This is a genomic window from Anaerostipes faecis, from assembly GCF_910574135.1.
Taxonomy (GTDB): Bacteria; Bacillota; Clostridia; order Lachnospirales; family Lachnospiraceae; genus Anaerostipes; species Anaerostipes hominis.
On the sequence record NZ_CAJSYK010000024.1, the window covers coordinates 1 to 45,374 of the forward strand.

41 protein-coding genes, 1 pseudogene and 1 riboswitch are annotated in these 45,374 nt (G+C 44.3%); of the genes and pseudogenes, 3 read left to right on the top strand and 39 right to left on the bottom strand.

Going from position 1 to position 45,374, the window contains the following annotated elements:
- Positions 1-113 precede the first annotated feature (113 nt).
- A complete protein-coding gene (locus tag QGT46_RS13555; protein WP_301591241.1) occupies positions 114-692 on the bottom strand; it encodes an MFS transporter in 579 nt (192 codons plus the stop codon).
- A 364-nt stretch (positions 693-1,056) separates the two neighbouring features.
- Between QGT46_RS13555 and QGT46_RS13560 the strand changes: the two genes are divergently transcribed.
- Complete coding sequence (locus QGT46_RS13560) at positions 1,057-2,070, top strand: LacI family DNA-binding transcriptional regulator (protein WP_024728383.1); 1,014 nt, start codon at positions 1,057-1,059, stop codon at positions 2,068-2,070.
- Positions 2,071-2,174: 104 nt separating this feature from the next.
- Here QGT46_RS13560 and QGT46_RS13565 read toward each other — a convergent pair.
- From QGT46_RS13565 to QGT46_RS13670, 23 genes and pseudogenes are all read right to left on the bottom strand, one after another.
- A pseudogene (locus QGT46_RS13565) lies at positions 2,175-2,930 on the bottom strand (DDE-type integrase/transposase/recombinase); the annotation flags it as partial.
- A gap of 8 nt (positions 2,931-2,938) precedes the next feature.
- Positions 2,939-3,181, bottom strand: coding sequence for a transposase (locus QGT46_RS13570; RefSeq protein ID WP_301591246.1), 243 nt, complete (start codon positions 3,179-3,181; stop codon positions 2,939-2,941).
- Positions 3,182-3,245: 64 nt separating this feature from the next.
- Positions 3,246-4,310: an FAD:protein FMN transferase gene (locus QGT46_RS13575; RefSeq protein WP_235824618.1), complete on the bottom strand. Its 1,065-nt coding sequence runs from the start codon at positions 4,308-4,310 to the stop codon at positions 3,246-3,248.
- Between the two features lie 139 nt (positions 4,311-4,449).
- Positions 4,450-4,944, bottom strand: coding sequence for a Gx transporter family protein (locus QGT46_RS13580; RefSeq protein ID WP_148459884.1), 495 nt, complete (start codon positions 4,942-4,944; stop codon positions 4,450-4,452).
- A gap of 12 nt (positions 4,945-4,956) precedes the next feature.
- A complete protein-coding gene (locus tag QGT46_RS13585) occupies positions 4,957-5,322 on the bottom strand; it encodes a NusG domain II-containing protein (protein WP_148459883.1) in 366 nt (121 codons plus the stop codon).
- Positions 5,319-6,047 carry an NAD-dependent protein deacylase gene (locus QGT46_RS13590; protein WP_148459882.1) on the bottom strand — a complete coding sequence of 243 codons (729 nt, stop codon included), beginning with the start codon at positions 6,045-6,047 and terminating at the stop codon, positions 5,319-5,321. Before QGT46_RS13590 ends, QGT46_RS13585 begins: the two co-directional genes overlap by 4 nt.
- A gap of 111 nt (positions 6,048-6,158) precedes the next feature.
- Positions 6,159-6,623 carry a 6,7-dimethyl-8-ribityllumazine synthase gene (gene ribE, locus QGT46_RS13595; RefSeq protein ID WP_024728390.1) on the bottom strand — a complete coding sequence of 155 codons (465 nt, stop codon included), beginning with the start codon at positions 6,621-6,623 and terminating at the stop codon, positions 6,159-6,161.
- Positions 6,624-6,655: 32 nt separating this feature from the next.
- Positions 6,656-7,852 (bottom strand): bifunctional 3,4-dihydroxy-2-butanone-4-phosphate synthase/GTP cyclohydrolase II, encoded by a 1,197-nt coding sequence (locus QGT46_RS13600; protein ID WP_301591251.1) that lies wholly within the window; start codon positions 7,850-7,852, stop codon positions 6,656-6,658.
- 11 nt (positions 7,853-7,863) lie between these two features.
- Positions 7,864-8,508: a riboflavin synthase gene (locus QGT46_RS13605; RefSeq protein WP_301591253.1), complete on the bottom strand. Its 645-nt coding sequence runs from the start codon at positions 8,506-8,508 to the stop codon at positions 7,864-7,866.
- A gap of 4 nt (positions 8,509-8,512) precedes the next feature.
- A complete protein-coding gene (gene ribD / locus QGT46_RS13610) occupies positions 8,513-9,577 on the bottom strand; it encodes a bifunctional diaminohydroxyphosphoribosylaminopyrimidine deaminase/5-amino-6-(5-phosphoribosylamino)uracil reductase RibD (RefSeq protein WP_034550001.1) in 1,065 nt (354 codons plus the stop codon).
- A gap of 299 nt (positions 9,578-9,876) precedes the next feature.
- Positions 9,877-9,991: riboswitch (FMN riboswitch) on the bottom strand.
- 287 nt (positions 9,992-10,278) lie between these two features.
- A complete protein-coding gene (gene fba, locus QGT46_RS13615; protein ID WP_301591255.1) occupies positions 10,279-11,133 on the bottom strand; it encodes a class II fructose-1,6-bisphosphate aldolase in 855 nt (284 codons plus the stop codon).
- 19 nt (positions 11,134-11,152) lie between these two features.
- Complete coding sequence (gene pfkB / locus QGT46_RS13620; protein ID WP_148459879.1) at positions 11,153-12,082, bottom strand: 1-phosphofructokinase; 930 nt, start codon at positions 12,080-12,082, stop codon at positions 11,153-11,155.
- An 18-nt stretch (positions 12,083-12,100) separates the two neighbouring features.
- Positions 12,101-12,997, bottom strand: coding sequence for a sugar phosphate isomerase/epimerase family protein (locus QGT46_RS13625; protein WP_148459878.1), 897 nt, complete (start codon positions 12,995-12,997; stop codon positions 12,101-12,103).
- Positions 12,998-13,192: 195 nt separating this feature from the next.
- A complete protein-coding gene (gene hxlB / locus QGT46_RS13630) occupies positions 13,193-13,732 on the bottom strand; it encodes a 6-phospho-3-hexuloisomerase (protein WP_148459877.1) in 540 nt (179 codons plus the stop codon).
- A gap of 13 nt (positions 13,733-13,745) precedes the next feature.
- Positions 13,746-14,795: a galactitol-1-phosphate 5-dehydrogenase gene (locus QGT46_RS13635; protein ID WP_148459876.1), complete on the bottom strand. Its 1,050-nt coding sequence runs from the start codon at positions 14,793-14,795 to the stop codon at positions 13,746-13,748.
- Positions 14,792-15,442 carry a ribulose-phosphate 3-epimerase gene (rpe, locus tag QGT46_RS13640; RefSeq protein WP_148459875.1) on the bottom strand — a complete coding sequence of 217 codons (651 nt, stop codon included), beginning with the start codon at positions 15,440-15,442 and terminating at the stop codon, positions 14,792-14,794. The genes QGT46_RS13635 and rpe overlap by 4 nt, the downstream gene beginning before the upstream one ends.
- Before the next feature lie 40 nt (positions 15,443-15,482).
- On the bottom strand, positions 15,483-16,532 hold the full coding sequence (locus QGT46_RS13645; protein ID WP_148459874.1) for a galactitol-1-phosphate 5-dehydrogenase: 1,050 nt from the start codon (positions 16,530-16,532) through the stop codon (positions 15,483-15,485).
- A gap of 35 nt (positions 16,533-16,567) precedes the next feature.
- Positions 16,568-16,870 (bottom strand): PTS sugar transporter subunit IIB, encoded by a 303-nt coding sequence (locus tag QGT46_RS13650; RefSeq protein WP_148459873.1) that lies wholly within the window; start codon positions 16,868-16,870, stop codon positions 16,568-16,570.
- 25 nt (positions 16,871-16,895) lie between these two features.
- On the bottom strand, positions 16,896-17,339 hold the full coding sequence (locus tag QGT46_RS13655) for a PTS sugar transporter subunit IIA (protein WP_024728412.1): 444 nt from the start codon (positions 17,337-17,339) through the stop codon (positions 16,896-16,898).
- Positions 17,340-17,350: 11 nt separating this feature from the next.
- Positions 17,351-18,616, bottom strand: a complete 1,266-nt coding sequence (locus QGT46_RS13660; RefSeq protein ID WP_148459872.1) for a PTS transporter subunit IIC — start codon at positions 18,614-18,616, stop codon at positions 17,351-17,353.
- Between the two features lie 237 nt (positions 18,617-18,853).
- Positions 18,854-20,947: a BglG family transcription antiterminator gene (locus tag QGT46_RS13665; RefSeq protein ID WP_148459871.1), complete on the bottom strand. Its 2,094-nt coding sequence runs from the start codon at positions 20,945-20,947 to the stop codon at positions 18,854-18,856.
- A gap of 125 nt (positions 20,948-21,072) precedes the next feature.
- Positions 21,073-21,582 (bottom strand): hypothetical protein, encoded by a 510-nt coding sequence (locus QGT46_RS17070; RefSeq protein WP_330655883.1) that lies wholly within the window; start codon positions 21,580-21,582, stop codon positions 21,073-21,075.
- The gene (locus QGT46_RS13670) at positions 21,567-22,553 is read right to left on the bottom strand and encodes an alpha-amylase family glycosyl hydrolase (RefSeq protein WP_330655884.1); all 987 of its coding nucleotides are present in this window, start codon (positions 22,551-22,553) and stop codon (positions 21,567-21,569) included. The genes QGT46_RS17070 and QGT46_RS13670 overlap by 16 nt, the downstream gene beginning before the upstream one ends.
- A 126-nt stretch (positions 22,554-22,679) precedes the next feature.
- On the opposite strand from QGT46_RS13670, the gene QGT46_RS13675 reads away from it, so the two are divergent.
- Complete coding sequence (locus QGT46_RS13675) at positions 22,680-24,068, top strand: MATE family efflux transporter (protein ID WP_148459897.1); 1,389 nt, start codon at positions 22,680-22,682, stop codon at positions 24,066-24,068.
- A gap of 210 nt (positions 24,069-24,278) precedes the next feature.
- Here QGT46_RS13675 and QGT46_RS13680 read toward each other — a convergent pair whose 3' ends face one another.
- From QGT46_RS13680 to QGT46_RS13750, 15 genes are all read right to left on the bottom strand, one after another.
- Complete coding sequence (locus QGT46_RS13680; protein WP_330655886.1) at positions 24,279-24,746, bottom strand: RidA family protein; 468 nt, start codon at positions 24,744-24,746, stop codon at positions 24,279-24,281.
- Positions 24,747-24,750: 4 nt separating this feature from the next.
- The gene (locus QGT46_RS13685; RefSeq protein ID WP_148459869.1) at positions 24,751-25,887 is read right to left on the bottom strand and encodes a zinc metalloproteinase nas-26; all 1,137 of its coding nucleotides are present in this window, start codon (positions 25,885-25,887) and stop codon (positions 24,751-24,753) included.
- A gap of 12 nt (positions 25,888-25,899) precedes the next feature.
- On the bottom strand, positions 25,900-26,454 hold the full coding sequence (lepB, locus tag QGT46_RS13690) for a signal peptidase I (RefSeq protein ID WP_024728420.1): 555 nt from the start codon (positions 26,452-26,454) through the stop codon (positions 25,900-25,902).
- 63 nt (positions 26,455-26,517) lie between these two features.
- Positions 26,518-27,804, bottom strand: coding sequence for an adenylosuccinate synthase (locus QGT46_RS13695; protein WP_148459868.1), 1,287 nt, complete (start codon positions 27,802-27,804; stop codon positions 26,518-26,520).
- 117 nt (positions 27,805-27,921) lie between these two features.
- Positions 27,922-30,420, bottom strand: a complete 2,499-nt coding sequence (locus QGT46_RS13700; protein WP_148459867.1) for an alkaline phosphatase family protein — start codon at positions 30,418-30,420, stop codon at positions 27,922-27,924.
- 51 nt (positions 30,421-30,471) lie between these two features.
- A complete protein-coding gene (locus tag QGT46_RS13705) occupies positions 30,472-31,602 on the bottom strand; it encodes a chorismate mutase (RefSeq protein WP_148459866.1) in 1,131 nt (376 codons plus the stop codon).
- Positions 31,599-32,426 (bottom strand): 2-amino-4-hydroxy-6-hydroxymethyldihydropteridine diphosphokinase, encoded by an 828-nt coding sequence (gene folK / locus QGT46_RS13710; protein ID WP_148459865.1) that lies wholly within the window; start codon positions 32,424-32,426, stop codon positions 31,599-31,601. The genes QGT46_RS13705 and folK overlap by 4 nt, the downstream gene beginning before the upstream one ends.
- A 13-nt stretch (positions 32,427-32,439) precedes the next feature.
- Positions 32,440-33,246 (bottom strand): dihydropteroate synthase, encoded by an 807-nt coding sequence (gene folP, locus QGT46_RS13715; protein ID WP_148459864.1) that lies wholly within the window; start codon positions 33,244-33,246, stop codon positions 32,440-32,442.
- Positions 33,247-33,255: 9 nt separating this feature from the next.
- Positions 33,256-33,729, bottom strand: a complete 474-nt coding sequence (locus QGT46_RS13720) for an HD domain-containing protein (RefSeq protein WP_024728426.1) — start codon at positions 33,727-33,729, stop codon at positions 33,256-33,258.
- Between the two features lie 4 nt (positions 33,730-33,733).
- The gene (locus tag QGT46_RS13725) at positions 33,734-35,011 is read right to left on the bottom strand and encodes a bifunctional folylpolyglutamate synthase/dihydrofolate synthase (RefSeq protein WP_148459863.1); all 1,278 of its coding nucleotides are present in this window, start codon (positions 35,009-35,011) and stop codon (positions 33,734-33,736) included.
- Positions 35,012-35,029: 18 nt separating this feature from the next.
- Entirely contained in the window at positions 35,030-37,351 is a 2,322-nt protein-coding gene (lon, locus tag QGT46_RS13730) for an endopeptidase La (RefSeq protein ID WP_148459862.1), read from the bottom strand.
- A 103-nt stretch (positions 37,352-37,454) separates the two neighbouring features.
- Positions 37,455-38,756: an ATP-dependent Clp protease ATP-binding subunit ClpX gene (gene clpX, locus QGT46_RS13735; RefSeq protein WP_148459861.1), complete on the bottom strand. Its 1,302-nt coding sequence runs from the start codon at positions 38,754-38,756 to the stop codon at positions 37,455-37,457.
- 22 nt (positions 38,757-38,778) lie between these two features.
- Complete coding sequence (gene clpP, locus QGT46_RS13740; RefSeq protein WP_148459860.1) at positions 38,779-39,369, bottom strand: ATP-dependent Clp endopeptidase proteolytic subunit ClpP; 591 nt, start codon at positions 39,367-39,369, stop codon at positions 38,779-38,781.
- A gap of 31 nt (positions 39,370-39,400) precedes the next feature.
- Complete coding sequence (gene tig, locus QGT46_RS13745; protein WP_148459859.1) at positions 39,401-40,687, bottom strand: trigger factor; 1,287 nt, start codon at positions 40,685-40,687, stop codon at positions 39,401-39,403.
- Between the two features lie 130 nt (positions 40,688-40,817).
- Positions 40,818-42,824: an LTA synthase family protein gene (locus QGT46_RS13750; RefSeq protein WP_148459858.1), complete on the bottom strand. Its 2,007-nt coding sequence runs from the start codon at positions 42,822-42,824 to the stop codon at positions 40,818-40,820.
- Between the two features lie 545 nt (positions 42,825-43,369).
- On the opposite strand from QGT46_RS13750, the gene glmS reads away from it, so the two are divergent.
- Positions 43,370-45,190: a glutamine--fructose-6-phosphate transaminase (isomerizing) gene (gene glmS / locus QGT46_RS13755; RefSeq protein ID WP_148459857.1), complete on the top strand. Its 1,821-nt coding sequence runs from the start codon at positions 43,370-43,372 to the stop codon at positions 45,188-45,190.
- Positions 45,191-45,374 lie beyond the last annotated feature (184 nt).

Here is a 45,374-nt window from a genome sequence, read left to right on the forward strand (position 1 = left end):
GCGCCCTAAGCCCTCGGAGAGCTTAACGTTATCAATATCTACAGGTTTCAAGGTTCATCTGAGCCTATTTTTTATGCTCAGCTTTTTCATACATCACTTGACACTATCGAATGTCAGGCTTCTGCGTTAAATCTCCTTTCCTGTATCGTTTCTATAACCTTTTTCATAAAACTGTCGCTGAGCTTATATGCATTTTTATAAATGACATATGCAGTCAGCATTGAAAGCGCAGGCGCGGCACACATCAGTATCCGTATGGAATTCATGGTCAGCATACTCTGGTCCGGGCTGTTTGGTATGTATCCAGTCTGCTGTAGGACAAATCCTATAAACAATGAGGTCAGTGCAGCTGTAAATTTAACGATCAATGTCTGTAAAGAGAAGACTACCGACTCATTTCTTGTACCCAGCTTATATTTTCCGTAGTCCACTACGTCGAATAAAAATACAGTGGCACAGCCAAGTTCCAGGCCGGTTCCTGTCTTTACAATAATTCCTGATATCGCTGTGAGAAAAACGTTCTGGGGACACACAAAGCCTACAGCAAGCAGAAGAGCCAATCCCACAAAAGGAAGAATACATGCCAGAAGGAAAGATACTCTTCTGGAAAGCCTTTCCGCCACTTTCGGGAAAATGATGAGTCCCATCTTTAAAAGAGATTTTTTCTGACGGCACATTCCGGCTATGAACATGGCAAATCTGTGATACCCGATATAACCTCCTCCCAGAGCCCCAATGATCTACACTCCGAAACCGGCAATGATCAGGGATTGTCCCAGACTGGCAAAAATACGCGGAAGGACGGAAACCACTTCCCTCTCCCTGCCACTATTCGTTTCCATACATCAAGCCTCCTATTTCATATCTTAGTTTCGTTCCTATGTCTATATAGTAATACTGTTTAGTAAATATTTCAACTATATTTTACTTAATTATTTACCAAATATATTCACTATATTTTAGTAAATTATAATAAAAAGATTTTATTTTCATTTACAGATATGGTATACTTGGAATAAAAAAAGAGTTGGAATTAGATGCTAAAGGAGAATTCATATGGCTACCATTAAAGATATCGCTGAAAAAGCAGGCGTATCATCCGCCACAGTCTCCCGTATTTTAAATCAGGATGACACCCTGAGCGTCACTGATGAGACAAGAGCCAGAGTTTTAAAGATTGCAGACGGTCTGAACTACAGAAAAAAGGGAAAAGGAACAACGAAAAGGACTACCATTGGAGTGTTCCAGTGGTACTCCCTGTTTCAGGAATTAGAAGACCCCTACTACCAGAACATCCGCGTAGGGATCGAGAAATACTGTGCAGACCAGAACATTGAAGTCATCCGGGCATTCCAGAGTGATCCGGACTATTTAAAAACATTAAGCGGTGTGGACGGCCTGATCTGTATCGGAAAGTTTGCGCAAAAGGATATCAAAGCCTTTGAGCAGCTTACGGACAATATTATTTTTATTGATATGCGCACTTCCAGGATTTCCTTCAATAACATTGTACTGGATTTACACCAGTCTGTCATAGATGTGATCGATTACTTTGTGGAACTCGGACACACAAGGATCGGTTATCTGGGCGGAAAGGAATACATCGACGAGGATACCGTCTATTTTGAGCAGCGGAAAGAAACGTTTATCAATTACTGCAGGAAACTTGAACTCTGTTATGAACCTTATGTTATAGAGGAAGAATTCAGCGCAGAATCCGGATATCAGATGATGAACAGACTTATAGAATCTGGAAATCTGCCTACTGCAGTTTTTGCCGCCAGCGATCCAATCGCCATCGGCGCCATGCGCTCCCTCTATGAACATGGGTATAAAATTCCCGACGATATTTCGATCATCGGCTTTGATGATATCAGTGTGGCCGAATTTTCCAATCCTCCGCTGACTACGGTCCATGCTCCTTCAGAGTATATGGGGGAATATGCAGCAAACTTTGTGGCGAAACTCTATAACGAAGTGCCAAGCGAATACAAGACACCGGTGCGCCTGACACTGCCGTGTACACTGATTAAAAGGCAGACCTGCGGAAAACCCCGCGGAGAAAAATAAAGAATTTATCTTAATCACTAAAAAAAGACACTGGCAGATGAATGAGGTGACCCCTAAAAGTCAGACTTTATTGCGAAGTGGAAAATCCACTTCGCACTTTTCTTTCATGCCGCCAAGAGACTGAGTCTGTATTCAACCGGACTCAGCCATCCTAAATACATTTCCTGCTTCATAATTCCAAAAAAGTTTTCCATAACAGAATTATCATGGCAGTTTCCTTTTCGGGAGATACTCTGAAAAATCCGATGTTCCTGCAATGTACGAACATATGCTTTCATTTGATAGCCCCGGCCCTGGTCTGAATGAAATGTTCTACGATATGGACAGTCAGATGTAATCTCTATTGCTGCATTCAGAGCATTCATTATATTTTTAGAAGATGGTGTTCGTGACACCCCATAGCTTATAATCTCCCTGTTACACAAATCCATAAAAGGGTATAAATATAGTTTTTTGATCATCATACGACCTTTAGGATCTACATCATAATACTTAAACTCTGTAGTATCAGTCGTAATCTTCTGGTGTGGGATTTTCGTATCAAAACGTCTCCGTAATCTGTTCGGAGCCACTTTTCCAATCCGTCCTTTATATGAGCTATACTTACGGCTTTTTCTGGTAAAGGAAGTAATTTCCATGATTTTTTCTTCAAGCTCTTTATTAGGATTATCTCTCTGGAATCTTTTTTGCCAGTACATATAGGTTGCTTTCGGAAACCCAACAACAGCGAGAATATCTTTTAATTTGAAGTCTCCTCGGAGGCTGTGGATGATTCTCGCTGTTTTTTCAGAAGAGCGTCCTCCTCTAAACACAGCCTCCTCAATTCTTTTAAATAGGCATTCTCTATTCGCAGTTTTAATAATTCATCTTAGAGCTGTTTGATATGTTCAGCACTTGTATCTACAGGAGTAGTATCTAGCACGGACTGCATTTGCTTTTTTCTGGAACGCATCAGGCCTTCACAGCCAAACGCATCATATGAATGAACCCAATTTAAAACCTGACGCTTATTTGTAATTCCATACTTTTGAGCAAGAAAACAATAGCTACCCTCCCCGCGATGATATGCTTCAACTACTTTCTTTTTTAGCTCAAGGCTATATTTTGCCATAATAAAACCGACCTCCAATCGTTAGATTTTTGGTCTAACTTTTGGGGGTCGGTTCAGAATTTTTTCATCCGTCAATGTCTTTGTTAACTATTTTATATGCATCGTCTGTGAGCTCAAAATCTAATCCGTCACTAACATAAACATTTTTTTGTTTATCCACAAAGATCGCTTTTGCTCCGTACTTTTTCAACAGTGAACGGCTTTTTTCCGGCCCCAGCACAAAACATGCGGTGGACAGCCCGTCACTGGCAATACCTGAACTGCACACAATGGTACATGAGGTGATCTCTGTCTGTGCCGGATACCCGGTCTTCTCATCTAAGATGTGGAAATACCGTTTCCCTGTCTTTTTATCAATAAAATATTTTTCATAATCACCGGAGGTAGAGATGAAGGTCCCGCCTTTTACGCTAAGCCCTCCAATTGTCTCCCCCTGCTTTCCGTCAGGGTTCTGTATCCCGACTTTCCAGTCCTCCCCGCCGGGCTTTTCTCCATAAACAGCGATGCTTCCCCCAAGAGCCACCATGGCTCCGGTAATTATCTTTTCTTTTTTGAGAAACCTCATGGCTTCGTCGGTTCCGATCCCCTTCCCGAAAGCTCCCAGATCCATTTTAATCTCTCTCGCTTTTCGCACGGTTTTCTGCTTTTCATTCAGTTTTACATGCTCATATGCATTGCTGACGATACCGTCTTTGATCAGCGCTTTGATCTTATCAGCATCGGGTACCTTTGGATTCTCGGATTCAAAATCCCACATTCGAGTGAGGCTTCCGATGGCCGGGTCCGCAGCGCCTTTGCTGTCTTTGGCAATCTGAAGAGACTTTTTCATCCAGGTAAACAGCGGCTCCGGGACATCCGCCACTCTTTGATTCCCTTGATTAAGCTTTGCCACGGCAGAACTGTCCTTCCTCCAGGACAGCTGCTCTGTCTCCAGCTTCTTCATCTTCTCCATCATCTCTTGTTCAGCCTCAGAAAGATCCGGGCTTCTCCCATATAGTGTCGTATTGGTCACTGTCCCCATGGCATAGTCTACATGGGAATATTTCTGTATCTCTTCTTTCTTCACACAGCCTGATGCCATGACCGCCGTCAGCACAAATACCATGACCGCACATAATTTCTTTTTCACGTCTTTCCTCCTGTAGGAGTTTTTTATCACTATTTCCGTCACGCTTTAAAATACGTTCCTCCAATAGTGATAAAAAACTATCATTGGATAGCTCCTTTTGCTAAATGGATACTTATTCAGTAAAAATTACGTGCATTTTCTACTGAAATAAGTTTGCCGGAACCTTCTTTACCAGCCCCGCCGTCAGCACTCCGATCGCAATGCCGGCAATGGTTCCGGTGACCAGCAGTATCGGCGCATAATAATAAATTCTTACATTCTCCATCAGGCACACTGCAACACTGAGCTGCCCGAGATTGTGTGCTACTCCTCCGGCAACGCTGAGTCCCACTGCCGAAAATCCCCCGGCTTTTTTCAGAAGCGCCATGAGAAAGATACTCAAAATCCCGCCCGCCAGGCTGTAAACAATCGTCATCGGATTCCCAAAAAGCATTCCTGCCAGAAGAATTCTCAAAACGGAGATAAACAGCGCCCGTTTCCACCCGGTAAAAAAGAGAAGAACCATAATGACTCCGTTGGCAAGCCCGATCTTCACTCCGGGAATCCCTACAGGAATCGGAAGGAGTACCTCTATATAAGAAACAACGATGGCCAGTGTCAGAAACATGCCATCCACAGCAATCCGCCTGGTCATTGGTTTTTCTCCTTAGATTGTAATTCCGTCATATTCTTTCTCCTTGGTTCCGTCTTTAATTTCCACTACGAGTTTATGAGGCAGGCAGACAATGGTTTCCCCGGTTTTATCGATGGCTTTATGCTTTCTGCATATCTGATCAGGGCAGTCTGCCTCTGTGACTGAGGCTTTCCCTCCCTGGATGCGGACTACATTGGACCCGTTCCTGCTCTTTACCGTATAGACCGCATCCTCAGAAAGGCTGTGGCTCCAGACTTCCTTTCCGTCCACAGTCACCACTGCCTTTTCCCCGTCCTGCTTCACAAGAGACAGGAATAAAAATCCCGCCGCTGCCATAAAAAGAACTGCTCCGATCAACACGATATCTCTTTTTTTCATGAATTCACCTTAATCTGCCCAAGGACCTCACCGATTGGATCTGTAATGCAGAGCTCTGCCTGCCGGTCTCTGGATGTGGCATCCCTGTTGATGAGCACCAAATGCTCTCCGCGGAAATAATCGATCATGCCCGCCGCCGGATACACTACAAGAGAAGTTCCACCGATGATCAGCATATCCGCCTTAGAAATCGCATCGATGGCTCCCCTCATCACGGATGCATCCAGTCCTTCTTCATATAGTACAACATCCGGCTTCACCAGTCCTCCGCATTCGTCGCAGTGCGGCACTCCCTGTGCTCCGGCCACATAGTTTACATCAAAAAACTTATGGCATTTCTGACAGTAATTTCTGTGAACACTTCCGTGCAGCTCAAATACCTTCTGGCTTCCGGCTTTCTGGTGCAGACCGTCGATATTCTGAGTGACAACCGCCGTGAGCTTTCCAGCCCTCTCAAGCTCTGCAAGCTTTAAATGGGCAGGATTCGGTTCGGCATCCGGAAATATCATTTTCTTCTTATAAAAATCATAAAATTCCTCTGTCTTCTGCACAAAAAATGTATGGCTGACAATCACCTCCGGAGGGTATTTATAAGTTTGATGATAGAGTCCGTCCGTACTTCTGAAGTCAGGAATATCACTTTCTGTGGATACTCCTGCCCCGCCGAAGAAAACAATCCTGCTGCTCTCATCTATCATAATCTGAAGTTGTTCAATCTGGTCCATGGCAATTATCTCCTTGTATCTTTAAATAGGGTTAAAAGACAAACAAAACGGTAATAAAAAAGCCGCTTATTTTCTGTTCTATTTTACAGGAAATAAGCGGCTCCGTCCAGTTTAACCAATCTCTTTCAATAAATTTACCATTTCAATCGCTGACAGTGCACAGTCATACCCCTTGTTTCCGGCTTTCGTACCGGCGCGCTCAATGGCCTGCTCGATATTTTCCGTGGTCAGTACACCGAACAGCACAGGAATCTGACTCTCCATAGACACGTGAGCGATACCCTTGGATACCTCATTGCACACATAATCATAGTGGCTGGTAGATCCCCGGATCACGGTTCCCAGACAGATTACAGCGTCATATTTCCCTGATCCCGCCATCTTCTGTGCGGCAACAGGAATCTCAAATGCCCCAGGCACCCAGGCAACAGCAATATCGTCTTCCTTCACGTCATGGCGGCGCAGGCCGTCCAATGCCCCAGAAAGCAGCTTGGATACGATAAACTCATTGAATCTGGCGGCGACAATGCCGACTTTCATCCCTTTTGCGACTAATTTTCCTTCTAAAACATTCATCTTTTATCTCCTCTTTCTTATTTATTTGCAGCTTAATAAGTTAAATAATGTCCCATCTTTTTCTGTTTTGTCTTCATATAAAAAGAATCATAATCTGTGAGCTTGATCTGGATGGGCACTCTCTCTACGATTTCCAGCCCGAAATCACCCAGACCTTCGATTTTCGTCGGATTATTTGTCAAAAGTCTCAACTTAGACGCACCCAGGTCTCTCAGAATCTGTGCTCCTATGTAATATTCCCGTTGGTCTTCTTCAAATCCGAGAGCCAGATTTGCCTCTACCGTATCCATTCCCTGGTCCTGCAGAGCATAGGCCTTCAGTTTGTTGATCAAACCAATGCCCCGGCCTTCCTGTCTCAGATAGAGCAGAATTCCCCGGCCTTCCGCTTCGATCTGTCTCATGGCCGTGGTAAGCTGATCTCCGCAGTCGCACCTTAACGAGCCAAAGGTATCTCCCGTCAGGCACTCGGAATGTACCCGGCACAATATCGGCTCCCCGTCATCTACATTTCCTTTTACTAAGGCGACATGATGTTCGCCGTTTAGTTTATTCACATAACCGTAAGCCCGAAACTCTCCATACTTGGTGGGCATCGGCGTCTCCGCCTCCCTGCTCACGAACACTTCATGTTTTTTCCGGTAATCCTGCAGTGCCTTTATGGTGATTATCTTAAGGCCAAACTTCTCTGCCAGTCCCATGAGTTCTGTGGTACGCATCATAGTGCCGTCTTCCCTCATGATCTCACAGCACAGACCGCTTTCTTTTAAACCTGCAAGCTTCATAAGGTCCACTGTTGCCTCTGTGTGACCGTTCCGCTCCATAACACCGCCCGGCTTTGCGATCAGCGGAAACATGTGTCCGGGGCGCCTTAAATCCTCCGGTCTGATGCTGTTCTCCATACATTTCAGCGCTGTGACAGAACGTTCCACTGCTGAAATTCCCGTGGTGGTTTCCACATGATCAATACTCTCTGTAAATGCAGTCTCATGGTTATCTGTATTCTTGGTTACCATTGGAGACAGTCCAAGTTTCTCTCCCATAGCTGCACTCATGGGCATACAGATCAAACCTTTTCCATGGACTGCCATAAAATTAATATTGTTAGTATTCGCAAACTCAGAGGCACAGATAAAATCGCCCTCATTTTCCCTGTCTTCATCATCTGTTGCAATGATGATCTTCCCCTGTCTTAAGTCTTCCAATGCTTCTTTAATCGTGCTGAACTTCATTTTCTTTCCTCCTAAAATCCTGCTTTCATTAACATTTCCTCTGTAATGGCACTGGTTTTTTCATCATGCCCCAAATTCATCAGTTTCTCCACATATTTTCCGATCATATCATTTTCCAGATTCACCAGATCTCCAGTTTTTTTTGCTCCCAGTACCGTTTCCTTTAAGGTGTGGGGAATGACCGAAACCTGAAACCATTGGTCCCCGGTCTTTGCAATGGTCAGACTGATGCCGTCCAGGGCGATGGAACCTTTGCTGACACAGTACCGCATGATCTCTGACGGTGCCGCCACCGTAAACCAAACTGCATTGGCATCCTGTTCCACTGATGTGACCGTTCCGGTTCCATCCACATGGCCGGCAACTATATGTCCGCCAAAACGTCCTCCTGCTTTCATGGCCCGCTCTAAATTGACCGGATCTCCAGGCTTCAAGCTTTTCAGACTGCTCTTTTCAAAGGTCTCGTTCATCACATCCGCCAGAAACCCCTGTCCGTCAAATGTGACCGCGGTAAGGCATACACCGTTGACTGCAATACTGTCTCCTGTATGGATATCTTTCAGGACTTTGGATGCCCCGATCCTGACGGCTGAGGACTGCCCTCCTTTTTTTACTGACAGAACGGTGCCTATTTCTTCAATGATTCCTGTAAACACATTCTCACCTCGCTTCATATTCTAACAGCAGATCTTCGCCGAGCCTGGTAATCTCCGGGCCCTTTAAAAGTATCGCATCGCTGATTTTATCTATCCCTTTTCCTTCCACTGGTGACCTTGCCTGTCTTCCCCCGAAAAGCTTCGGTGCCACAAAAGCATACACTTTGTTTACCGATTTGGTCTGAATAACTGAATCGTTAATATCAGCTCCCCCCTCCACAAGTATACTATCGATCTTTTCTTTCCTCAGTGTCCTCAGAAGTTCCAGCAGATCCGTCTTTCCATCCTTCTCCGGACATATCAGCACCCGGCATCCCAAAGCCTCAAGCCTCTGCGCCTTTTCGTTTCTTTCACATGCCGCAATGATGGTCGGAATTACTTTGGCACTCTGAACAATTTTCGAACTTAAAGGGAGCCTGAGTCTGCTGTCGCAGATCACACGTGTCGGGTTGTTCCCGCCTATGATCCGGGCATTGAGCATCGGATCATCACTTAAGACCGTATCGATTCCCACGAGAATCGCTGCATACCGGTGTCTGAGAAACTGTACATGTTCCCTTGCCTCCCTTCCGGTAATCCATTTGGACTCTCCTGTCTTCACCGCAATTTTCCCATCCAGTGTCATTGCATATTTCAATGCTACATAAGGCGTATCGTGGGCAATGTAGTGGAAAAAGATTTCATTGATCTCTCTGCATTCCGCATCAAGTACGCCTGTTTCTGCCTCAATGCCATGCTCTCTTAAAATATCAATACCCTTACCGGAAACTTTTGGATTCGGATCAATATTTCCAACATAGACTTTCCTGATTCCACTTTTTATGACGGCCTCTGTACAAGGCGGTGTCTTTCCAAAATGGCAGCATGGCTCCAGGGTCACATAAAGTTCCGCACCTTTTGGGTCTTCCGTACAGTTCTTTAACGCATTCCTTTCTGCGTGCAGACCTCCGTATGTCTCATGGAATCCCTCTCCGATTATCCGCCCATCCTTTACGATGACAGCCCCCACCAACGGGTTTGGATTGGTATATCCTGTTCCTTTCCCGGCCAGTTCAATGGCCCTTCTCATATAAAGTTCCTGCAACTGGACAAACCTCCTTTCTCATGTGTGCAGCATCGCGGAACGCTTTGTATTTCATAGGAAAAACTCTCGCGTATAAGCGTGATAAGGTATTTCGCAAGAAATAAAAAGGCCCCAAAATCCTGCAATACAGGACTTCAGGGCTTTCTTAAGCTAAAGTTCACTCATAGATAAACTGTCTAAACAAACAGCTAATATGAAAACAAAAAACTGAGATTTATAACAGCACGCCAAATACACCAAATGCATCTGACCTACGCTGTGCGTAAATCCCAGAGTTCTTTTATCACTATCTTCTTTCATCCAGACTATACTGTCGGCTTCGGAGTTTCACCGAATCATGCCTTGCGGCTCGTGGGCTGTACCACCGGTAGGGAATTTCACCCTGCCCTGAAGATCCTATTCAATTTTTATACATTCCATTATAACCTATCATAAATCCTTGTCAAGACTTAAAAGAATGATATTCAGGCTATTTCATAATTTTTTCTTTCTTCTGTCAATATCATCAAAAGCATTTTCAATTGCTTCTGAATGATACAACTCATACATGCCAAAAATAAACATTGTCAAATTTAATCTATTCCTTATTGGGCAAAGCGCGCCATCTGAAAGATGGGACAAAGACAAATGATTTCCTTACACATCTGTGCACAAAGCTGACTTACGTCCATTTTGTAATTGATATTTTATTTCTGCGCTTTTCCTGCACTTCCGCAAACTTTTATTTTGCTCATAACATATTTTTTTACTTCTTCACGGCCTGCTGCGCTATATTTCTTAGGATCAATAGTATCAGTATCTGCAGTAAAAACACCCTTTACTCCTTTTGTAAATGCAATACGGAGATCGGTAGCATAATTTACTTTACAGATACCACGTTTAATACACTCTTTTACCGCTTCGTCCGGCACACCGCTTGTTCCGTGAAGAACGAGCGGAATCTCTACAACATCTCTGATCCGGCTTAAGATGTCAAACTGAAGCTTTGGTTCTCCCCTATAAACACCGTGGGCTGTACCAATCCCCACTGCGAGAAAATCAACCCCTGTTCTCTCTGCAAATTCCTTCGCTTCCTGTGGATCTGTATATGGATTATCATCTCCGCCGTCTAAATCATCTTCTTTCCCCCCAACCTTCCCAAGCTCAGCCTCTACCGGAACTTCGGATGGATGGCAGGCATTTGCGACTGCCCTGCTGACAGTCATATTAACTTCAAATGCCTCATGGGAACCATCGATCATGATGGAAGTATAACCCGCTCTGAGTGCCTGCATCGCAAGTTCAAAGCTATTGCCATGATCTAAATGCATCACTACAGGAACCGATGTCCTCTCTGCCGCTGTTTTAACATTTGCAAGATAATAATCAAGTCCCGCATATTTTACTGTAGACGGAGTTGTCTGCATAATAACCGGTGACTGTAATTCCTCTGCAGCTTCTGCAACTGCCTGTACCATTTCCATATTTTCTACATTGAATGCACCGACTGCGTATCCGCCGGCCTGTGCTTTCAGTAATATTTCTTTCGATGTTGTTAACATAACTTTCCCTTTCCGGATATTATAATTTGATTATCTTAACGTTCTGGCTGATCTCGTCTCTCTTTGCAGGATCAAATGTCCCTGTATTGGATGAGAGCGCGTTGGCAGATGCAACTGCCACTGCGAATTTCAGGGCATCTTCCGGCTCCATATTTCTCTCCAATGCGACTGCAAACGCTCCAACCATAGAGTCTCCGCATCCTACCGTATTTACCACTTCTATTCTCGGCGGTTTACCCTGATAAATGCCTTTTTTGCATACGAGTAAAGCCCCTTCGCCTCCAAGAGAAATTACTACATATGGGATCCCCTTTTCGTAGATTTTTTGAGCATATCCTATGACATCTTCCTGGCTGCGGACTTTGATATCAAAAAGCATTTCTATCTCATCTTTATTAGGTTTTACCATAGTTGGCAGGCTCTCAAGACCTCTCTTTAAATATTCTCCGCTGGTATCTAAGATCACTTTTTTTCCCAGCTTCTTAACGATCCGGATCATTTTTTGATAGATATCCCTGCCCATTCCCCTGGGAGCACTTCCTGAAATGGTCACAACATCACTGTTCCGGATGATCCCGGGAAATCTTTCTAAAAATGAAGTTTCTTCTTCCGCTGTAACTTCACACCCGCCTTCCAGATATTCGGTAGAACCATATCCGGGATCTAAAATGTTAATGCAGCTTCTCGTTTCGCCATTGATATGCTCAAATTCATAGGAAATTCCATCTGCGTCCAGAAGTGATTCTAAATATTGACCGTTATATCCTCCCACAAAACCGGCGGCTTTTGTATCAGAACCGCAAAGTTTGACCACCCTTGCCACATTCAGCCCCTTTCCGCCGGCACTGTTATGTGTCTCTGCTACTCGCATTACCGTACCGTTCTCAATTTTTTGGGTCATATGATAGGCTTTATCAATGGAAGCATTTAACGTTACAGTTGTAATCATGCTCTTCCCCTCCCATCATTACAGACTTTTTAAATATTTCACTCCCGCGGCGGCATCTGCCACAAGTCCGTCAATATCATCTGCTGCTTTGATCGTTCTCCAAAGGGATACACTCTTAGCACTTGCGGACGTATCGAGAACGAATGGTTCCATTACCAAAGGTCCTTCAAAACCGGTCTCCCTGATCGTTTCTGCAATAGCTACCCAGTCAATATTGGTCTTTCTCTCTCCGGCAGGAATCTTACGGTTGCTTTCTCCAATATGGAGATAGCCCAGATATCCCTTTTCATAGGCCGTACGGATGGCATCCGGAATATAATCTTCTTCAATGTTCATATGAAACGTATCTAAAAGAAGCTTACAATAGTCATTGCCAATTGCTTCGCAGATTGCAATCCCTTCTCCCGCAGTATTCGCTGTATACTGTTCAAAACGGTTTACAATTTCCAAACACATTGTTACGCCGACTTTTTGGGCATGTTTTGCAACTTCGGTTAATCCTTTGACTGCGTTTGCTGTACGGACCTTCTTGATTTCTGTAATATTTTCTCCTTCCGGACGTGTATTCCACAAACCATACGGGATACCGGAAAAAAGTTTTGCGCCCATCTCCACACAAAGATCCAACATATGACATAAATGTTTGATGCCTGCTTGATGGGATTCTTTATCCGAACTGGAAACATCTCTTTCCGGTCTGAGTCCAGTCCCGTTGATCGTCACTGAAAGCCCTGCATCTTTTATATATTTACTAAGTTTCCCTCTGTCTTGTGCCGTCAAAGGAACAAAATCGCCTGCTTTCAGTTCAATGGTATCCATATTGGCCTTTTTTGTTAAGTCAATTATTTTATAAATATCCAATTCAGGAGTTGTTCCATTCCAATATGCTGTTTGTAACCCGATATTATTCTGCATTTCTATTCTCCTTGTTTTTCTGAAATAGAGTTTCGCTTGCGAAACTCTCGCACTGCGTGCGGTCGCTCTGGCGACATTGTTCCCCTGCGCGCGCAGTTGCATCCCCCGGAGGTTTTTTTATTCTATAGGAATCATTCCTTTATCACTTTGTTGTAACAATGTCTTTCCTATAGAATGAAAGATTTCTGTCACAAGCTACTCCAGACTTGCGTGTCTCTTTGCCATATCGTCATTACTTCCCGGCTTTTCCCGGCTTATTTCCAATACTGCCGCATCAAACACTATGAGCAGCATCTGTTCGAACAAACTGCCCAGAGGCTGGATGCTTGTGTCAGACACAGCAAATTTTGTTGCAGATTCAATTGTGATATTCGGTGTCTGGATCTTTTTCAAGGTCGATTCCGCTGCTGAAGAAATGACGACTAAATCTGCACCCTGATTCTTTGCCGACTGTGCCGTCATACAAACACTGCCTGTTTCCCCTGAAGCAGAAGCCACGATCAGCAAATCTCCCTTTTCTACAGACGGTGTTGTGGTTTCTCCCACTACATATGCATCCAGGCCAATCTGCATTAGTCTCATAGCAAAGGCTTTTAACATTAATCCTGATCTTCCGGTCCCATAAACAAAGATCCGTTTATGAGACTTAATCTTCTGGATCAGATCTGAAATCTGATATTCAGGAATTCTGTCAGCTGATTGTTCTAATTCTTTTATAATTACTTTCGTTCCCAAAATACCACCTTCTTTACATGATTTCTTCCGGATATAACAGAACTTTTCCGAATCCCTTTGGATCGGCAATGATCTTTTCAAACATCTCCGGGCCTTTGCTTAAATTCACTTTATGCGTAACCATTCCAAGGACATCCACCTTTTTGTTTCCGATATATTCTACCGCATTGTTCCATTCCTCTCCCGGATATGGAGCAGAAATGGTACACCAGGAACCGATGATATTTAATTCGTTTCTCATAATTCTTTCAAAATAAAATCTTGGAACCGGAACATCCGCATATGGAATTCCCATGTATACAACCTCCCCGCCCTTTTTCGGCAGCCCGAGCACTCTTGCAGCAGTAAAAGGATTTCCTGCTGATTCAATGGCCAGATCCACGCCATTTCCATATTTTCTGATCTCATCATGGAAATCGATATCAGCAGAATTAATTAGCACATCAGCGCCAAAATCCTCAGCAGCCTGTAATTGCGCATCGTCGATGTCAATGGCAAACACTTTCTTTGCCCCAAATGCTTTGGCCCATTGGATTGCCATCAGTCCAATATTTCCACATCCCACAACGGCAACTTCATATCCCATTTTAATGTTTGTCTGATATAATCCGTGAATCGCAACCGTTGCCGGTTCTACCAATGCACCCTGCTCAAAGGTCATACCTTCCACCATCTTGACAAGATTGACGGCCGGCATTTTAATGTATTCTGCAAATGCACCCGGAACATATGCTCCAATGGTATTTAAAGATTCACATCTTGATGGATATCCGCTTTTGCAGTACTCACATTCATGACAAACCAGGTTTGGGCATCCTACCACCCGGTCACCGGCTTTTAATTCTGTAACGGCAGGACCGGCCTCTACAACCTCTCCTGAAAATTCGTGCCCCCAGACATTCCCTTTTACATAAGGTCCCAGATTGCGGTATCTTGCGATATCCGAACCACAAATTCCGCCTACTTTCACTTTTACAATAACATCATCGTCTTTTTCAATTTTAGGATCAGGAACCTCTTCATATCTTAAATCCTGTACATCATAAAATGTTAAAGCTTTCATCCTCTCACTGCCTTTCTTAAAGCCTCTGTATTCTCTTTAATATTTTTGAATAAATATCCCCCGGATACAAAAACATTTGCTCCTGCTTCATAACATGGTTTTATTGTCTTTTGATCAATACTTCCGTCTACTTCAATATCAATATCCCGGTCTCCGATCATTGCCCGGACATTCTTAATTTTCTTCACGGTTGAACTCAGGAAATGCTGTCCGCCTTCCCCGGGATTTACACTCATCAGAAGGATCATATCTACATCATCCAATAAATATTTAATAGTCTCTTCCGGCGTCCCTGGACTCAGCACGATGCCGGCCTTGATGCCCCGGTTACGGATTTTATGCAGACAGCTTAACACCCTTGCGGTCGACTCCTGATGGATCGTTATGATATCTGCCCCTGCGTCAGCAATGCTGTCAATATGTACTTCCGGATGTTCGATCATTAAATGAACATCCAGCGGAATGTCGGTCATTGATTTCAGTGCCTTAATGTGATCTGCTCCAAATGCCATCCGCTCCACAAAATGTCCGTCCATCACGTCCACATGGAGCAGTTCTGTCTGACTGTCTTCTAATTCTTTGATCTGGTTTTTTAATTCTCCTAAGTCTGCTGCAAAGATGGATGGAGATAGTTTTATTTTTCTCACGGTCAAACCTCTTTCTTTTATCTCTTCAGACGCCTTATGATCATGCTTCACTGTCAATTAAAATCTTTCCTTTTACTGCTCCCCGGGTCTTGAACATCTCAAATCCTTCTGCGATCCTGGAAAGCGGAAGCTTCTTATAGATCAGGGATTCTTCCCCCTTTAATTGTCCTGTTGCAAAATAGTGTGCCGCACACTCCCACTCATGTCCCGGAAACGGAGCAGAATAAGATAGCCAGGACCCTGTCATAGTGAACTCTTTACGGTTCATGTTCTCCCATTCTTTCACAGTAAAGGCTAATTCTCTTGTAGGTTTTCCGATATAGCAGATTCCAGCCTTATTTGCCGCCAGTTCATATGCCATCTTCATTGTCACAGTACTTCCTGCCGTTTCAAAAATATAATCGTAGCCTTTTTGATCCGTCAGTTCCATGGCCTTTTCCATAAAACCTTCTTTTAAGGTATTTACGCCATCGGCTGCTCCCAACTGTTTTGCCAGTTCAATTTTTTCATCGTCAATATCAAATACAACAGTCTTTGCAGATCCGAAAATATTTGCCCACTGCATGACAAGCAGTCCGATCGTTCCTCCGCCCAGCACAGCAACAGTCTTTCCTCCCTCATATGGAAGACACTCTAATCCATGGAGCGCAACTGCCGCCGGTTCAAACAGCGCTCCTTGTTCAAAGGATACTGTATCCTTAAAAGGAACCACGTTTTGCTCCGGAAGACAGATATATTCTGCATAGCTTCCTGCTTGTCTTGTCCCGATAAAACTATAGTCTTTACAGAGTGCATAATCACCTTTCATACAGTCTTCACATTTCATGCACGGGACCAATGGAGCTCCGGCGACCCGCTGGCCTTTCTTTACCTTTGTCACTCCATCTCCCACAGCTTCCACAATCCCTGAGAACTCATGTCCGAGAATGATCGGATAGAAGTGGGCCCCGTCTTCATTTACCCGGGGTACATCTGAACCGCAGATCCCGGAATATTTTACTTTTACAAGCACTTCCCCGGCTTTTGGCTCCGGGGTCTGTACTTCCTCATATCTTATGTCATCTCTTGCGTGTAAAACTCCTGCTTTCATCTATAACCACCTGATCCTTTCACATATTCGGGCTTTTATAGCTCTTCTGAAATCGTTTTAAGCAATTCTTCAACTTTCTTTTTTGATGCTTCCTTATTCAGTCCGGAGACAAGCCCAAACACACTGAGATGCGGCTTTTCAAGCGGATTTCGGTAATTGGCAGTAGTAAAAACTACATCTACGTCTTTTTGTTTGATGGGAACTTCTGCAATCGTCCCTTTCATCAATCTGATCTTCACCCCTGCATTTTTTGCAATCTCTTTGATTTCTTCCTGGGCAATGGTTGACGTTGCCACACCGCTGCCGCATGCTACTAATACTTTCACTTCTTTTGCCATAATTCTTCTCCTTTACTGTGATTAATTATGATCCTAATTTTTCCTGAAGATAAGCCTCCGTTTCTTTATTTGAAAGTTTTTTACATTTTAATAAGACTTCCGGATCATTCAAAAATGCCATCATTTTTTGCAGCACTGCTAAGTGTTCATTGGCATCTTTGATCGCCAGATTGAAAATCATATCTGTTTTCACTTCTTCTGTATCATCGTCCAGTCGTTTGAAGGTTACCGGACAGTTGAGTTTCAGCAGACAGATTGCGTTCTGTGTAATCCCTTCATCTTTTACATGAGGAATGGCTGTTGGAATTTCTGTAGGAAGCCCTGTTGGGAAATCTTTTTCACGTTGGGCACAAAGAACTCCAAAATTTTTTTCAACAATACCTGCTTTATATAAGGCATCTCCACATAATTTAATTGCTTCTTCACTATTAGCTGCTGTCCCGTGAATTACCAAATATCTAGTTTTCATTTAGAGCCCCCTCATGCGAACATCGCCATAATTCTATGAATAATTGATACAACTACATTGCCGGGATTCCATCCAAAATGAGATGCCGTGACACTTTTTCCAAAATCTACATTCGTAACAGACATCATGCTTGTGGCTTCCGGAATAAACATATTCGCCAAAAACAGAGTTATGTACATCAAAATAGTCATTGCAATCAGTGAGCGAAATAGATTTCCCTTGCTGCTCAAAACGACCATAGGTGCCAAATAACAGATCTCAGCTAATAATCCAAGTGGAAAGAATCTCATATCCGGTACAAGAAATACAAGCAGTATGGTAATCGGAATCATAATCGCAGTACATGTAATACAAGTTGGATCACCTAAACCAAGTGCAATATCCATACCAATATAAATATCTGCATCTTCTCCGATTTTTTTATGCATATATTCATTTGCGGACTGTCCCAGCGGAGATAATCCTTCCATCATGATGGATACCATTCTTGGGATCAATACCATAGCTGCCGCAACACCCATTGCCATTGTGAGAGTTTCTCCAGGACTTTGCTTTGTAATGATTGCAAGAAAAGCTCCTACTACAACACCAATGATTGCAGGATCGCCAAACACTCCAAGCTTTTGTCCCACCTTATCCATATTTATATCAATCTTGTTAAGTCCCGGAATTTTGTCTATGATCTTATTTAATCCGTAGCCGATCGGATAAGCCCATGCTACGAAAGACAGGCATGTACATGTTGTCCCTTCCAGTCCAAAAAATTCCTGCCAGGGTTTCGCAGTCCACTGAGCAAAAAACAGAACAATAATACCGCAGACAAAAGCAACTAAAAATCCAATGACAGCATTTCCAAACAAAGCATATGCGAGTGCTCCCGGCACAAGAAAATGCATGAAATTCCAGATATCAACATTTAATACCTTTGTAACCTTTAAGCGGACTAAAATGATATTGACAAGGATAATTGACGGAATTACAAGAACTGCAAATGGTGTGGTCCATGATGCTGCACCCAGTGCTGCAAATCCAACTTCCAATGTGTCATATCCTGATCCTAATTTTTCATAATATTCCATCGCCGGTGTCACTGAAGTAATCAGTAAATTTACCGCTAAACAAAGCCCCTGAAAACCAATCCCTACCAATAAGCCGGCTTTAATCGCCCGTCCTGCTTTCATGCCAAAGAAAACAGCTAATATTGCGATTACGACCGGAAGCAGAACACTTGCCCCCAAATTTACAAATCCCTGAAAAAACTTTAATAGTATTTCCATATGTACCTCCACTTTTTACTTTAGTATTTGTGTTGCTGAGATCTGCCGGCCGGCTTCCCATCTCTCATTTACAAATACATAGTATCATGCATATAAAATCAAAAACAGTGAAAGGTATTTCCCCTTCCGGGAAAAATTTTAGTTTGGTCGAATCCATTTCCGGACCTGGAAATAAAATAAATTGGTCGAATTTATTTCCTCTCCCAGAAATAAATCCGACCAATGCTTTTTTGTTATTTAAACACTGCTGTGTTCATATGTTTCAATCATTCTTGCAATCTCCTCAGGGCTCTTTGCCTCATGCAGAAGCCGCCTGTACTCGTCATCCCTCAGCATATTTACGAGACTGAAAAATGCCTTTAAATAACTCTTATGATCAATGGCGCTCAGACAGCATACAAACTCTATGGGGTCCAGTCCTTCGACCCCGAACGGCACGGGATTCTTTAGACGGATGAAATACATACCAAGGCGGATACTGCCTTCCTCTACTTTCGCATGCGGCATGGCAAATCCCTCCGACAACACAACATAGGAACCATATTCCTCGATGCTGTGGATCATTGCATCTATATATCTTGGTTCAATATAGCCTCGTTCTACAAGTTTCTCACCAGACTTGCGCACTGCATCTTTCCAGTCTTCACACTCTACATCCACCTCAATGTTTGCTGCGGGCAGCAAATGATGCAGATATGGGGACAAGATCTCCGCCTCCCTCTCTACAGACTGTTTAAAATACCCCCGCACCACTCCGCGGAGTTCCTTCATAAACTCCTTTGCTCTATCTTCCGGCTCAATCATTCTGTATACAAGGGGACGGACCTCGTCGATCAGGCCCTTCGCACTTAACCCATCTTCCTCCATTCTGACTGGAAGATTTCTGCCGTTTCTCAGCGCATCAATTCTGTTTCCCACACGTATGTAGTCTGCATCATTGAAGGCTACCGATACTACAACATACTCTAACGAACAGCCTTCCAGCGGAACTGTAGAAATCACAAAATCAGCTGAATTGGGTTCAATACTCATTGCTTCATGGGCAGAGACTACATCCACAACCCGGAATTTAAAATGTCTTTTCAACTTTTCCAGTAATAGTCTGGATGTTCCGATGCCTGCATGACAGGCTACGATCACACGAAAAGCCACTTCCTTATTCTTCTTTCGTTCAATCGCCGCACACACATGAATCGCAATATACTTTATTTCTATTTCATTTAATTTGCGCTCTGTATATTGGTAGATAACAAACATCTGGTTTATGACCGCTTCAAGTACATCCTGATTATCTTCCAGTACCTCATTTATCACATTAACTTCCTGGTAATTGATCGGCGGTGCAGAAAATATGGATTCCAGGTGATTGGACAGATTCTCAAAAAACTCATAATCTGTATTCAGATCTATTCCCAATTCCGAGGAAATACCGGCAATATATTGTCTTGTGATCATTTGGATAATCACTGTATTCTTATTAATTGTGTTATGTTTCATATACCGCACGCCGTCCAGGAAGCTGCTGAAACACTTTATATCATCCTCTGTTGTAACAACATCGCAGTACTGAGAGATATATTTTAATGTATCCAGGGCAAACATATAATTCTCACTGTTTTCATCCGGCTGCGTCTCCAAAAATTCGCCCGACTGATTGCGATTTATCATAATCCTTAAATAGAGAACAATCTCCTGAAAGGAACTGTCATCCAGATATTTCTTATAGCGTTGTTCCTGTTCCCCCAGGATCTTTTGTATTACACTGGAGTCACCTGCCTGTACACTGACATGTTCAGCAACTACATTTTTATGGTTCTCATAAATAGACACAGACGGACGAAGCAGATTCAAAAGAAATTTTCTCTTTTCGCTCTCCGGACCTTCTATACGAAGTCCCTTATTGGCGTGAGAGATCACCTTCAAGTTCCCTTCCTTTATAAATGCCTTGATATCTTTCAGGTCGTTGATTACCGTTGCCCTGCTCACAAATAAATGGTCGGCGATGGTTGCAAGGGTAATGTAATCGTTAGAATTTACGATCATAGCAGATGCTGCCTGTTTCCGTTCTTCCCTGGATAATTTATAGCTGTAGAAGTCCCCTTCGAGCAATAATGACAGAGATTCCTTAAAATTCTCCGGCGGATTAATCCTGCCCCCGCTGTTTATCACAACTTCCTCCCGCTGGTTTTGACCCAGGATTGTATTGATTTCCTTCAGATCATTGCGGATGGTTTTCTGAGACACCTGAAAATATTCTGCAAATCCTGAGACTGTAATCTCATCCTTCTCTTTACTTAATAACTGCACAATCTCAGTGCTCCGCTGGTTCATTCTAATTACCTCCAATTATTTATCTGGCAAAACAGTAACAATCTATTTCATTGTATCCTAATGGAATAGATTAAAAAAGAATGAATTTCTTCTTAAGTATAGAAATTTTTTATATCATCTGCAGATTAATCTTTTAACAATATGACCTGAAAGGGCTTCAGGATTTTTTCTTTCACCGGCTGATTTCTCAGCAGTATCTCTCCTCCTCTTACCTCAATCTTCTTTGTCCTTCCTGAAAAGTTACACAGTATAAGCAACCTTGTAAAACCGTTATTTCTCTCATATGCCACCACTTCTTTTCCATATTCTCTATGAGGGATGAATTTACCGTAAATTAAACACGGCTCCTGTTTTCTGAGTGCTATCATCTTTTTGTAAAATTTCAGTACAGATTTCTCCTCTTTCTCCTGGGTCTCTGCCTCTTTCCAGTCCATCATCTCTCTTGCATTGTCTCTGCTGCGGAGGTTGATATAGTACAGTGCTTCTTCTTTTGTACATCCGTCTGACAGAGCAGAATGGTACTGCCCCCTGCTCTCAATATCATCAAATTCACTGACAGAATCTTTCCACACATTTGTTGTTCCTAATTCCTGTCCCTGATAAATAAAAGGGGTTCCCCTCAAAAAGAAATACATGCCGGCCATCCGGTCTTCTGAATCTCTTCCTGGCTTTTAAACAGTAACTCTCTGAATTCTTCTGCTGTCCATGCTTTTCTTTTATACCATTTCTCATCTTTCCCTTCCAGATCGAAATTTGTATAACTGAAATCAAACATCATAGAAAAGCATCCCTGCTCCCCGATATAATCCCCAAGCGATGAATATGGTACATCTACGGCCTCCGAGACAGTGATACAGTCTAATGGGTCAAATACTTCGTTTTTAAGTTCTCCCAAAAAAACTTCAATCCCTTTTACATTCCTTGTATACGGAAAACAGCCGGACAGTCCATCCTTTCCATCGGGATTTCCGTCGGGAAAGCGGAGATCTTTTTTTATAAAATTTATGGCATCCACACGAAATCCTGCAATTCCTTTTCTCATCCACCACCGTATCATTTCATACAGTTCTTTTCTCATGTCTTCATTTTCCCAGTTAAGATCCGGCTGTCTTTTTGAAAAAGAATGAAAATAATACTCCTCCGCCCCCTCAACGGGCTCCCATACCGATCCCCCGAAAACAGACCTTAAATTGCTCGGAGGGCGCCCCTCCCGGGATTTCTTAAATATATAATAATCCCTGTATCTGCTTTTTTGATCCCTCAGCGCATTCTGAAACCACAGATGTTCATCCGATGTATGGTTGAGTACCAGATCCATCATTATTTTCATCCCCCTGATCCCCGCCTCATATATGAGTTTTTCCAAATCCTCCATCGTCCCAAACATAGGATTAACGGCATAATAATCCGAGATATCATATCCATTATCATCCATCGGTGAAGCATAGACCGGACAGATCCACAGCACAGTCACTCCCAGATCATTAAGATAATCAAGACGCTTTAGAATCCCTCTTAAATCTCCGATCCCATCCCCGTTACCGTCGCAAAAACTTTTAGGATATACCTGATATACGATCTCTTGCTTCCCTTTCTGACTGTCCATAACCTACATCTTTCCTGAATAAAAGAATTGCTCCCATTGAAAGAACAATGTAAAATAAAAGAGTGACATTTTTCATATGATAGGAGTGATTTTTTGAATACGAACAACGAAACATCCCTTGGAACCATGCCTGTGGGCAAATTACTGTTCCAGCTGGCTGTTCCCACCATTGCCGCCCAAATCATAAACGCGCTGTATAATATGGTGGACCGCATTTACATCGGCCGTCTTCCGGGAGGAGAAGGGCCTCTTGCCATTGCAGGGCTTGGAATTGCTTTTCCGATCATTATGATTATCTCTGCATTTGCCTCCATGATCGGTATGGGAGGAAGTCCCAGAGTCTCAATAAAAATGGGACAGCAGGATTATGACGGGGCAGAAAAGATTCTTGGGAATGCCGTCACGGCTTTGATTGCTCTGGCCGTTCCCCTTACCCTGTTTTTTTACCTTGCAAAAGAACCCCTGCTTTCCATATTTGGAGCGACAGACAATATACTGCCTTATGCCAATGACTATCTGAGCATCTATCTGCTCGGCTCCATTTTCGTCATGTTTTCTCTCGGCCTGAACAGCTTTATCACCTGCCAGGGATTTGCCAGGACCAGTATGCTCACAGTGCTGATCGGGGCTGTCTTAAATATCGTGCTGGACCCAATCTTTATTTTTGTAATGGGTCTCGGTGTCAAGGGCTCCGCCTTAGCCACCGTCATTTCCCAGGGTATCTCTGCGGCCTGGGTCCTCGGTTTTTTAACCGGAAAGAAAACGGATCTGAAGATCCGCCGTAAAAATCTCAGGCTGGAAGCAAAAGTTCTTCTCCCTGTCATCGCCCTGGGAATCGCGCCGTTTATTATGCAGTCCACGGAAAGTCTGGTACAGATCACATTAAATTCAGGAATGAAACGCTACGGCGGTGCCAGCGCAGACTCCCTGGTCTCCGTCACGACCATTGCCATAAGCGCCATGCAGTTTCTATCCATGCCCGCCCTTGGACTCGCCCAGGGTGCACAGCCGATCATCAGCTTTAACTATGGAAGCCGGAATATGGACCGGGTAAAAAAGGCCTTTCGGCTGTTATTTGTTATCACTGTGGCCTACACCTTTGGAATCTGGGCCCTCTCCATGGCAGTTCCCCAGATCTATATATATCTGTTTTCCAGCGGTGAGGCGGCCAGGCGGCTTTCTGTGCTCGGCAGACCCATGATCCGCATTTTCATGGGAGGCTTTCTGTTTATCGGGGCACAGTACGCCTGCCAGAATACTTTTATGGCACTGGGCAGGGCAAAAATTTCTCTTGTTATGGCCCTTCTGAGGAAAATCATCCTGCTGATCCCTCTGGCCTTGATCCTGCCGTTATTTCTTGGCACAACGGGAATCTTCACCGCAGAACCGATAGCAGATATTCTGGCCTCTGCCGTCACCACCGGAGTTTTTTATTTTACGTCAAAAAAACTGCTCGTGTATACTCCCGGAGAATCTGAACAGGGCAACCCTGCGGAGGAGGAAATGAAAGCTTAGTTTCTTAAAATCAGGAGGGACTGCTCGATAAGCATCCCTCCTGATATTCATATGGACTTTCCCCGTCACTTCCCGGAGTATCCTGCCGGCAATCTCCCGTATCTTCATTCCTTTTGTATCGAAATTTTTTTACTACACTCCACCAGCAATAAAAAAACCCGGGTCCTGAATTCACATTTACAGGAAATCGGGTTTTCTTCGGTGATGATGTTATTTAACAGCTGCGATCGCTTCTATTTCAAAAAGGGCTCCTTTGGGGAGTGCCGCCACTTCCACACAGGAACGGGCAGGTTTATTGTCTCCGAACCTTTTCTCATAAATTGCATTGATTGCCGCAAAATCATTGATATCGTCTAAAAATACGGTAGTCTTGATCACATCATCCAGCGATAATCCTGCCGCTTTCAGCACTTCGTCCAGGTTGATCAGCGCCTGGTCCGCCTGAGCTTCCACTCCTTCCGGAAGAGTTCCGTTCTCCGGGTCCAGCCCAAGCTGTCCTGAAGTAAACACAAATTCACCCGCTTTTACCGCATGGCAGTACGGTCCCACTGCTGCGGGAGCTTTCTGTGCATTGATGGTTTCACATGTCATACCTGCTTCCTCACTTTCCAAAAAATAATTAGGTTCATACAATTTTTTTGTATCAATATTATAGCACAGACTGTATCCCGCGTCCATGCTTTTAGCTGCTTATGCTCACCCTGAGCTTTTTATTTTGCTGATCGGTCTTTTTCATGCTCTTTTCATCCGGGGCATCTTTCGTTGCATAGTAGTCAATATAATAAAATAATTCTTTTTTCAGACCGCTGAACGTATAAGTATTCCTGCCTTCTTTTAATTCCATCATCTGAGGTTCCCCTTTTTCATCGATGTTGTTCAGTGACAGCACCGGTTTCAACGAAAGATCCGCCTTTGAAATATCTTCAAATGAGACCGTAAGCTTTCCGCTCTTTGACTGAAAGACATTTCCGATGACAAGGTCTCCGAATGTACCCTTTGTCCCGCCGGTCTTCTGCATAGCATCCACATCAAAGTAGAGGACTCCGTTTTCGCTGAATTTCATGAAACGGCTGCCTTCAAAGACAAGCTTTGAGGCGTCAGTTTCCTGATCGGTCTTTACAAATCCGTCAAACAGAGGAGTCACAGACTTCTTTTTTGCTTTAACATCGTATTGGATCAGAGAAACATTTTTAAACATCTGATCTTCCTTCATATATACCCCGGATGGATAACCGAGAAAATCTACGGTGCGGTCATTTTGGATCATCGCATTGGAGTCATTTTGTCCTTGCTCCATCAGCTCCCGGATCACTTCTTCCTTCGGGTGTCCGGCAAACTTCTTTTCACCTGTCTTCTGAATATCTCCTTCATAGACATCATCAAAGGCCTGTTTTTGGTCAGACAAAATCTGTTCCTTCACATCATAGAAATAGTCCTTAACCGTATCTTCCCCTTTTGTTCTTAAAAGCCGTACCACATTTCCGTCGCCGGATACAATAATCTTCGTCTCGGTCTCTCCATCCTCGGAAAATAATTTCATTTTTACCAGATCCAAAGCTGCGGTGACTTTCTTTTCCTTCATGTCAAAGACATAAAAGCCCTGGGAATTATGGAACATCACCCTTTGGTCCGAAGCGTAGTCCAGTTTTGGAAAGTCCGAAACCTCGTCTTTTTTGGTCGTCTCTCCTATGAATGCTTTCAGTTCTTTTTCTGATACAAAAGGCTTTTGCTCTCGTTCAGCTTTTTTTTGACATCCGGACGCTGCCAGAGCAAGCATAACTGCCGCTGCCAGCATAAGAATCCTGATTTTTCTTTTCATGGTCTCACTCCTTTATTTGATCCACTTCGGAGACGGATAATATCGAAAGCTCGCTTTTCCTATGATCTCTTCCCTGGTCACATAGTGGGTCTGCCATTCTCTGGCGTCATTGGAACTGTTCCGGTTGTCTCCCATGACAAAGTACCCGTTCCCGGGCACTTTATACGGTCCAAAATCGTCCACAGGCTCCTCTTTGATATAAGGTTCCTTCAGGGGCTTTTTACTCCCGTTGATATAAACCTTTCCGTCCTTTACCTCGATCGTCTCTCCCGGAAGCGCGATAACTCTCTTAATATACCACTCCGACTCATCATCCGGATACTCAAATATAATCACATCCCCCCGTTCAGGCTCACTGAACAGGTATGCGGTCCTGAATGCAATAAGTTTATCTCCGGTCATGATGGTATTTTCCATGGAACCGCTTGGTATACTGGCATTGACTATGACGAAATTTGTGATAAACAAAGTAATAGCCAGAGTGGCAGCAATACAGACAATCCAGCTTCTGACCTCTTTCCTGAAGTTTTGTTTTTTCTTATTCTCTTGTTCCTGTTCTTTTTCCATAGATGTCTCCTATACCTTTGCAAAAAACCTCTTTGCCGTATCTGCAAAGAGGTTTTTTCATTTTTAGTCTGTGTATCCTCTGCGGATAATCTCATGTCTGCCGGGTCCGTTGGAGATCAGAGTAATCGGATATCCGATCTTCTCCTCGACGAACTCTACGTATTTTCTGCAGTTTTCCGGCAGATCCTCATATTTTGTAATTCCGCGGATGTCACTCTTCCATCCCGGAAGTACTTCGATCACCGGTTTTGCTTTCTCCAGATCACCGGTTGTCGGAAAATCGGTAGTTATTTCCCCATCAATATCATAAGCGACGCAAACCGGAATTTCTTCTAAATAACCGAGGACATCGAGCACAGTAAATGCCACGTCTGTCGTTCCCTGCATCCTGCATCCATACTTGGAAGCCACGGTGTCGAACCATCCCATCCTTCTCGGACGTCCGGTCGTTGCCCCGAATTCGCCGCCGTCTCCGCCGCGTTTTCTGAGCTCATCGGCTTCTTCCCCGAAAATCTCACTGACGAAGGCACCTGCACCTACGGCACTTGAGTATGCCTTGACTACGGTGACGATCTTCTTGATCTCGTATGGCGGAATACCTGCACCGATGGCTCCGTATGCCGCTAAAGTAGAAGAGGATGTCACCATCGGGTAAATACCGTGGTCCGGGTCCTTTAACGAGCCCAGCTGGCCTTCCAGGAGAATGGTCTTGTTTTCTTTCATCGCTTTGTGAAGGAACAGGGATACGTCGCAGACATACGGCGCTACCATCTCCTTGTACTCCATCAGTGTTTCATACAGCCCATCCGGGTTGAGAAGCGGTTTGTGGTAGAGATGCTCAAGCAAAACATTTTTCGTCTCACAGATCCTGATCAGTTTTTCTTTTAACGCTTTTCCGTCGAACAACTCGTTGACCTGGAAGCCGATCTTTGCATATTTGTCTGAATAAAACGGTGCGATCCCCGACTTTGTAGATCCGAAAGACCCTTTCCCCAATCGTTCTTCCTCGTATTCATCAAACAGGATATGGTACGGCATAACGATCTGGGCACGGTCGGAAATGAGGATATTCGGCTTTGGCACACCCTGGGAGACGATTTCCCCAATCTCCTTAAAGAGCACAGGGATATTCAGTGCCACACCGTTTCCAATAATACTGGTTGTATGATCATAGAATACACCGGATGGCAGCGTGTGAAGCGCGAACTTTCCGTAGTCGTTAATGATGGTATGCCCGGCATTCGCTCCTCCCTGGAAACGCACGATAATGTCAGAAGTCTCACCTAACATATCCGTGATCTTACCTTTTCCTTCGTCGCCCCAGTTAGCTCCAACTATTGCTTTAACCATATGTGTATCCTCCTAATTATCAATGACGTGTCCTCGCCATTTTCTTTTGCATAAAGCGAACAACATTTTAATATTATATTGTTTTGTCCCATGTGTCAAGAATCCGCAGGGAGATTCCTACTTTTCTTTCACAGAAAAGAAGGAATCTACGCGGTGTTTATAATCCAGCAGGGAATTGTACTGCAGATACTGATAGTTTGTCAGCCATTTATCTTTATCTTCCTCATCCTGGGTCGCAACATTTTTACCGTCTTTTGTCACATATCCGTTGGCATTGATCGCCGGGATCTGTTTCTCCAGTTCTTCCAGATACTGATTATACGGAGTCAGTTTTAAGTTTGTCTGCTTGAGCATCAGCGTGGACAGATAGTTGACACTGGTGAGCTTTACATTTTCCTGTTCTTTGATATCATAGTTTGCCCAGATGACAAACGGAACGGTAAATTTCTTCTGCATCTCCTTGATGCTCAGACTGTTTAAGTCCTTTCCGTAGAGAAGTTCATAAAACTCATCTTCCAGTTTCGGCTGATGGTCCCCGAACATCACAATGATGGTCGGCTCTTTCTGATCCTTAAAATAATCGATCAGCTTTTTAAATGCCCGGTCGGATTCATGGATCAGAGACAGATAGCGCTCTGCAGGCTCTGTCTTCTTCTCGTCTTCAATCGTAATTTCCTGCTTGAAGTTATCGTCCGGAAGCAGATATCCGCCGTGGTTCTGAATCGTTACATTAAACATAAACAGAGGATTATCTGATTTTCTATTCTCAAACGTCTCTATGATCTTATCGTAATCAGACTCATCACTGACCCATCCTCTGATTCTCCTGACTTTGGATTCATCCAAGGATGACTCATCCAGGAAGTTCTCGAATCCTAGCAGCGGATACACGCTCTGTCTATTCCATGCATTCGGCTTATATGGATGGAATGCGGTCGTGTCATATCCCTGTTCTTTTAACTGGGTGGCGAGACTCGGCACTTCGTGTTTTACAAACTGTGTATAGGCATTTCCGTTCAGCGGAAGAGAAGACACTGAGTTTCCTGTGAGGAATTCATACTCAGAGTTGCTTGTTCCTCCTCCGAATACCGATACAAGCATATCGCCCTTGATCGTATTTTCTTTCATGGAATTGATATAAGGCATCACTTCTTTATTTGTCTTGATCTTGTTGACCACATTCAGATCAGAAAATGTCTCGTTCATGATGACGACCACATTTGGTTTTTGCTTCAGAGCCTTATTCTGTCCGGTTGTCACCTCATAATTTTTGGCAATGTCTTTTACCTTATCTACGCTGTATCCTTCCGGTTCCGTTCCGAGGAGATACTGCACATTCAGGAGGAAACTTAACACAAAGCCATTTCTTTTATAGCCCTTTTTCTGATTGAAGAATTCTACCTTTACATTTTTTGATTCCAGAAAATTTACTCTCGTACAGAGAAAGCTCTGTCCTATTGTAACTGCTGCCACTACAATCAGTGCAATCAGCCGCTGTTTCCATCGGAATGCTTTTATAGTATCCAGTTTCCATGCAATGATACAGAGTGCGAGGCAGATGATTGTTGCAACAATGGCTGCTTTATTATAAGACAATGTATAATGATCTGCCACATCCATCGCGGTACCGAACGCCCAAATGTCTGCCGGTGTGATCGGAGTTCCCCGGAACTGCATAACAAAGTAGTTACCGATGGCGCAGCCGTATAAAAGTAAATCTCCTACAATGACTGCGTATTTTGTCCTGTTAAAGATCAAAAGCAGAATTCCAAAAATAACATAGAACCAGATGATATTCAGCGCATAAGAAAAAACTCCCATAACGCTGATCGGATTGTAGAATACTTTTTCCACCATATAAAAAGCTAGCCACGGATTCACGATGAATAATGCCCATGACATCCATTTATTCCACTTTTCAGGAATTTTAATCTGTACAAGCAAGAGCACGATCAATCCTAATGCAATTGCAATCGTCAGACCAATGGCCCACATATCAATTTGAGTAGTCCACATTTTTGCACAAAGACGGATCTCTGTTTTCTGTCCGTTTTTTATGAGCGGCTCAAAAATTGATCCCATATCTCTGGACGTATAAATATACAGCGGATCATCTTTCTTAATTCCGACCCCCTTGATCTCGTAAGTATAAGTTTCGCCTTTCTCTAGTTTCTGGTTTACGATTGCCTTATACCAACGATCTTCATCCAATTCTCTTCTTCTCATCGTGGCTTTTATTTCAGCTCTTCCATCCACTTCTTCCATGGTCGGAGTTACGTGAAAAATAATATTTCCTTTGGAATCCTTAATACTCAGTTCAATCCTTCCAGGCCTTGCATCACCAAAGTTTCTCCCTATACGGAATTCTAATTTTTCTGCCATAGTAAAATTAGCTTTGAATTTCTGCGTGATCGTATCTCCATCTGCAACCGGGATCTTTTCCATACCGCTTTCAGGCACGCCTTTTGCCACCCGCTCCGCGAACTGATCTTTATTCTTGATACACAGAACACAGAATAAGATCAGACACACAATGATAAAATATTTTCCAAACTTGTGAATAAAGTTATGAATTTTTCCTAGTTTGTCTTTGAAACCATTTGATTTACTGTTCATGTTTTCTTCCCACCTAATTTTGTATTTTTTTAAGCCTGCCCCTCTCTCTCCTTAAAAATTTCCAAGTATTTTAAAATCTTTTACTTCCGCCCGTATGCCGGTCAGAGCATTGCGTATGCCCGGTTCATTTAAGTTTCCGGCCACATCTATATAAAATCCGTATTCCCACTGCCTGTTCGGAAGCGGCCTGGATTCAATATTCGTCATGCTGACATCATTGAACATAAAATGTGCAAGAATGTTATAAAGAGATCCCGTCTCATGCGGAAGAGAAAAACTGATGCTCACCTTCCCGGCATCTCCCCGGTACTGTTTTTTCTTTGACATGACCACAAAACGGGTGCAGTTATTTCCTTCGTAATTCACATTGCGCTTCAGTACCTCCAGTCCATAGAGCTTTGCCGCCCGCTCGCTGGAAATTGCAACCTTGGTCGGGTCATTGTCATCAGCAACTTTTTTGGCCGCCACCGCCGTATTCCTTATGCGGACCTGATCCCATCCGGTCTCGTCCAGAAATTGTTTGCACTGCATCAGCCCCTGTGGATGTGAATATACCTTGGTCACCTTGGAAAGATCTGTTCCCCTGATGCCTACAAGAGCATGATTGCACTCTACCGTCTCTTCTCCGACTACACATACGTCATGATTCAGGAGAAGATCATAAATACCGCTCACAGTACCTGCGGAAGTATTCTCGATGGGCAGGATACCATAATCTGCCTTTCCCTCATCCACTGCCACGACCACATCTTTAAACTCATCGGCCGTAAAATGGCTGATATTCTCTCCGAAAAACTGAATCATGGCCTGTTCCTGATACGCTCCGGGAATCCCCTGATATACAACTTTTGTATCACGGTTGATCTCCAGCTTATCTACCTCTTTAAACATTTTGCGCACGTAACTGTCTTCTTCCGACAGGAGACTGTACTGGTATCTGCGCCCGATGGACATGAGCTGCAAAAAGAGTTCCTCTGTCCCCTTCTTTAAAAACTCCGGTCCGACTTCGCCGGTGAGTGCCTCTATTTTCTGCTGTTCCCTCTCCCTGTCATAGATCGGCTTGCCTGTTCCCTTTTTATACTCCGCAACCTCCTCGGAACAATGCATCCGCTCTTCAAACAGGCGGACGATCTTTCGGTCAATCCGGTCTATATCCTTTCTTATGTCAAGTAAATCTCTCATTTTTCTTCCTTTTCCTCCAAAGCATCTTTTAACTCCAGAATCGTTTTGTTCAGAACTGGATGCCTCTCATAAGGTGCTATCTGTGCAAGAGGCTCCAAAACAAAACTCCGTTTCGGAATCTCTGTATGAGGTATGGTCAAATGCTCCCCATGAATCACTATGTCATCATACAGCAAAATATCCAGATCCAGTGTCCTGGGGCCCCAATGCACGAGTCGTTCTCTGCCCGCATTGTTTTCCAGTCTCTGCAAATATCCGAGGAGTTCCTCAGGCGTCTTCAATGTATCGATACCGATACATCCATTGATAAATTTATCCTGCTCCGTATATCCGTAAGGTTCTGTCTCTGCAAGGTCTGACACACAGGCCATCCTGAGATCATCTTCCTGTTTCATCTGTTTTACCGCTTCGTTTATATACTGCATCCGGTCCCCCATATTTGAACCGATTCCGATATATGCCCGGTGCCACTGCCTCTCGATTTTTACAGAAACACTCTGAATCGGCAGTCCAATCGGAGCCCACGGTTTCTTAACTTCCACCTCTGTCTTCTTTATCAAGTCAAATTCCTTAAGAAGCCGCTCTGCAATTGTTTCCGCCACCCGTTCGATCAGATCAAAGGTATTTCCTTCCATGATCTCCCGAATCCGATGGCATACTTCCCCGTAGTTGACGGAATATTCTATTTTATCACTCTTGCCGGCCCGTTTTGTATCTGTATACAGTACTGCGGACACAAGAAATTTCTGTCCCAGGACTTTTTCTTCTTTATATACGCCGTGATTGCAGTAAATCTCCAGCTCTTTTATAATAATCTGATCCATCTTCCCCGCTCCTTTAATAACGGCAGATTGCCTCGATCATAGTGAGGGCGCGCCTGTTTTCCTTAACGTCATGAACCCGGAACATCCGGCAGCCTTTCATATATCCGCTCACCGTAGTGGCCACAGTACCCTCTGTCCTCTCATCTGCCGGCAGATCCAGAGTAAATCCGATCATAGATTTTCTGGATGTACCGAGCAGTACCGGCACCTGAAACTCAAGAAGAAGTTCCAAATGGTTCATGAGCATCAAATTTTGTTCCAAAGTCTTTGCAAATCCAATGCCCGGGTCCAGCAGTATCTGTTCTTTCCGCATGCCGGCCTCCTCGGCAGTCTGCATAGTCTCCCTGAGATCCTTTATCACATCACTCAAAAAATTTTTGTAATCTGTATTCTTCCGGTTATGCATAAGGCAGGCCGGAAGGCCTTCCCTGGCCAGCAGCGGAGCCATTTTTCTGTCCCACTTGAGCCCCCATATGTCATTAATCATATCAGCTCCTGCACGGATGCCTTCCTTAGCCACCTGCCACTTGTATGTATCCAGGGAAATGACCGGATCAAACTCTCTTTTCAGGGCCTCAATCACCGGAGCTGTCCTCTCGATCTCTTCATCTGCGGTGATCTTTTCATGTCCCGGGCGGGTGGATTCCCCTCCGACATCAATGATATCCGCCCCTTCGCCGAGCATTTGCTCCGCATGCTTCAGAGCCGCATCCAGGCGGGTGTATCTTCCTCCATCCGAAAAAGAGTCCGGAGTCACATTGAGTATCCCCATAATATATCCATGGCTTTTTATATCAAATTGTCTTTTGCCTATCTTCATATCCAGCTCCTAATACCGATATATGTTGTTTTTCTTCTCTTCCGGCCAATAGCATTCTTCTCTCGCCTTACAGTTGCCGCAGTCCCTGGAGAGCTTGTCTGCCCGGCCAAAAAGGCAGGAAAGCTTATCACTGTCCGGCCTTCTGTGGGACCCTAATAAAAGCAGAATCGTGCTCCGCTCCTCTATATTATAAGGAGACTCAGACAAAATAGCCGAGGCGATCGAAATGCCTGCCTCCTCATGTGGAATTCCCTCGGAATACTGCTTTCCTCTTCCGATATCGTGCAGAAAGCCTGCGGCATAGATCACATCTTTCTTTACGTCAAGCCGTTCTTCAAGCACAAGGATATAAGCAATCCTGGAAACCGCCAGAAAATGCCCGGTGTCGTGGAGACAAAAGGCCCTACCTTTCTCCGCATCCTGAATCTGCCGGTAAGCACTCTGATATTCCGGATGATTCGTGATATATGAAAGCCGCTTCACTGCTCTAACCTCTCAGTTCTTTTAAAAATGACAGGGTTCCGAACACGACGATAACATCGTCCTGTCCGCATTCCTTCTTAACCTTCTGATAACATTCTCCAAGACTTCCTCCTTCGGTCACTTTCCGGTAAAACGGACGGGCAGCGTCAGCCAGCACACCCGAAGGCAGGGCACGGTCACCTTCCGGTGTCACCGCGTAAATTTCATCTGACATTGGAGACATAATCTTTAACATCTGCAGATAATCTTTATCCGACAATACTCCCATTATATAGATTATTTTTTTATTTGTAAAATTCTTTTGAAGGAACCGTAAAAGCTTTTCGGCTCCGTCCGGATTATGAGCTCCGTCGCAATAAACCTCAGGAACCGCGCAAATACGCTGTAATCGGCCATCCCATACAGCATTTTTTAATCCTTTTCTTATGGAATCCTGTCGAAAAATATAAGATTTTTTTAAGATTTGGATAGTCTCCAGAGCGACTGCGGCATTACAGATCTGGTGCTCCCCAAGCATACCGATTTCCATATTCGGGTACTCTGTTCCATCTGCGCAGACGTAAGAAAATTCTGCGCCCTTTAAGTTTTCGGATAAGACGTCAAGACGGCTTGCCTCTGCAAAGATGAGAGACACATTTTTCTCTCCTGCGGCCTTCTCTATCACTTCCCTGGCCTCAAAAGTATTATCGTAAGAAACTGCAGGACATCCTTTTTTCAAGATACCTGCCTTCTCACCTGCGATCTCCTGAATAGTGCTGCCGAGATACTGGGTATGGTCATAGCCGATCGACGCAATGACTGTACAGATCGGATGCTTTATCACATTCGTTGCATCCAGTCGTCCCCCAAGTCCTGTTTCCAGAAGGACTGCGTCCACTTTTTTATCGAGAAAATAAAGAAATGACAGGGCAGTCTCCATCTCGAAGACTGTCGGATGCTCTTTTCCGTCTCTGACCATCTCCTCCGCTGTTTTTTTTATTTTCTCCATATAAAAGCAGAGATCTTCCTTTGTGATAATCTCATCGTTAATACGGAACTTTTCTTCATAGCAGAAAGAAGCAGGAGACACATATCGTCCTGCTTCATAACCCTGTTCTTTAAATACCGACGCAAGAAACGCCAGGGTGGAACCTTTTCCGTTAGTGCCTGCTATATGAACGATCTTCAGCCGGTCCTGGGGATTTCCGAGACGGTTTAACAATTCCCTGATATTGTCAAGTCCTAAAATACTTCCAAACTTATTTGCACGTCCGATAAATTCCATTGTCTCCTGATAGTTCATGAAAGCTGCCTCCCTGTCTCATCTTTTTGTCTGTTCAGAAAGAAGAGCCTCTCTTATGACGTCCTCAATCTTCTTTACATATACGATCTCAATATTTTCTGTGATCTCTGTATCAAATTCCCTGACATCCTTTTCATTGGCCTTTGGCACGAGTACTTTTGTCATGCCCGCGCGTTTTGCTGCCAGCATTTTTTCTTTCAGTCCCCCGATTGCCAATACCTGTCCCCTGATCGTCACCTCTCCGGTCATTGCCACAGTCCCCCGGACTTTTCTTCCTGTGATAGCCGAGAGGAGGGCAAGGGTCATGGTGATCCCCGCAGACGGTCCGTCTTTGGGTACTGCACCTTCCGGAATATGGATGTGGATATCGTGGTTTTCAAAGAAATCATCCTTGATCTTATATTTGCCGCTCTTGCTCCGGATATAGCTCACTGCGGCCTGGGCCGATTCCTTCATCACATCACCAAGGGACCCTGTGACGATAAATTTTCCCTTCCCCGGCATTGTGTTTACTTCCACGTTGAGCATGACTCCTCCGACACTGGTCCATGCCAGCCCGTGCACGATTCCCACCTCGTCCTTCAAGTTTTCTTTTTCCAGTTCATACGGCGCCGTGCCCAGATAATCCCGGACTGCTTTTCTCGTCACCGTCACCTTTTTCTTCTTCCCCTGATAAATATCCTTTGTAACCTTTCGGGAAACATTTCCAATGGTTCTCTCAAGGCTTCTCACACCCGCTTCTCTCGTATAACTGGCGATCAGCAGTCTCAGGGCATCATCCTTCCAGACAATTTCCTTCGGAGTCAGCCCGTTGGCTTCCATCTGCTTTTTTACCAGATAATTTTTGGCAATGTGGAATTTCTCGTTTTCAGAGTAACTGGAAACTTCTATGACCTCCATCCTGTCTAAAAGCGGCTTGGGGATCGTGGACAGATCATTTGCCGTGGCGATGAACAGTACATCACTTAAATCCAGCGGCACTTCCAGATAATGATCCCGGAAATGTTCGTTCTGCTCTCCGTCCAGAACTTCCAGAAGTGCCGATGCCGTATCTCCTCTCTGGTCCTTTCCCACCTTATCCACTTCATCCAGGAGCATCAGAGGATTGCGTACTTTGGCCTGACGGATCGCTGCCACGATCCTTCCCGGCATAGCTCCCACGTAAGTCTTCCTGTGCCCCCGAATCTCAGACTCGTCTCTGACGCCTCCGAGGGATAGTCTCACATATTCTTTGTGGGTTGCCTTGGCAATCGACCTTGCGATAGATGTTTTTCCCGTTCCCGGAGGTCCCACAAGGCAGAGGATGGCCGCGTCCTTTTTCTGGCTCATGGCCCTTGCCGCCAGATATTCCAGAACCCGCTCCTTAACCTTTTTCAGTCCGTAGTGATCCTCTTCCAGAATATTTTCTGCTTCCTCCAGATCCATGGAATCTTCGGAAAGTTTTTCCCATGGCACATCCAGCATAATCTCAATGTAAGTTCTGAGCACCGCGCTCTCGGCGGCACTGTTTCCCATAGCCTGAAACCGGGAGATTTCTTTCTTAATCTTGTCCTTCACTTCTTCGCCTGCTTCCATTTCAGAAAGCTTGTGCAGAAACTCATCGGCTTCGTCTGCGATATTGGTCTCTCCAAGCTCTTCCCGGATCACCTTGAGCTGTTCCCTCAGCATATATTCACGCTGATTGTCATCGATGTTCTCTTTCACTTTCTCTTGGATATCCAGCCTAAGATAAGCCAAACGCAGTTCCTGTTCCAGAAGCACAAGCATCAGCTCACATCTCGGTTTTAAGTCCATTTCTTCCAGGAGCTTCTGTTTGTTCTGCAGAGAAAACGGAAGATGGGTTGCCAGATGGTCCACAAACACTTCCAGATCCGTCTGCATGAGAATATAACTGTATACATTGGGGTCCATCTGATTCCAAACCCCGGTATATTTTTCAAAACTTTCTTTCAAAGCGCGGAATACCGCCTCTTTCTCATCCTGTTCAAATTCCTGCTGCTCCGTGTGCTGATAGGCCGCTTCTACCCGAAATATCGGTTCTTCCTCACAAACTTCAAGAATTTCAGCCCGGAACATACCCTCGGCAAAAACCCGGATAATATTTTGAGGCAGTTTTACTACCTGGCGGATTCTCGCCAATGTCCCGATCTGGTAGAGATCGTAGGATTTGGGATCTTCCATCGCCGGATCGATCTGATTGTCTAAAAAAATCATCTGATCGTTCTGCATGGCTTCCTCGATCGCACGCACCGATTTACTCCGTGAGACATCAAAATGAATCACCGAATTCGGATATATGTATTTCCCCCTCAGCGCAAGCATCGGTAATACTTTTTTCATCTGCTTCTCCTTCGTTATCATATCGTCATTTATGCCAAAAAAACTGCCTCAATAGCAAGAAATTCTTGTATTAAAGCAGTTTGTTGACTTTGGGCCGGATGTCTTATGCTATCTCACCATTACTCTTCTTCGTTCTTTTTTTAACGCCTGACGTTCTCTTCGTTCTGTCATCAGACCTCTCGATCACCGGCTCTTCCGAAGATTCCACAACGCCTCTTGTAATCACGCATTTGGATACTTTCTCGTCAGAAGGCACCTGATACATCAAGTCCATGATGACACCTTCCATGATGGCCCTTAACCCCCTGGCTCCTGTCTTTCTCTCCATGGCCTTCTCTGCAATCGCTTCCAGAGCACCGTCCTCGAATACCAGGTCTACTCCGTCCAGTTCAAACAGCTTCTGGTACTGTTTCACCAATGCACTCTTCGGCTCTTTCAATATGCGCACAAGCGCCTCTCTGTCCAGAGGATTTAAGGATACATTCACCGGAACTCTTCCAATAAACTCAGGGATCAGCCCGAATTTCACGAAGTCTTCCGGCAGTACCTGCTGGAGCAGTCCCCCGATATCCTCTTTTTTGCCGTTTCCGATCTCTGCATTGAATCCGATAGACTTCTGTCCAATTCTGGATTCAATGATCTTCTCCAGTCCGTCAAAAGCTCCCCCGCAAATAAACAGGATATTGGTTGTATCAATCTGTATAAACTCCTGGTGCGGATGCTTCCGTCCTCCCTGAGGCGGAACAGAGGCTACCGTTCCCTCGATGATCTTTAATAAAGCCTGCTGCACACCTTCACCGGAGACGTCTCTGGTGATAGAGGTGTTTTCTGACTTTCTTGTGATCTTATCGATCTCATCAATATAAATGATACCGCACTGTGCCCGTTCGATGTCATAGTCTGCCGCCTGGATGATCTTTAAGAGAATGTTCTCCACATCCTCTCCCACGTAGCCGGCTTCGGTCAGCGCCGTGGCGTCTGCGATGGCAAACGGAACATTCAGCATCTTTGCCAGTGTCTGGGCAAGCAGTGTTTTCCCTGATCCCGTCGGCCCGAGCATTATGATATTGCTCTTCTGAAGATCAATATCTGAGGAATCTCCCAGAAGAATCCTCTTGTAGTGATTATAAACTGCTACAGACAGCACTTTCTTGGCCTCGTCCTGCCCGATCACATAATCATCCAAAAATGCTTTTATTTCTTTTGGTTTATTTAAATGGATCTCTGTATCATCAATATACTGCTCAAATTCCTCGGCAATGATATCCGCGCAGACTTCAATACATTCATCACATATATAGACGCCTTTTGCCTTCGGCCCTGCGATCAGTTTTCTCACCTGATCCTGGGTCTTATTGCAAAAAGAGCAACGAAGCTGCTTTTTGTCATCGCTGTGATTTACCATAGAATTACCTCGCTCTTTCTAATTATGATTCCCTCTTCTTGTCAAAGACGGCATCAATCAGTCCGTACTCCACAGCTTCCTCTGCAGTCAGCCAGTTGTCACGGTCCGTATCCCGTTCGATGACTTCTAATGGTTTTCCTGTATTTTCACTTAAAATGCGATTTAAGCGCTTCTTCGTCTGTAAAATATGTTCTGCAGCAATCTGGATCTCTGTAGCCTGCCCCTGGGCTCCGCCCATCGGCTGGTGGATCATGATCTCGGCATTAGGCAGCGCCATGCGCTTTCCTTTTGCTCCCCCTGCAAGCAGGAAAGAGCCCATGCTGGCTGCCATGCCCATGCAGATCGTAGATACATCACATTTGATGAAATTCATCGTGTCATAGATTGCCATGCCTGCTGTGACAGATCCCCCCGGACTGTTGATATACAGACTGATATCCTTTTCCGGGTCTTCTGCTTCCAGAAAAAGAAGCTGGGATACAATCAGGCTTGCAGAAACATCAGTTACTTCTTCTCCCAGGAAAATGATTCTTTCTTTTAATAAGCGGGAATAAATGTCATAAGAACGCTCCCCGCGACTTGTTTGTTCAATGACATAAGGTACTAAACTCATCTTAAACCCCTCCCGGTTTTCTATCTGTCAATTATTTTGTCTGGCAGGAACTGATCAGGAAATCTACTGCCTTCTGAACAGCAATATCATCCATCATCTGTTCCTTCTGGCTTCCCTGTACCATCTTCTCTAACTGTTCTGTTTCCATTTGATACATACCAGCCATTTTTTCTAATTCTTTCTTAAAGTCTTCTTCACTGGCTTCAATACTTTCTGCCGCAGCGATCGCCTCTAATACAAGACGGGTCTGGATTCTCTTTAACGCCTGAGGCTTTAACTCTTCCGCGAACTTCTGGGCATCGCTTCCTGTATACTGAAGGTACTGTTCCATGTTAAGTCCCTGGTAACTGAGTCTCTGTGCGAACTCATCTGCCATCTGCTGTACCTGTTCTTCGATCATGGCATCAGGGATGTCCATGGATGCATTCTCCACTGCCTGGTCAACCAATGCATTTTCTTTTTCTGTCTTGGCAGCTTCTTCTTTCTGTGCCTTGATATTCTTCTTGATTTCTTTCTTGTAGTCTTCCAGAGTCTCAAACTCGGAAACTTCAGATGCAAACTCATCGTCTAATTCCGGAAGTTCTTTTTCTTTAATTCCTTTGATCTTCACTTCAAAAACAGCCGGTTTTCCTGCCAGTTCCGGTGCATGGTACTGTTCCGGGAACGTAACATTGACTTCGATTTCATCGCCGATATTTTTGCCGATCAGCTGCTCTTCAAAACCTTCGATAAAGGTACCTGATCCGATAACCAGAGTCTGATCTTCTGCCGTTCCTCCCTCGAACTTTTCACCATCAACAGATCCTGAGTAATCGATCAGAGTGATATCTCCGTCTTTGACCGGGCGGTCTTCTACTGTAATTTCTCTGGCATTTGCTTCCTGTTCCTTTTTGAGCTGTTTTTCAATTTCTTCTTTTGTTACGCGGATTTTCTTTTCTTCGACTTCCAGTCCTTTATAATCTCCGAGAGTTACTTCCGGTTTGACCGCGATCTCGGCTGTGAAAATAAACGGTTTTCCTTTTTCTAACTGAACCACGTCGATGTCCGGTCTGGAAACAATATCCAGATCAGAATCTTTCATTGATTCACTGTATGCTTCAGGAATCAAAATATTCGCCGCATCTTCATAAAAAACTTCTACTCCGTATGCTTTTTCGATGAAGTTTTGAGGTACTTTTCCTTTTCTGAATCCAGGTACGCTGAACTGTGATTTCTTCTTATTATATGCTTTTTTGATCGCTGCATCTAATTTTTCAGGCTCTACCTCAATCGTCACTTTTACCATATTATTGTCTAACTTTTCAACTTGTAATCCCATTCTTACAAATCCTCCTAAAATATCATTATCTTTGTTGTAGTTTTATACAAACATTAAGTCATTATACCATGACGTTTCCGACCTGTCGACTGAAAATACAGATTTTACGCCATTTCTGTCAAATAAAGCCCTACTGCTGCTTTACTCCCTGATAGACATATTCGCCGGATGTCTGCAGGATTCTCGGAGCCTTGCTTACAATTTTCACCGTGAAAGCATCTCCCTTTTTCAGATCCTTTTTGGACACTTCCAATAGATGTTCATTGTGGAATGTCGTATTGATCTTCGTCTCATCCACATACACCTGACAGAAGTTTGTGAAGTTATTTCCTTCTATAAATATACTGTTTTCAGTCTCATAAGCTTTTGTCACATTGACCTTTCTAATGCCAAACGAGATATCCGTTGCCTGAAATGGATTTTTTTGATCCCAGACATACTGCTTGCCGTAAAGCATATCATACTGCAGTGCCTTCATGTCCTTCTGGTAATTTTTCGTGCCCTGCCGGGTCTGATGGAAACTGTTCATGACCCCGTTTTTGATGTTAAGCTTGGCGAGGATATCGGAACCGAGCTGATAAGCTTCGATCACCCCGTCCTTCTTTTTCAGTCCCATGTTGTCCCAGATAAAATAGCTTGTCTCATATTTATTCCCGTAGGTCAGATCTTTATCATCTACCTCCAGACTCGGGAGATGGTCTCCATACATCACAAGAACCGTATCTTCACCCCGTTTTTTCAATGCATTCACCAGGTCTCCCACAAACTGATCCATCTGGTATACCTGATTGGCATAGTAGGTATATTTGTTCTTTAAAGCCTCATCTTTGATTCCGCCCAACACCTTGATCTTTGGATTTTCAATAATCTCTGTCTTAGGATAATCTCCGTGCCCCTGGACAGAAATAGTATAAATATAATCTTGTCCCTTTGTGGAATCCAAAGCGTTCAGAATACAGCCTGTGAGTATAGTATCCTTGGCCCATCCATTTTCTGTCCATTTTTTGATATTCATACATTCTTTTGAGGTGAAGGTGTCAAACCCAAGCTGGGAGAAAACCAGATCCCTGTCATAGAAGGCGGCGCTGTTGTTGTGGATGGCATGCGCGGTATATCCGTCTTCTTTCAGCAATGTAGCCATGCTCTCTGTGGTCGTCGACTGCAGCACAGTCTTGTAAGGGTATTCCGCCGCTCCGAAATGGTCCAGGTTCATACCTGTGATCGCTTCAAATTCGGAATTGGCAGTCCCGGCGCCGTAAGACGGCATGCTCAGCTGTCCGGAGGAGTATTCCTTCATATATTCGTGGAAATTCGGGAGCGGGTCCTGATTGAACTTCACTCCTTTTACCTGGGTGATATCAAAGTGTGACTCCAGCTGCACAAAAATGATATTCGGCTTCCTGACTCTGCCCTTTTTCTTATTTTGTGCCTGCTTGGTCTTTTGCTCAATCTGGTCGATCTTTTCTTCCGAATAGTTGGACGGCTTATCAATCCCGTTTTTCAACGCAGTAATCGAAAAACAATACGGTGTCCCGTAATCTCCATAGGCGATCCGGATGTTGCCGATCCTGTCTGTGAGCATATTGCTCCTGAATCCATATACGGTGGTCACTCCGAATGCTGCAAAAATAACAGCAACCGCAAGGATATTCCTTTTATATTGTAGATTCTGTTTTTTCGGCAGATAGAGAAATCCTACTACGAGCAGCACCAGTACGATTAAAATTAGTGCACCCATAAAGACGATGGCTGACGGCGAATAATAGTTGGTCATGACCGGAAGTACAGATTTCATCAGTGTGACGTCCACGTACGTGAATGGAGTATTTCTGGCACTGAGCATCAGGAAATTGACTATCCCGATGACTGACCAGACCAATGTCACTATAATGTAGGTAAACAGCCTCCGCTTAACGATCAATACCACAGAATAAGTGACAAAAATGATGAATGCGCTGTACAGAAACATCTTGGTCCTGTCATTGACAAACCCGAATACTCCCTGGTCAAATGTCTGGCGTCCGAGAACTTCCAATAAAAATGCCATGCCAAATGCCAGCACAATATTGCACAGAACAGGAACCTTCTCGATCCACTTCCCAATCTGGCTTACTATATTCTTTACCAAAGATTTCATGATACTCTCCTTACTTTGATTCTGTCTTTCAAAAAAGGCTCCGAAAAACTCGGAGATTTCTTATTTGCAAAAAGTCATACAGTGTATTATAACACTGTCATTCCAAAGTATCTATACTTTAATTGTGAAAAATTTCTTAAATGCTCTGCCCAGATTGACAGTTTTCTGTATCCATGATACGATGCTTTAGGAAACTTTTCTTATGGTTTTTTGTAAAGTTTCTAGTTTATATCGAAGAAAGGAGCAGAGCAGTTTTAAGCGCCATGCACCTTCTGGCACGGAACCTGACTTATCGAACAGATAACGAAGAGCAGAAGGTTAACGAGGTGGAAAGTGATCGAAGATTCGGCGGATGCTTTCCCGTGGCTTTGGACGCGTGATGTACAGAGCAAACCTGTGAGTAATTGCAGAACAAAGACTGTACAGCCAAAGATATAAAAACCACACAAAAGAACATTTGAATGAGAGGACACTTCATCGCTTTTTCATTTTAAGCGACGTTTTCTTTGTGTCCGCATAAAATTAAATAAAAAGGAGATTTCAACATGTGTGGAATTATTGGATTTACTGGAAAACTCGAGGCAGCAGATGTCTTGGTAGGAGGCCTGACACAGCTTGAATACCGCGGATATGACAGTGCAGGGATCGCAGTCAGTGAAGGCTCATCCACTAAGATCATTAAAACAGCCGGAAAGGTTTCCAATCTCCGCGAAAAAGTAGAGTCATCAGAAGACCGCAGCGGAACATGCGGGATCGGACACACACGATGGGCTACTCACGGAGGGGTTACTACCACCAACGCACATCCCCATGTGGCAGGAAAAATCACACTGATCCACAATGGAATTATTGAAAACTACAAAGAGATTGCTTTAGCCCTCAAAGCTCAGGGCCGGACTCCTGTTTCTGAGACTGACACCGAGATTGCGGCTCTTTATCTTGACTCCGTGTATGACGGAGATCCGTTTGCCGCGATGAAAAAAGCCGATGAAGCCCTTGAAGGAGCTTACGGTTTCTGTATCATGTTCAGCGATCATCCTGAAGAGATCTACTGTATGCGCAATTCCAGCCCGCTGGTAGCCACTTCCACAGACGACGGCGCCTTCATCGCCTCTGATATGGTGGCACTGCTTCAGTACTCCAAAGATTATTTTGTAGTGCCGGAAGAGCACATCGCAGTCATGAAAAAAGACGGAATCACACTCTATGATATGGATCAGAACATCGTTGCACCAAAAATGCTCCACGTTGACTGGGATACTACCGCTGCTCAAAAGGGCGGATATGATTACTTTATGCAGAAAGAAATCTATGACCAGCCGGAGGCACTGAAAAATACCGTTATGCCAAGACTCCACAACGGCCGTGCAGACTTTGCCACCGACGGGATATCTGACGATCTGTTCAAAGGCATCAGCCGGATCATTGTGACTGCATGCGGTACAGCGATGCATGCAGGCCTGGTTGGACGCCATCTGATCGAATCCATGGTACGGATTCCTGTCACCGTAGAACTTTCTTCTGAGTTCCGGTATATGGATCCGATCCTTGACGAACATACATTAGTGGTCATTGTCTCCCAGTCCGGAGAGACAGCCGACTCTTTAGCCGCACTGCGCCTTGCCAATGAACAGGGTGCAAAGACAATTTCTATTGTTAATGTAAAAGGCTCCAGCATTGCAAGAGAAAGTGACCAGGTACTATACACGCATGCCGGTCCGGAAATTGCCGTTGCAAGTACAAAGGCATTCTCTGTACAGTGCGCAGGTTTCTACCTGATCGCCCTAAAATTGGCTGAACTGAGCGGTAAATTTACAGAAGGAGAATTATCAGAGTACTGTACAAAATTTGAGGAGGCGATCTCCACGGTAGCAGAAGTTCTGAAAATGGATGGCTATATCAAAGATATTGCGGAAAAAATCAAGGATACCTTCTCTGCATTCTTCTTAGGCCGCAGTCTTGACTATGCGATTGCCAGTGAGGGCTCACTCAAGCTCAAAGAGATTTCTTACGTCAACTCTGAAGCATACAATGCCGGGGAGTTAAAGCACGGAACCATCTCTCTTGTAACTGAGGGCGTTCCGATCATTGCCATCGCAACACAGGATCATGTCCTTCCTAAGATCATGGCCAATGTAGAAGAAGTGAAAGCCCGCGGAGCCCATGTGATCATGGTGACCGACAAAGACATGTCAGACTACGAGGGCGTCTATGACGACCTGATCCAGGTACCTGCCGTAGATGACAGATTCGGAACCTTCGGCGTCACGGTGGCACTGCAGCTGCTTGCATACCACGTAACCGTCTTCAGAGGAAATGACGTAGACCAGCCAAGAAACCTGGCAAAATCCGTAACCGTAGAGTAGACCGCTGTTTCATGAAGCATAATTTTTATAATCGAGTAGGGGAGATTAAATCTCCCCTCTCACACCACCGTACATGCCGTTCGGCATACGGCGGTTCAACATAACTTCAAAGCATGACGTTCCATGTAATAATCGTAGCAACTCACAAGCCCTGCCTGTTTCAGCTTTTCTTTTGAGATTGCCC

Coding starts and splice junctions, on each gene's coding strand:
- QGT46_RS13555 (WP_301591241.1), bottom strand. CDS start 692: ATGTTCATAGCCGGAATGTGCCGTCAGAAAAAATCTCTTTTAAAGATG.
- QGT46_RS13560 (WP_024728383.1), top strand. CDS start 1,057: ATGGCTACCATTAAAGATATCGCTGAAAAAGCAGGCGTATCATCCGCC.
- QGT46_RS13570 (WP_301591246.1), bottom strand. CDS start 3,181: ATGGCAAAATATAGCCTTGAGCTAAAAAAGAAAGTAGTTGAAGCATAT.
- QGT46_RS13580 (WP_148459884.1), bottom strand. CDS start 4,944: ATGACCAGGCGGATTGCTGTGGATGGCATGTTTCTGACACTGGCCATC.
- QGT46_RS13585 (WP_148459883.1), bottom strand. CDS start 5,322: ATGAAAAAAAGAGATATCGTGTTGATCGGAGCAGTTCTTTTTATGGCA.
- QGT46_RS13590 (WP_148459882.1), bottom strand. CDS start 6,047: ATGGACCAGATTGAACAACTTCAGATTATGATAGATGAGAGCAGCAGG.
- ribE (WP_024728390.1), bottom strand. CDS start 6,623: ATGAATGTTTTAGAAGGAAAATTAGTCGCAAAAGGGATGAAAGTCGGC.
- QGT46_RS13600 (WP_301591251.1), bottom strand. CDS start 7,852: ATGAAGTTCAGCACGATTAAAGAAGCATTGGAAGACTTAAGACAGGGG.
- ribD (WP_034550001.1), bottom strand. CDS start 9,577: ATGAGAAGGGCCATTGAACTGGCCGGGAAAGGAACAGGATATACCAAT.
- fba (WP_301591255.1), bottom strand. CDS start 11,133: ATGTTAACAACATCGAAAGAAATATTACTGAAAGCACAGGCCGGCGGA.
- pfkB (WP_148459879.1), bottom strand. CDS start 12,082: ATGATTACAACTGTAACGTTAAATGCTTCCATTGATAAAGCCTATCAT.
- QGT46_RS13625 (WP_148459878.1), bottom strand. CDS start 12,997: ATGCAGAATAATATCGGGTTACAAACAGCATATTGGAATGGAACAACT.
- QGT46_RS13635 (WP_148459876.1), bottom strand. CDS start 14,795: ATGAAAGCTTTAACATTTTATGATGTACAGGATTTAAGATATGAAGAG.
- QGT46_RS13645 (WP_148459874.1), bottom strand. CDS start 16,532: ATGAAAGCAGGAGTTTTACACGCAAGAGATGACATAAGATATGAGGAA.
- QGT46_RS13650 (WP_148459873.1), bottom strand. CDS start 16,870: ATGGCAAAAGAAGTGAAAGTATTAGTAGCATGCGGCAGCGGTGTGGCA.
- QGT46_RS13655 (WP_024728412.1), bottom strand. CDS start 17,339: ATGAAAACTAGATATTTGGTAATTCACGGGACAGCAGCTAATAGTGAA.
- QGT46_RS13660 (WP_148459872.1), bottom strand. CDS start 18,616: ATGGAAATACTATTAAAGTTTTTTCAGGGATTTGTAAATTTGGGGGCA.
- QGT46_RS13665 (WP_148459871.1), bottom strand. CDS start 20,947: ATGAACCAGCGGAGCACTGAGATTGTGCAGTTATTAAGTAAAGAGAAG.
- QGT46_RS17070 (WP_330655883.1), bottom strand. CDS start 21,582: ATGTATTTCTTTTTGAGGGGAACCCCTTTTATTTATCAGGGACAGGAA.
- QGT46_RS13670 (WP_330655884.1), bottom strand. CDS start 22,553: ATGGACAGTCAGAAAGGGAAGCAAGAGATCGTATATCAGGTATATCCT.
- QGT46_RS13675 (WP_148459897.1), top strand. CDS start 22,680: ATGCCTGTGGGCAAATTACTGTTCCAGCTGGCTGTTCCCACCATTGCC.
- QGT46_RS13680 (WP_330655886.1), bottom strand. CDS start 24,746: ATGGACGCGGGATACAGTCTGTGCTATAATATTGATACAAAAAAATTG.
- QGT46_RS13685 (WP_148459869.1), bottom strand. CDS start 25,887: ATGAAAAGAAAAATCAGGATTCTTATGCTGGCAGCGGCAGTTATGCTT.
- lepB (WP_024728420.1), bottom strand. CDS start 26,454: ATGGAAAAAGAACAGGAACAAGAGAATAAGAAAAAACAAAACTTCAGG.
- QGT46_RS13695 (WP_148459868.1), bottom strand. CDS start 27,804: ATGGTTAAAGCAATAGTTGGAGCTAACTGGGGCGACGAAGGAAAAGGT.
- QGT46_RS13700 (WP_148459867.1), bottom strand. CDS start 30,420: ATGAACAGTAAATCAAATGGTTTCAAAGACAAACTAGGAAAAATTCAT.
- QGT46_RS13705 (WP_148459866.1), bottom strand. CDS start 31,602: ATGAGAGATTTACTTGACATAAGAAAGGATATAGACCGGATTGACCGA.
- folK (WP_148459865.1), bottom strand. CDS start 32,426: ATGGATCAGATTATTATAAAAGAGCTGGAGATTTACTGCAATCACGGC.
- folP (WP_148459864.1), bottom strand. CDS start 33,246: ATGAAGATAGGCAAAAGACAATTTGATATAAAAAGCCATGGATATATT.
- QGT46_RS13725 (WP_148459863.1), bottom strand. CDS start 35,011: ATGAACTATCAGGAGACAATGGAATTTATCGGACGTGCAAATAAGTTT.
- lon (WP_148459862.1), bottom strand. CDS start 37,351: ATGAAAAAAGTATTACCGATGCTTGCGCTGAGGGGGAAATACATATAT.
- clpX (WP_148459861.1), bottom strand. CDS start 38,756: ATGGTAAATCACAGCGATGACAAAAAGCAGCTTCGTTGCTCTTTTTGC.
- clpP (WP_148459860.1), bottom strand. CDS start 39,369: ATGAGTTTAGTACCTTATGTCATTGAACAAACAAGTCGCGGGGAGCGT.
- tig (WP_148459859.1), bottom strand. CDS start 40,687: ATGGGATTACAAGTTGAAAAGTTAGACAATAATATGGTAAAAGTGACG.
- QGT46_RS13750 (WP_148459858.1), bottom strand. CDS start 42,824: ATGAAATCTTTGGTAAAGAATATAGTAAGCCAGATTGGGAAGTGGATC.
- glmS (WP_148459857.1), top strand. CDS start 43,370: ATGTGTGGAATTATTGGATTTACTGGAAAACTCGAGGCAGCAGATGTC.